58 protein-coding genes (2 of these 58 cut by a window edge) are annotated in these 55,282 nt (G+C 69.7%); 22 read left to right on the top strand and 36 right to left on the bottom strand.

Annotation, left to right across the window (positions count from 1 at the left end; translation table 11 throughout):
* Window positions 1-573: the 5' end (the start) of a DUF4032 domain-containing protein gene (locus LH076_RS04785; RefSeq protein WP_227782860.1), read on the bottom strand. Its footprint begins 627 nt before the window's first position; 573 of the gene's 1,200 nt are visible here — the first part of the coding sequence; it begins with the start codon at window positions 571-573; its stop codon lies off the left edge, out of view.
* A 14-nt stretch (window positions 574-587) separates the two neighbouring features.
* On the bottom strand, window positions 588-1,655 hold the full coding sequence (locus LH076_RS04780; protein WP_227782859.1) for an ABC transporter ATP-binding protein: 1,068 nt from the start codon (window positions 1,653-1,655) through the stop codon (window positions 588-590).
* Window positions 1,656-1,888: 233 nt separating this feature from the next.
* Here LH076_RS04780 and LH076_RS04775 point away from each other — a divergent pair, with 233 nt between their 5' ends.
* Genes LH076_RS04775 through LH076_RS04765 form a run of 3 tightly spaced genes read left to right on the top strand, consistent with a single transcriptional unit; the run spans window position 1,889 to window position 5,132 of the window.
* Window positions 1,889-3,214, top strand: a complete 1,326-nt coding sequence (locus LH076_RS04775) for an ABC transporter substrate-binding protein (protein WP_227782858.1) — start codon at window positions 1,889-1,891, stop codon at window positions 3,212-3,214.
* A 53-nt stretch (window positions 3,215-3,267) separates the two neighbouring features.
* The gene (locus tag LH076_RS04770) at window positions 3,268-4,212 is read left to right on the top strand and encodes a carbohydrate ABC transporter permease (RefSeq protein WP_227782857.1); all 945 of its coding nucleotides are present in this window, start codon (window positions 3,268-3,270) and stop codon (window positions 4,210-4,212) included.
* Window positions 4,209-5,132, top strand: coding sequence for a carbohydrate ABC transporter permease (locus LH076_RS04765; RefSeq protein ID WP_227782856.1), 924 nt, complete (start codon window positions 4,209-4,211; stop codon window positions 5,130-5,132). Before LH076_RS04770 ends, LH076_RS04765 begins: the two co-directional genes overlap by 4 nt.
* An 8-nt stretch (window positions 5,133-5,140) precedes the next feature.
* Here the strand turns inward: LH076_RS04765 and LH076_RS04760 are convergent, their stop codons facing one another.
* The 7 genes from LH076_RS04760 to LH076_RS04730 all read right to left on the bottom strand — a co-directional run bounded on the left by LH076_RS04760 (window position 5,141) and on the right by LH076_RS04730 (window position 13,113).
* Window positions 5,141-6,523, bottom strand: a complete 1,383-nt coding sequence (locus tag LH076_RS04760) for a GH1 family beta-glucosidase (RefSeq protein WP_227782855.1) — start codon at window positions 6,521-6,523, stop codon at window positions 5,141-5,143.
* 46 nt (window positions 6,524-6,569) lie between these two features.
* The gene (locus LH076_RS04755) at window positions 6,570-7,886 is read right to left on the bottom strand and encodes a S1C family serine protease (RefSeq protein WP_227782854.1); all 1,317 of its coding nucleotides are present in this window, start codon (window positions 7,884-7,886) and stop codon (window positions 6,570-6,572) included.
* 87 nt (window positions 7,887-7,973) lie between these two features.
* Window positions 7,974-10,964 carry a UPF0182 family protein gene (locus LH076_RS04750; protein ID WP_227782853.1) on the bottom strand — a complete coding sequence of 997 codons (2,991 nt, stop codon included), beginning with the start codon at window positions 10,962-10,964 and terminating at the stop codon, window positions 7,974-7,976.
* A complete protein-coding gene (locus LH076_RS04745) occupies window positions 10,961-11,461 on the bottom strand; it encodes a PPA1309 family protein (RefSeq protein WP_227782852.1) in 501 nt (166 codons plus the stop codon). Before LH076_RS04745 ends, LH076_RS04750 begins: the two co-directional genes overlap by 4 nt.
* A 1-nt stretch (window position 11,462) precedes the next feature.
* Window positions 11,463-12,518, bottom strand: coding sequence for a PDZ domain-containing protein (locus LH076_RS04740; protein WP_227782851.1), 1,056 nt, complete (start codon window positions 12,516-12,518; stop codon window positions 11,463-11,465).
* Window positions 12,519-12,530: 12 nt separating this feature from the next.
* Complete coding sequence (locus tag LH076_RS04735; protein ID WP_227782850.1) at window positions 12,531-12,686, bottom strand: hypothetical protein; 156 nt, start codon at window positions 12,684-12,686, stop codon at window positions 12,531-12,533.
* 4 nt (window positions 12,687-12,690) lie between these two features.
* Window positions 12,691-13,113, bottom strand: coding sequence for a molybdenum cofactor biosynthesis protein MoaE (locus tag LH076_RS04730; RefSeq protein WP_227782849.1), 423 nt, complete (start codon window positions 13,111-13,113; stop codon window positions 12,691-12,693).
* Between the two features lie 23 nt (window positions 13,114-13,136).
* On the opposite strand from LH076_RS04730, the gene LH076_RS04725 reads away from it, so the two are divergent.
* Entirely contained in the window at window positions 13,137-14,393 is a 1,257-nt protein-coding gene (locus LH076_RS04725; RefSeq protein ID WP_227782848.1) for a zinc-dependent metalloprotease, read from the top strand.
* Between the two features lie 3 nt (window positions 14,394-14,396).
* Here the strand turns inward: LH076_RS04725 and LH076_RS04720 are convergent, their stop codons facing one another.
* Window positions 14,397-15,062, bottom strand: coding sequence for a response regulator (locus tag LH076_RS04720; protein ID WP_227782847.1), 666 nt, complete (start codon window positions 15,060-15,062; stop codon window positions 14,397-14,399).
* Window positions 15,059-16,681, bottom strand: coding sequence for an ATP-binding protein (locus LH076_RS04715; protein WP_227782846.1), 1,623 nt, complete (start codon window positions 16,679-16,681; stop codon window positions 15,059-15,061). The genes LH076_RS04720 and LH076_RS04715 overlap by 4 nt, the downstream gene beginning before the upstream one ends.
* Before the next feature lie 122 nt (window positions 16,682-16,803).
* On the opposite strand from LH076_RS04715, the gene LH076_RS04710 reads away from it, so the two are divergent.
* The 4 genes from LH076_RS04710 to LH076_RS04695 are packed head-to-tail and all read left to right on the top strand — an operon-like array spanning window position 16,804 to window position 20,054.
* Window positions 16,804-17,610, top strand: coding sequence for an ABC transporter ATP-binding protein (locus LH076_RS04710; RefSeq protein WP_227782845.1), 807 nt, complete (start codon window positions 16,804-16,806; stop codon window positions 17,608-17,610).
* Complete coding sequence (locus tag LH076_RS04705; RefSeq protein WP_227782844.1) at window positions 17,600-18,403, top strand: ABC transporter permease; 804 nt, start codon at window positions 17,600-17,602, stop codon at window positions 18,401-18,403. The genes LH076_RS04710 and LH076_RS04705 overlap by 11 nt, the downstream gene beginning before the upstream one ends.
* A gap of 27 nt (window positions 18,404-18,430) precedes the next feature.
* Window positions 18,431-19,459 (top strand): ABC transporter substrate-binding protein, encoded by a 1,029-nt coding sequence (locus LH076_RS04700; protein WP_227782843.1) that lies wholly within the window; start codon window positions 18,431-18,433, stop codon window positions 19,457-19,459.
* Window positions 19,460-19,484: 25 nt separating this feature from the next.
* On the top strand, window positions 19,485-20,054 hold the full coding sequence (locus tag LH076_RS04695; protein ID WP_227782842.1) for an NUDIX hydrolase: 570 nt from the start codon (window positions 19,485-19,487) through the stop codon (window positions 20,052-20,054).
* A 6-nt stretch (window positions 20,055-20,060) separates the two neighbouring features.
* Here LH076_RS04695 and LH076_RS04690 read toward each other — a convergent pair whose 3' ends face one another.
* Together LH076_RS04690 and LH076_RS04685 are read right to left on the bottom strand one after the other, a co-directional pair.
* Window positions 20,061-20,612 (bottom strand): M48 family metallopeptidase, encoded by a 552-nt coding sequence (locus LH076_RS04690; RefSeq protein ID WP_227782841.1) that lies wholly within the window; start codon window positions 20,610-20,612, stop codon window positions 20,061-20,063.
* A 2-nt stretch (window positions 20,613-20,614) separates the two neighbouring features.
* Window positions 20,615-21,658, bottom strand: a complete 1,044-nt coding sequence (locus tag LH076_RS04685) for a PHP domain-containing protein (protein ID WP_227782840.1) — start codon at window positions 21,656-21,658, stop codon at window positions 20,615-20,617.
* 469 nt (window positions 21,659-22,127) lie between these two features.
* Here LH076_RS04685 and LH076_RS04680 point away from each other — a divergent pair, with 469 nt between their 5' ends.
* A complete protein-coding gene (locus LH076_RS04680) occupies window positions 22,128-22,286 on the top strand; it encodes a DUF5679 domain-containing protein (RefSeq protein WP_227782839.1) in 159 nt (52 codons plus the stop codon).
* Between the two features lie 206 nt (window positions 22,287-22,492).
* Complete coding sequence (locus LH076_RS04675; RefSeq protein WP_227782838.1) at window positions 22,493-23,335, top strand: hypothetical protein; 843 nt, start codon at window positions 22,493-22,495, stop codon at window positions 23,333-23,335.
* 15 nt (window positions 23,336-23,350) lie between these two features.
* Here LH076_RS04675 and LH076_RS04670 read toward each other — a convergent pair whose 3' ends face one another.
* The 17 genes from LH076_RS04670 to LH076_RS04590 form a co-directional block, all read right to left on the bottom strand.
* Complete coding sequence (locus LH076_RS04670; protein ID WP_227782837.1) at window positions 23,351-24,124, bottom strand: VOC family protein; 774 nt, start codon at window positions 24,122-24,124, stop codon at window positions 23,351-23,353.
* Window positions 24,125-24,165: 41 nt separating this feature from the next.
* Window positions 24,166-24,330, bottom strand: a complete 165-nt coding sequence (locus LH076_RS04665; RefSeq protein WP_227782836.1) for a hypothetical protein — start codon at window positions 24,328-24,330, stop codon at window positions 24,166-24,168.
* A gap of 54 nt (window positions 24,331-24,384) precedes the next feature.
* The gene (locus LH076_RS04660) at window positions 24,385-24,729 is read right to left on the bottom strand and encodes a WhiB family transcriptional regulator (RefSeq protein WP_321573730.1); all 345 of its coding nucleotides are present in this window, start codon (window positions 24,727-24,729) and stop codon (window positions 24,385-24,387) included.
* Between the two features lie 137 nt (window positions 24,730-24,866).
* Complete coding sequence (locus tag LH076_RS04655) at window positions 24,867-25,031, bottom strand: hypothetical protein (protein WP_227782835.1); 165 nt, start codon at window positions 25,029-25,031, stop codon at window positions 24,867-24,869.
* A gap of 131 nt (window positions 25,032-25,162) precedes the next feature.
* Window positions 25,163-27,220 (bottom strand): ATP-dependent DNA helicase UvrD2, encoded by a 2,058-nt coding sequence (locus LH076_RS04650; protein WP_227782834.1) that lies wholly within the window; start codon window positions 27,218-27,220, stop codon window positions 25,163-25,165.
* A gap of 47 nt (window positions 27,221-27,267) precedes the next feature.
* Window positions 27,268-27,975 carry a hypothetical protein gene (locus LH076_RS04645; protein ID WP_227782833.1) on the bottom strand — a complete coding sequence of 236 codons (708 nt, stop codon included), beginning with the start codon at window positions 27,973-27,975 and terminating at the stop codon, window positions 27,268-27,270.
* A 135-nt stretch (window positions 27,976-28,110) separates the two neighbouring features.
* Window positions 28,111-29,274, bottom strand: a complete 1,164-nt coding sequence (locus LH076_RS04640; RefSeq protein ID WP_227782832.1) for a hydroxylase — start codon at window positions 29,272-29,274, stop codon at window positions 28,111-28,113.
* A 32-nt stretch (window positions 29,275-29,306) separates the two neighbouring features.
* Window positions 29,307-30,137, bottom strand: a complete 831-nt coding sequence (locus LH076_RS04635) for an alpha/beta fold hydrolase (RefSeq protein ID WP_227782831.1) — start codon at window positions 30,135-30,137, stop codon at window positions 29,307-29,309.
* 20 nt (window positions 30,138-30,157) lie between these two features.
* Complete coding sequence (locus LH076_RS04630; protein ID WP_227782830.1) at window positions 30,158-31,033, bottom strand: VOC family protein; 876 nt, start codon at window positions 31,031-31,033, stop codon at window positions 30,158-30,160.
* The gene (locus tag LH076_RS04625; protein ID WP_227782829.1) at window positions 31,030-32,436 is read right to left on the bottom strand and encodes an MmgE/PrpD family protein; all 1,407 of its coding nucleotides are present in this window, start codon (window positions 32,434-32,436) and stop codon (window positions 31,030-31,032) included. The genes LH076_RS04630 and LH076_RS04625 overlap by 4 nt, the downstream gene beginning before the upstream one ends.
* Complete coding sequence (locus LH076_RS04620; RefSeq protein WP_227782828.1) at window positions 32,433-33,239, bottom strand: alpha/beta fold hydrolase; 807 nt, start codon at window positions 33,237-33,239, stop codon at window positions 32,433-32,435. The genes LH076_RS04625 and LH076_RS04620 overlap by 4 nt, the downstream gene beginning before the upstream one ends.
* Window positions 33,236-34,060, bottom strand: coding sequence for an alpha/beta fold hydrolase (locus LH076_RS04615; protein WP_227782827.1), 825 nt, complete (start codon window positions 34,058-34,060; stop codon window positions 33,236-33,238). The genes LH076_RS04620 and LH076_RS04615 overlap by 4 nt, the downstream gene beginning before the upstream one ends.
* Window positions 34,060-35,292, bottom strand: coding sequence for an acyl-CoA dehydrogenase family protein (locus LH076_RS04610; RefSeq protein WP_227782826.1), 1,233 nt, complete (start codon window positions 35,290-35,292; stop codon window positions 34,060-34,062). Before LH076_RS04610 ends, LH076_RS04615 begins: the two co-directional genes overlap by 1 nt.
* A gap of 2 nt (window positions 35,293-35,294) precedes the next feature.
* Window positions 35,295-36,161 (bottom strand): VOC family protein, encoded by an 867-nt coding sequence (locus tag LH076_RS04605; RefSeq protein WP_227782825.1) that lies wholly within the window; start codon window positions 36,159-36,161, stop codon window positions 35,295-35,297.
* A gap of 92 nt (window positions 36,162-36,253) precedes the next feature.
* Window positions 36,254-37,528, bottom strand: a complete 1,275-nt coding sequence (locus tag LH076_RS04600) for an MFS transporter (protein ID WP_227782824.1) — start codon at window positions 37,526-37,528, stop codon at window positions 36,254-36,256.
* 4 nt (window positions 37,529-37,532) lie between these two features.
* Window positions 37,533-38,717: a hydroxylase gene (locus tag LH076_RS04595; protein WP_227782823.1), complete on the bottom strand. Its 1,185-nt coding sequence runs from the start codon at window positions 38,715-38,717 to the stop codon at window positions 37,533-37,535.
* A gap of 14 nt (window positions 38,718-38,731) precedes the next feature.
* The gene (locus LH076_RS04590; protein WP_227782822.1) at window positions 38,732-39,589 is read right to left on the bottom strand and encodes an alpha/beta fold hydrolase; all 858 of its coding nucleotides are present in this window, start codon (window positions 39,587-39,589) and stop codon (window positions 38,732-38,734) included.
* 143 nt (window positions 39,590-39,732) lie between these two features.
* Between LH076_RS04590 and LH076_RS04585 the strand changes: the two genes are divergently transcribed.
* From LH076_RS04585 to LH076_RS04550, 8 genes are all read left to right on the top strand, one after another.
* Window positions 39,733-40,725, top strand: a complete 993-nt coding sequence (locus LH076_RS04585; RefSeq protein ID WP_227782821.1) for an ABC transporter substrate-binding protein — start codon at window positions 39,733-39,735, stop codon at window positions 40,723-40,725.
* Entirely contained in the window at window positions 40,722-41,585 is an 864-nt protein-coding gene (locus tag LH076_RS04580) for an ABC transporter permease (RefSeq protein WP_227782820.1), read from the top strand. Before LH076_RS04585 ends, LH076_RS04580 begins: the two co-directional genes overlap by 4 nt.
* Window positions 41,582-42,361 (top strand): ABC transporter permease, encoded by a 780-nt coding sequence (locus LH076_RS04575; protein WP_227782819.1) that lies wholly within the window; start codon window positions 41,582-41,584, stop codon window positions 42,359-42,361. Before LH076_RS04580 ends, LH076_RS04575 begins: the two co-directional genes overlap by 4 nt.
* On the top strand, window positions 42,361-43,197 hold the full coding sequence (locus LH076_RS04570) for an ABC transporter ATP-binding protein (RefSeq protein ID WP_227782818.1): 837 nt from the start codon (window positions 42,361-42,363) through the stop codon (window positions 43,195-43,197). The genes LH076_RS04575 and LH076_RS04570 overlap by 1 nt, the downstream gene beginning before the upstream one ends.
* Window positions 43,194-43,604 (top strand): heme-binding protein, encoded by a 411-nt coding sequence (locus LH076_RS04565; protein ID WP_227782817.1) that lies wholly within the window; start codon window positions 43,194-43,196, stop codon window positions 43,602-43,604. Before LH076_RS04570 ends, LH076_RS04565 begins: the two co-directional genes overlap by 4 nt.
* Window positions 43,601-44,785, top strand: a complete 1,185-nt coding sequence (locus LH076_RS04560) for a flavin reductase family protein (protein WP_227782816.1) — start codon at window positions 43,601-43,603, stop codon at window positions 44,783-44,785. Before LH076_RS04565 ends, LH076_RS04560 begins: the two co-directional genes overlap by 4 nt.
* A gap of 141 nt (window positions 44,786-44,926) precedes the next feature.
* Window positions 44,927-45,670: an IclR family transcriptional regulator gene (locus LH076_RS04555; protein WP_227782815.1), complete on the top strand. Its 744-nt coding sequence runs from the start codon at window positions 44,927-44,929 to the stop codon at window positions 45,668-45,670.
* A gap of 6 nt (window positions 45,671-45,676) precedes the next feature.
* Window positions 45,677-46,396 carry an IclR family transcriptional regulator gene (locus tag LH076_RS04550; RefSeq protein ID WP_227782814.1) on the top strand — a complete coding sequence of 240 codons (720 nt, stop codon included), beginning with the start codon at window positions 45,677-45,679 and terminating at the stop codon, window positions 46,394-46,396.
* 19 nt (window positions 46,397-46,415) lie between these two features.
* Here LH076_RS04550 and LH076_RS04545 read toward each other — a convergent pair whose 3' ends face one another.
* Window positions 46,416-46,856 carry a hypothetical protein gene (locus tag LH076_RS04545; RefSeq protein WP_227782813.1) on the bottom strand — a complete coding sequence of 147 codons (441 nt, stop codon included), beginning with the start codon at window positions 46,854-46,856 and terminating at the stop codon, window positions 46,416-46,418.
* Window positions 46,857-46,927: 71 nt separating this feature from the next.
* Between LH076_RS04545 and LH076_RS04540 the strand changes: the two genes are divergently transcribed.
* Both LH076_RS04540 and LH076_RS04535 read left to right on the top strand, forming a co-directional pair.
* Window positions 46,928-47,785, top strand: coding sequence for a diacylglycerol/lipid kinase family protein (locus LH076_RS04540; protein ID WP_227782812.1), 858 nt, complete (start codon window positions 46,928-46,930; stop codon window positions 47,783-47,785).
* A gap of 68 nt (window positions 47,786-47,853) precedes the next feature.
* On the top strand, window positions 47,854-48,123 hold the full coding sequence (locus tag LH076_RS04535; protein ID WP_227782811.1) for a mycoredoxin: 270 nt from the start codon (window positions 47,854-47,856) through the stop codon (window positions 48,121-48,123).
* Window positions 48,124-48,143: 20 nt separating this feature from the next.
* Here LH076_RS04535 and LH076_RS04530 read toward each other — a convergent pair whose 3' ends face one another.
* The 3 genes from LH076_RS04530 to LH076_RS04520 are packed head-to-tail and all read right to left on the bottom strand — an operon-like array spanning window position 48,144 to window position 50,964.
* The gene (locus tag LH076_RS04530) at window positions 48,144-48,536 is read right to left on the bottom strand and encodes a YybH family protein (RefSeq protein WP_227782810.1); all 393 of its coding nucleotides are present in this window, start codon (window positions 48,534-48,536) and stop codon (window positions 48,144-48,146) included.
* A complete protein-coding gene (speB, locus tag LH076_RS04525) occupies window positions 48,533-49,507 on the bottom strand; it encodes an agmatinase (protein ID WP_227782809.1) in 975 nt (324 codons plus the stop codon). The genes LH076_RS04530 and speB overlap by 4 nt, the downstream gene beginning before the upstream one ends.
* The gene (locus LH076_RS04520) at window positions 49,504-50,964 is read right to left on the bottom strand and encodes a purine-cytosine permease family protein (protein WP_227782808.1); all 1,461 of its coding nucleotides are present in this window, start codon (window positions 50,962-50,964) and stop codon (window positions 49,504-49,506) included. Before LH076_RS04520 ends, speB begins: the two co-directional genes overlap by 4 nt.
* A 184-nt stretch (window positions 50,965-51,148) precedes the next feature.
* On the opposite strand from LH076_RS04520, the gene LH076_RS04515 reads away from it, so the two are divergent.
* Window positions 51,149-51,730 carry a helix-turn-helix domain-containing protein gene (locus LH076_RS04515; RefSeq protein WP_227782807.1) on the top strand — a complete coding sequence of 194 codons (582 nt, stop codon included), beginning with the start codon at window positions 51,149-51,151 and terminating at the stop codon, window positions 51,728-51,730.
* Window positions 51,731-51,741: 11 nt separating this feature from the next.
* On the opposite strand, the gene nudC is transcribed toward LH076_RS04515, so the two are convergent.
* The gene (gene nudC / locus LH076_RS04510) at window positions 51,742-52,632 is read right to left on the bottom strand and encodes an NAD(+) diphosphatase (protein WP_227782806.1); all 891 of its coding nucleotides are present in this window, start codon (window positions 52,630-52,632) and stop codon (window positions 51,742-51,744) included.
* Between the two features lie 56 nt (window positions 52,633-52,688).
* Between nudC and LH076_RS04505 the strand changes: the two genes are divergently transcribed.
* Window positions 52,689-53,825: an NAD(P)-binding domain-containing protein gene (locus LH076_RS04505; RefSeq protein WP_227782805.1), complete on the top strand. Its 1,137-nt coding sequence runs from the start codon at window positions 52,689-52,691 to the stop codon at window positions 53,823-53,825.
* A gap of 101 nt (window positions 53,826-53,926) precedes the next feature.
* Here LH076_RS04505 and LH076_RS04500 read toward each other — a convergent pair whose 3' ends face one another.
* Window positions 53,927-55,282, bottom strand: the 3' end of a protein-coding gene (locus LH076_RS04500; RefSeq protein WP_227782804.1) for a UvrD-helicase domain-containing protein. It continues 1,830 nt past the right edge of the window; the window shows 1,356 of its 3,186 coding nt (coding positions 1,831-3,186); its start codon lies beyond the right edge, outside the window — the gene reads right to left on this strand; the stop codon is at window positions 53,927-53,929.

Below are 55,282 nucleotides of genomic sequence, written 5' to 3'. Positions count from 1 at the left end.
CTCGATGTCCCAGTCCCGCTGGCCTTCCGTGAGCGCCGCATGCGTCTCGCCGGTCTCCGCATCGACCAGGTAGGCCGACAGCGCCCCGGCGTCGCGCCGGAAGAGGGTGTTGGACAGCGAGCAGTCACCCCAGAAGAAGCCGGCCAGGTGCAGCCGGACGAAGAGCACCGCGAGCGCGTCGATCAGACGCGCGCGCACCTCGACGCCGCGCGGCTCGAGGAAGAGCGTGCGGTAGGGCACCGAATAGGCGAGGTGCCGGGTGATCAGGAGACCACCCAACTCCTCGCCGGCCTCGTCACGACGACCGGTGACGGTGCCGAACGCCTCGACGGCCGGAACGCCCTTCTCCTCCAGCAGGTGGAGGAGCCGGAACTCCGAGGTCACGAAGCGGTCGGTCGCCTCCTTGAGCGCGAAGACCTCGCGGCCGGCGCGCACGAAGCGCACCACATGCCGCGAGATGCCTCGCGGGAGGTCGACCAGCGCCGGCACGTCCCACTCCTCCAGCGGTGTGCTGAAGGGCAGGTCGAGCAGCGCGGTCGACACTCCCGAGAAGGTGAGGCGGTACTCACCCATGAGTCGTGACGCCGTCAGTCGCCGAGGCGGAGCCCCGTCTCGGCGTCGAAGAGGTGGATCTGCGTCGGGTCCGCCGCCACGTTGAGGATCTGGCCCTTCTGGATCCGGTCGCGGGCGCCGACGCGGACGACGACGTTGCGCTGCTCCCCACCGACGTCGGCCGAGCCGTAGACGTAGCCGTCCGAACCCAGCTCCTCGACCACCAGTACGTCGACCTTGAGTCCGACCTCGGAGTCGGGGACGACCTTCCATGCCTCCGGCCGGATCCCCACGGTGACGTCACCCTCGACGCCGGGCTTGGCGATCGAGTACCCACCGAGGTTGACCACGCCGTTGGCGCCCTTGCCCGGGAGCAGGTTCATCTGCGGGGATCCGATGAAACCGGCCACGAAGACGTTGGCGGGCTTGTCGTAGAGGTTCAGCGGGGTGTCGACCTGCTGGAGGCGACCGGCGTTCATGACCGCGACGCGGTCGCCCATCGTCATGGCCTCGACCTGGTCATGGGTGACGTAGACCGTGGTGACGCCGAGGTCGCGCTGGAGCTTCGCGATGTCGGTGCGGGTCTGGACGCGCATCTTCGCGTCGAGGTTCGAGAGCGGCTCGTCCATCAGGAAGACCTGCGGCTTGCGCACGATGGCGCGCCCCATGGCGACGCGCTGTCGCTGACCGCCGGAGAGCGCCTTCGGCTTGCGGTCGAGGTAGTCGGTGAGGCCGAGGATCCCGGCCGCCTCCTTGACGCGGCGGTCCTGCTCGTCCTTGGGCAGCTTCGCCATCTTGAGGGCGAAGGCCATGTTCTCCGCGACCGTCATGTGCGGGTACAGCGCGTAGTTCTGGAAGACCATCGCGATGTCGCGGTCCTTCGGCGGCACGTGGGAGACCTCGCGGTCACCGATGTGGATCGTCCCCGAGGTCACCTCCTCGAGGCCGGCGAGCATGCGCAGGGTGGTGGACTTGCCGCAGCCCGACGGTCCGACGAGGACCATGAACTCGCCGTCCTTGATCTCCAGGTCGAGGTCAGAGACGGAGGGGCCGTCAGCACCGGGATACCAGCACTCGACGTCGTTGAAACGGATGGTGGCCATGGGACGAACTCCTTCACCGGCAGGTACGTGCCGGACGATCCGTAGTGAAGTGATGTGAGGTGACGCCTGTCCCCGCGTGTCGACGGTGGACGATCCGCACCTTACGGCCCTACTGTGACCCGTGTCACGAAACGTTCACGTCGTGATCACAACGAATCCCACAACGAGGAGGGATCACCCAGATGACCAACCCACAGGCACTTCGACGCGGGCTTGCGCTCGGCGCTGCAGTGGTGAGTTCAGCACTTGTACTCAGCGCGTGTGGCAGCGACGGCGGCGACTCCGCCGGTGGAACCTCGCCCGGTAAGGGCAAGTCCGAGTGCACGCCGCTCGGACTCGACTCCTACGGCGACCTCTCCGGCAAGACGGTCCACGTCTACACCGGCATCGTGGCTCCCGAGGACCAGTCCCAGAAGGACTCCTACAAGCTCTTCACCACCTGCACCGGCGCCAAGGTCGAGTACGAGGGCTCCAAGGACTTCGAGGCCCAGGTCGTCGTGCGGGCGCGCGGCGGCAACGCCCCCGACATCGCCTACGTCCCCCAGCCGGGTCTGCTCAACACCCTCGTCCAGACCGGCGCGGTGGAGGAGGCGCCCTCGAGCGTCGCCGACAACGTCGACAAGTTCTGGGGCGAGGACTGGAAGAACTACGGCTCGGTCAACGGCAAGTTCTACGCCGCCCCGCTCGGCGCCAACGTGAAGTCGTTCGTCTGGTACAGCCCGAAGATGTTCAAGGAGAAGGGCTGGACCGTCCCCACCACGTGGGACGACATGATGAAGCTCACCGACCAGATCGCGGCCAGCGGCATCAAGCCGTGGTGCGCGGGCTTCGAGTCCGGCGAGGCGACGGGCTGGCCCGGCACGGACTGGCTCGAGGAATCCGTCCTCCGCACCGCGGGTGCCGACGTCTATGACGACTGGATCAGCCACAAGATCCCGTTCAACGACCCCCAGATCGTCACCGCGCTCGACAAGGTCGGCGCGATCCTCAAGAACCCGAAGTACGTCAACGGTGGCATCGGTGACGTGAAGTCGATCGCCTCGACCGCGTTCCAGGACGGCGGCATCCCGATCACCACGGGCAAGTGCGCGCTCCACCAGATGGCCTCGTTCTACGCCGCCAACTGGCCGAAGGGCACCGACGTGTCCGAGAACGGCGACGTCTTCGCCTTCTACGAGCCGTCCGCCGACGCCAGCACCAAGCCCGTCGAGGGCGGTGGCGAGTTCGTCGCCGCGTTCAACGACAAGCCGGAGACCCAGGCGTTCCAGACCTACCTGTCGACCGACACGTGGGCCAACGAGAAGGCCAAGGCCACTCCCGACGGCGGCTGGGTCAGTGCCAACAAGGGCCTCGACCCCAACAACCTGACAAGCCCGATCGACAAGCTCTCGGCCCAGATCCTGCAGGACCCGAACGCGGTCTTCCGCTTCGACGCCTCGGACCTGATGCCCGGCGACGTCGGCTCCGGTTCGTTCTGGAAGCAGATGGTCAACTGGATCACCGGTCAGGACACCCAGAAGACGCTCGACGAGATCGAGAAGTCGTGGCCCACGTCCTGATCCGGGCCGTGTGATCTGATCCAGAGTTCGACGAATTCGAGTCGGGAGGTCCCGTGTCCACAGCAGACAAGCTGCTCCAGGCGCTGATCATCATCGCCATCTTCTTCGCGGTGATGGCAGTGATCCTCGCGGCGACCTCCCGACTCCATTCGCGGGTCGGGGAGATCATCCAGTCGTTGGCCTTCGTGCTGCCGGCGTCCCTCCTCATCGGTGTCGGGCTGCTCTATCCGGCGCTGAACTCGATCTACCTCTCCTTCAAGGACCGTTACAGCCAGAACTTCGTCGGGATCGACAACTACAAGACGATCTTCACCGACGCGGACCTGCTGCGCGTCCTGCTCAACACCGCCATCTGGGTGGTGGTGACACCGATCGTCGCCACGCTCATCGGGCTGGTCTACGCCGTGCTCGTCGACCACGCGCGCTTCGAGAAGACGGCCAAGGCCGTGATCTTCCTGCCGATGGCGATCTCGCTCGTCGGCGCCTCGCTGATCTGGAAGTTCGTCTACGACGACAAGATCGGCATCCTCAACGCGACCACCGACGCCCTCGGCCTCGGCCGCCACCACTGGCTGATCAACGATCCGTGGAACACCTTCTTCATGATCGTGATCCTGATCTGGGTCCAGGCGGGCTTCGCCATGACCGTCCTCGCGGCCAGCATCAAGGCGATCCCGTCCGACATCGTCGAGGCCGCCCGCCTCGACGGCGTGGGCGGCTTCAAGATGTTCCGCTACATCACCGTGCCGAGCATCCGGCCGACCATCGTCGTCGTGCTCACCACGATCACCATCACCACGCTCAAGGCCTTCGACGTCGTCCGCCAGACCACCGGCGGCAACTACAAGACCAGCGTGCTCTCCTACGAGTACTACCGGCAGAGCTTCCAGTCCGCCAACTGGGGCCTGGGCTCCGCGCTCGCCGTCCTGATCTTCGTCCTGGTCCTCCCGGTCGTGATCTACAACATTCGCCAGATGCGTCAGGTGGAGACCCGATGACCAGCACCCCACTCACCCAGGCCGTCGTCGCGCCCGAGCCGACCCCCAAGGCCGGCGCAGCCGCCCGCAAGGCGCTCTCCAACCCGTGGGCCTCCCTTGCGGCGTTCGTCATCGCGGTCTTCTGGACCATCCCCACCGCGGGCCTGCTGATCTCCAGCTTCCGCCCCGAGAACGAGGTGAAGAGCACCGGGTGGTGGCACTTCTTCAGCTCGCCGCACCTGACCCTCGACAACTACAAGTCCGTCCTCAGCGGCTCCGGTGACGCCTCGCTCGGTCCGTTCGTGATCAACTCGATCGCGATCACGCTCCCGGCCGTCATCATCCCGATCTTCCTTGCCACCATGGCCGCCTACGCCTTCGCGTGGATGGACTTCAAGGGCAAGAACATCCTCTTCGTCGCGATCTTCGCCCTCCAGATCGTCCCGCTGCAGGTCACCCTCGTGCCGCTGCTCAAGCTCTACGGCAACCTCGGCCTCCAGGGCCAGGACGCACCCGCCGGCGGCTTCTACTCGCTGTGGCTCTCCCACACGATGTTCGCCCTGCCCCTGGCGATCTTCCTGCTGCACAACTTCATGCGCGAGATCCCCGGCGAGCTGATCGAGTCCGCCCGGATCGACGGCGCCACCCACCCGCAGATCTTCCTGCGCCTGATCCTGCCGCTGATGACGCCGGCCATCGCCGCCTTCGGCATCCTGCAGTTCCTCTGGGTGTGGAACGACCTGCTCGTCTCGCTGGTCTTCGGCGGCTACCAGATCTACCCGATCAACGCCCAGCTCGCCGCCCTCGCGGGCACCCGCGGCTCCGCGTGGCACCTTCTCTCCGCTGGCGCGTTCGTCTCGCTGATCATCCCGCTGGTCGTCTTCCTCGCCCTGCAGCGGTTCTTCGTCCGCGGCCTGCTGGCGGGCTCCGTCAAGGGCTGATCAGCCCTTCAACTGGCTGAGTCCTTCAACTGCGATTGCAGCCAGTAGTACGACGCCTTGGGGATCCGGTCCTTGGTGAGCGGGTCGATCCCGACGATGCCGAAGTACTTCGTGTAACCCTCCGCCCATTCGAAGTTGTCCAGCAGCGTCCAGCAGATATAGGCCCGTACGTCGGCCCCGGCCTCCCGCGCGCGACGGGTCGCCTCGATGTGCGCGTCCAGGTAGGCGATCCGGTCCTGGTCGTCGACGATGCTGACCCCGTCGCGCTCGATGCGGTCGTGGTCGTCGTACGCGGCGCCGTTCTCGGTGACCATGAGGGGCAGGCCAGTCCGCTTGTGCGTCTCGATGAGGAGCTCCTCGAGACCGCGGGGCTCGACCTCCCACCCGATGTCGGTGCGCGGGTCGCGGACGACGAAGGTCACCGGCTCGGCGCCGGGGTACCCCTCGGTCTCGGGATGGACCGCCTGGCCCGGCGCCGGCGGCGCCGTCGGGCCGGGACGGACCGGCGTGTAGTAGTTGATGCCGAGCCAGTCGGCGGAGCCCTTGATCAGCTCGAGGTCGCCCTCCTGGACGAGCTCGGGATCGGCCAGCTCGGGGGCGACACGGAGTAGGCCGTCGTCGTACGCACCGTCGATGAGCGGGTCGAGCCAGACCCGGTTGCGGATCGCGTCGATGCCGTCGGCCGCCTCCGGCGAGCAGTCCTCCTCGGGCCAGATCGGGGCGAGGTTGTGCACGATGCCGACGTCCTCGCAGCCGGCCGCGTGCAGGCGCTGCGCCGCGACGCCGTGGCCGAGGTTGAGGTGATGGGCGACGCGGTGCGCCTCTCCCCCGAGCTTCAGGCCCGGCGCGTGCACGCCGGCGGCGTAGCCGAGGTACGTGGCACACCACGGCTCGTTGTGGGTCGCCCACACCTTGACCCGGTCCCCGAGGCGGTCGTGGACGACCATGGCGTAGTCGGCGAATGCGTAGGCGGTGTCCCGGTTGAGCCAGCCGCCCTTGTCCTCCAGCGCCTGGGGCAGGTCCCAGTGGTAGAAGGTGCCGGTCGGCGTCACGCCGCGCTCCAGCAGTGCGTCGACGACGCGGTCGTAGTAGTCGAGCCCGCGGGGCTCGACGTCGCCGGTGCCGGCGGGGATGATCCGCGGCCACGCCACGGAGAACCGGTAATACTCGGCGCCGAGGTCGCGGAGCAGGTCGGCGTCCTCGGTGTAGCGGAAGTAGGAGTCGGGCGCGTCCTTGCCGTCCTTGCCGTCCTTCACGGCACCCGGCTTCGCCGCGAAGGTGTCCCAGATCGAGGGCCCGCGACCGCGGATCGTGGTCGCGCCCTCGATCTGGTACGACGCCGTGGCGGCTCCGAAGTGCAGACGGTCACCGTCAGGCAGGAAGCGAGTCATGACCGGCAGTTTAACGATCCAATGTGACCGCTGTCATAGGGCGCGCTCACGCAATGGGACCCGTACCGAGCGTCACCGTCGCGCTGTGGCTCGCGCCATCGGCGTCGGTCCACGCGACCTTCACGCGATCGCCGGGAGCCGTGGCCGCGACGAGGTCGTGCAGCGCGCTGGCCGACGTCACGGCGTGGCCGTCGAAGGAGGTGATCGTGTCGCCCACCTCGAGGCCCGCACGGTCAGCAGCCTCGCCGTCGGCGACCTCGGCGACGACGGCCGTCGACGAGGTCTCGTCCAGGCCGACACCGAGGTAGCCGGGGTAGCCGTAGGTGATGCCCGCCGCGGTGGAGCCGTCGAGGATCTCGTCGACGAGGGTCTCCACGGTCGCGATGGGGATGGCGTAGCCCTCGACGGTGGTGCCGCCGCTGGAGGCGGCGACGTTCATCCCGACGACATCGCCGTCGGAGTCGAGGACCGCACCGCCGGAGTCACCGGGGACGATGTAGGCGTTGAGCTCGATCAGGTCGGAGAGGTTGCTCGACCCGCCGTCGTCGTCCTGCACGGTGATGTCCTGGTCGAGCGCAGCCACGGTGCCCGGGGAGGCGGTGAGCGACCCGCCGTCACCGTTCGCGTCACCGACCGACGTGATCGTGTCACCGGTCTGGGCAGCCTGGTCGGAGAGGTCGACCGGCGTCAGGCCGCTGGCGTCCTTGAGTTTCAGGACCGCCACGTCGGTGGTGGCGTTGCCACCGACGTACGTCGCCGTGTAGGTCTTCCCGGTCGAGACGACCGTGACCTTGACCGACGTCGCGCCCTCCACCACGTGGTGGTTGGTGACCACGACGCCGCTGGAAGTGAGTATCATCCCGGTGCCGGCGGCTGTGCCGTTCGACAGCGTGGAGGTGATCTCGACCAGGCCGGTCGACTGGGCCGAGGTCGCGTCGCTGGTGGTGTCGGCCGTGGCCCCGGTGCCGGGGTCCGTGCTCTGACCGCTCTGGCCACTCCCCGAGGCGCCGAAGCCGCCGTAGCTCCCATAGGTGCCCGACGAGCCGTAGCCGCCGTATGTGCCGGAGCCGTACCCGTAGCCGGGCTGGCCGTAGCCGGACCAGCCGGTGCTCTGCGTGGAGGAGTCAGTCGTCGGCGCGGTCGCGCTCGACGCGACCGACGTGCTCGACGGGGTCTGGGCGTGCTCGACCAGCGCGGTGGTGGTGCCCGCGACCCCGCAGCCGACGGCGAAGGCGGCGGTCGCCGCCATGGCGATCCGCCACCGGAGCCGGCGCGATCGGCCGGTGCGGGCAGACGGCGGCGGACCACTGGGCCCGGCGGGGAGGGATGGTCCGATCGGCTCGTCGTACTGGAGGTCGCTCATGGCAACGATGCCGCCGAGCGACTCTGAGGGAACGCTGGCGTCGTGCCAAGCGACGCCCGCGAATCAGCAGAGGAAATGCTGAGAGCCTCAGCCGCCCATCTGCTCCACTGCGGCGGCGACCTTGGCCTCCGCCTGCTTCAGCAGCGTCTCCCGCTTGGTGTAGTCACCTGCCCGGCCGGCCTGGTCGGCCTCGGTGAAGAGCTCCTGCGCTTGGGCGAGGAGCTGCTTCGGCGTCGCGGTGCCTGTCGCCGGAGAAGTCGGTGATCCGCTCGGGGACGCACTCGGTCCTGTCGTGGGCTTCGCCGTCGGCGTACCTGAGGGAGTGGGGGTGGACGGACTGCCGCCCTCGAGCGCCGAGGCGAGGGCCGCCTGGAGGGTGGTGCCGTAGCCGACGTTGCCGTTGTAGGAGGCCAACACGTAGGCGAGGACCGGATACGGCGACGTCGACGCCTGCTTGGCGTAGACCGGCATCAGGTAGACGAGGCCGTGCGACGAGGTCGGGATCGTGAGCAGCGAGCCGTAGCTCAACAGGTTGTTCCGTGTGTAGGGCAGCAGCGCCTCGGCGACGTCTGCGTCGTTCCTCATGTTCGCCGCGACCTGACGGGGGCCCTGCGTCTGCTGGTCGGGCCGCTCGAGCACGTCGATCTTCCCGTAGTCGTCCGAGGTCGCATCGGAGTTGACCGTCATCACCGCCGACAGGTTGTTGCGGTCGTGCGGGGTGAAGGTGGTCGAGAGGGACCAGACCTCGGCGTTGGTGGACGCGGCTTCGGGATCGTCGAGGAACAGGCGGTACGGCGGCTGCAGCGTCGTCGAGGTGACGCCCGCGACCGGGTTCGGGTCGGTGGGCACGTCCCACCAGTCCGAGCCGTTGAGGAACGCTCCCGCGTCGGTGACGTGGTACTTGGCGAGCTGGTAGCGCTGCACCTTGAAGAGGTCCTCGGGGTAGCGCAGGTGCGGCGTGAGCCAGTCCGGTATCGCCGACTTCGGCAGGACGGTGCCCGGGAAGACTTTGGCCCACGTCTTCAGGATGGGGTCGGACTCGTCCCAGGCGTAGAGCGTCACGGTGCCGTCGTACGCGTCGACCGTGGCCTTCACGGAGTTCCGCATGTAGTTGATGTCGTCGGTCGGCACCGGCCGCAGCCCGTTCGTCTCCTGCTGGAGGGAGTCGTTCGTCATGGTCTTGAACGACTCCTTCTCCGAGCCCGGGTAGCGGTCCGTCGTCGTGTAACCGTCGAGGACCCACGTGATCCGGCCGTTGGCCACGACGGGATACGCGTCGTCGTCGAGGGTCAGCCAGGGCGCGACCTTCTCGACGCGCTCGCGCGGGGTGCGGTTGTAGAGCACCTGCGAGTTGTCGTTGACCCGCTCGGACAGCAGGAAGTTCGCCGAGTTGAACTTGACCGCATAGAGCAGCCGACGCCAGGTGGACCCGATCGGGACGCCCCCCTTGCCGTCGTACGTCGTCCGCGTGTCGTCCTCGTCCGAGGCACCGGACGTCGAATCGGTCGAGGAGCTCGTCGACGAGCTCGTCGGCAGGTCGAGCTCGACGGCCTTCGCCCCGGCAGGCCGGCCGACGACCGAGTAGGAGTTCGACTCCTCGCCGAAGTAGATCCGCTGCTCGAACTTGCCGGGCCCTGCCGAGACGAGGTCGTTCTCGTCGGCCTGGTTGCCCTGGGCCCACTGGATGTCGACGGACTCCTTGTCATCGCTGAGCGGGCGCTGGTTGGCGTAGGCCGCGATCACGCCGGAGCCGTGGGTGTAGACCGTGTGGAGGTTGGTCCAGTTCTTGTCCGAGGCGGAGATGTTGTCCTGGTCGAGCTCACGGGCCGCCAGCACCAGGGCGCGGTCCTTGCCGTCGATCGTGTAGCGGTCGACGTCGAGGACGGGCGCGACCTCGTAGTAGGCACGGCCCTGCTGCTGCTCCTCGAAGAGGTCCTTGACGAGCAGCGGGTCGACGATCGGCGCGGAGCTGGTCTCGGTGTCGAGCTGCTTGGCCTGCGCCGCTCCCCCGGCCGTCGCGTCGGCCGTGTAGTCGGAGACCTTCACGTGTGCATCGTCGATGGCGTAGGCCTCACGGGTCTGCGCGATGTTCGTGGCCTGGTAGGAGTTCTCCTTGTCCAGGCGGCTCGGGTTGACCTGGACGGTCTGCACGATGGCGGGCCAGATCAGGCCGAGCAGGACGGCACTGATCGCCATCAGGGCCACGCCCACACCGGGCAGCAACCACGTGCGCCGCCAGATGTTGACCAGGAAGAGGACCGCACAGATCAGGGCGATGCCGGCCAGCGTCGACTTCGCCGGGAGGACGGCGTGGTCGTCGGTGAACCCGATGCCGGTGAAGAGCGTCGACTGGGAGTTGGTCAGGTCGTAGCGGTCGAGCCAGTAGTCGGCGGCCTTGGCGAGCACGAAGACGGCGAGCAGGACCGAGATCTGGATCTGGGCCGGGCTGGAGAGACGGTCACCGGGCGACTGCAGGCGGATGCCGCCGTACAGGTAATGGACGAGGACGTTGCCGAGCAGCGCCACGATCGAGGCGGCCAGGACGAAGGAGACGACCATGTGCAGCCAGGGCAGGTCGAAGACGTAGAAGCCGATGTCCTTGTGGAAGTACGGGTCCTTCTGGCCGAACGGGGTGCCGTGCGCCCAGAGCTCGAAGGTGCGCCACCGGGTGGCGGCCGAGATGCCCGCGAAGGCCCCCGCGACGAGGGCGACGCCGACGAGGAGCCAGGTGCGGATGGGGTTCACGGCGTCGCGGTAGCGCTCCAGGCCGGACTCGAGCTGGGCGGGATGGAGGAACGGACGCGTGCGGAAGGCGACGCCCATGGCCACCCCGAGCGCGAGCGCCATGACCACGCCGAAGCCGAAGAAGAGACCGACGCGGACCCAGAAGACCTTCGTGAAGACGCTGCCGTAGCCGAGCGTGGAGTACCACAGGTGGTCGGTCCACACGCCGGCGAAGGTCGAGAGCGCGAAGAGGATGACGAGGAGCGCGATGATCGCCCAGATCACGATCCGCGTGCGCCGCGAGACCCCCTGGACGGGTCGACTGTCGGCGGGATCGTCGAACAGGTCACTCACGGTGTGTCCTCGGCGTCGGCTTCAAGCACTGCATGAAGGAGTTCAACGAGCTGAGGGACCAGATCCTCCCCGACCGCGACCGCCTCGGGCCGATCGTGGTCGCGTGAACGGACCGCACAGTAGGCCGCTCCCCCACGCGTGACACCGGCGACCACCCGGACGTGTTCGTTGTCGTCCTCCTCCGTGCTGGCGTCGGTGGCCTCGGCGGGTCGCTCGACGACGACGGCGATCCCGGCGACGGAGTCGGGGAACGCCAGGGTGGGCAGGACCTCCTCGACCGGCCGGGCGAACTGGTCCTGCTCGATCGGGGTGAGGCTGCCGTCGGCCGAGGCGTCGTCGGCGAGCCCGAGCATGCTCGCCAGGGTCGGCTCGCTGGCGATGAACGCTGCCGTGTCGACGAGGGCGTAGAGCGTGGCCGGGCGGTCCCAGCCGCCCTCCGAGGCGTGCGCCTCGAGCTCCATCACGACGGCGGCGAGGGCGGGATCGGTCTCGAACATGTCAGGAAGCTGCCTTGCAGGTCGGGAGGGTGGCGTCGTGGTTCTTCACCCAGGTCTCGATGGAGGTGCGGGCGTCGTGCATGGTCGTGACCTTCACGAGCCGGATGTGGTGCTCCTTGGCGTCGACCGCGCCGACGGCCTCGTCGCAGTTCTCGGAGGGCACGAGGAAGAGCTTGGCGCCGTCGCGGGTGGCGCCGGCGATCTTCTGCTGGATGCCACCGATCGCACCGACCGAGCCGTCGGGCTCGATCTCGCCTGTGCCGGCGATGCGGTTGCCGCCGGTGAGCGAGCCGGGGGTCATCGTGTCGTAGATGGCCAGGCTGAAGATCAGGCCCGCGCTGGGACCGCCGATGGCCGGGTCGATGTTGACCTTGACGTCCACCGGGAGGTCATAGCCGACCCCGACGCTGGCACCGATCCGCGGCACACCGTCATGGTCGGTCGGGGTGACGGTCACGGTCTGCTTCTTGCCCGCCCGCTTGATCACCATCGACAGTGACTTCCCGGCCGGAGTGGCGCGGATCAGCTTCACCATCGCGTCGGCATCGGACGCGTCATGGCCGTCGATCGAGAGCACGATGTCGCCGGCCTTGAGGATGCCGTACGCCGGCTCCCCCTTGTCGACTCCCGCGATGGTGGTGACCTGCGGGACCTTGACGCCCGTCTCCTGGAGGGCGATCGCAGTGGCGATGTCCTGGCTCGAGGCCATCTCGGCGGCGCCCTCGGAGCGACTGTCCGTGTCGGACTCGCCCTTCGAGTAGACCGAGCTCCACGGATAGACGGCCGCCTTCTTGTCCAGCCAGGCGGCGAGGAGTTCGCCGAGGTGCATCTTGGTGCCGGGGCTCGTGACGGAGACGGTGACCATCCGGAGCTGGCCGGTGTCGGGATACTCCTTGCCCGCCAGCTCGATGATCGGCTTGTTGCCGTTCTCGCCGAGCACGTCGACGGTGAGGCCGGGCCGGTAGACGACGTACGGGATCGGCTTGAGGAGTACGAAGCCGAGGAGTGCGATGACCAACGGCACGGCGATCAACCCGGCCAAGGTCCGCTGCGACATGGGGACAGACTCTCAGACGCGTGGTCGGCGTCGCGCCAGAGCCTCGCCCATCCGCCGGGCGGCCTCCTCGCGGGTCATCTCCGGCCGCTGGCGACCGACCCAGCCCACCCAGAGCGCGACCAGCACGGTCACCACGACCGGGGGCACGAGCCAGAGCAGGATCAGCATGCCCCTACGGTAGGCCGACCCACTCGTCGGAGCCGTCGGCGAAACGCTGGTGCTTCCAGATCGGCACGCGTGCCTTGAGCGTGTCGATGAGGGCCCGGGTGGCGTCGAAGGTGTCGGCCCGGTGCGCCGAGGCGGTGCCGACGATCACGGCGATGTCGCCCACGTCGAGGGCTCCCGTCCGGTGTACGGCGGCCAGGGCCGTGACCTGGAAGGAGTCGGCGATCTCCTCGGCGACCTTGGTGAGCTCCTCGAGGGCGCTGGGGTGCGCCTCATAGACGAGGCCGCTGACTCCCTGACCATGGTCGTGGTCGCGCACCCGCCCGATGAAGAGGTCGACGCCCCCCGACGTACCGTCCTCGAGAGCGGCGAGGACCTCGGTCACGTCGAGCGGGGTGTCGCGCAGCGCGACGAGTCTCACGGGGTTCACCGGCACGAGATTAGTCTGGTGACATGTCCCAGAACCCCTTCGGCGGTGGCGATCTCCCGTTCGACCTCTCTGCCCTCTTCGCGCAGGTGCAGTCGATGTTCCAGGACTTCGAGGGTCCGATCAACTGGCCCGCGGCCACCGATCTTGCGCGCAAGACCGCGGCGCAGACGCCCGACCCGACGCCGACCGCCGGGCAGTCCTCGGCCGTCTCGGACGCACTGCGCCTCGCCGACCTCTGGATCGACGGGACGACGTCCTTCCCCTCCGGCGTGCAGACCGCCCAGGCCTGGTCGAAGGCCGACTGGCTGGTCAACACCTTCGACGTGTGGCACGGCCTGATCACCCCGGTCGCCGCCTCCTCGGTGAACACCGTCTCGACCCAGATGCCCGAGGAGCTGCGCCAGGCCGCCGGCCCGATGGTCGGCTTCCTGGGCAAGGCGATCGGCGCGATGCTCGCCCAGCAGGCGGGACAGGGGCTGGGCACCCTGGCCGGCGAGGTGCTCGCCGGCTCCGACATCGGCATCCCGCTGTGCGCCCCGGGCCGGGCGGGCATCCTCACCGGCAGCGTGAAGGCGTTCGCCGAGGGCCTCGAAGGAGTCACCGAGGCCGACGTACTGCTCTATGTCGCCCTGCGTGAGGCGGCCCACCAGCGGCTCTTCGCCGGCGTGCCGTGGCTGCGCTCGCACGTGATCGACACCGTGACGGCCTACGCCCAGGGTGTGGAGGTCGACCTCAGCGCGATCCAGCGCAATGTCGAGGAGAAGCTCTCCGGGCTCAACCCGATGGACCCCGCCGCGATGCAGTCGCTCATCGGCGATGCGAGCCTCTTCGCAATGGAGCCGTCGGCGGCGCAGAAGGCCGCCCAGGAGCGGCTCGAGATCGTGCTCGCGCTGGTCGAGGGCTGGGTCGACGAGATCGTCACCGAGGCCACCGCCGGCCGGATGCCCGCGGCTGCCCAGATGCAGGAGGCGTTCCGTCGTCGTCGTGCCGAGGGCGGCCCGGCCGAGCAGACCTTCGCGACACTCATCGGCCTGGAGCTGCGTCCTCGCCGACTCCGCGACGCCTCCACGCTGTGGGGCTCGCTCCGCGCCCGCCAGGGCGCCGAGGCGCGCGACGGTGTGTGGATGTCGCCCGCGCTCCTGCCGACCTCCGCCGACCTCGACGACCCGCTCGGCTTCCGCGAGGGTGCCGACTCCGTGGCGCTGAGTGACGAGGAGTTCGACGCCGGCCTGCAGGCGCTGCTCGAGGGAGATTCCGGCAACACCACCGACGAGGAGTAGTGCTCAGCGCCGCCAGGCGTACTCGTGCTCCGGGCGACCGGTGCTGCCGTAACGCAGCCTGAGGTCGACCCGGCCCGCCCGAGCGAGGTCAGAGAGGTAGCGCTGCGCCGTCGCGCGGGAGACGCCGGTGGACTCAGCCACCGCGATCGCGGTCAACGGCTCGCCTGCCGCACGCAGGGCGTCGACGACGGCCTCGGCAGTGACCGCAGAGCGACCCTTCGGCAGTGGCGCGACCGCGGCATCGCCCTCGTGCAGGACCGCGAAGGCGCGGTCGACGTCCGCCTGCGACAGGCCGCCCGCCCCGGCGAGCTGGGTCCAGCACCGGGCGAAGGCGTTGAGCTTCGCGATCAGGAGGCCCGGAGGGAACGGCTTGACGACGACGTTGAGCGCCCCCGCCGCCATCGCCCGGCGCACCGTCGGGGCGTCGTTGGCGGCCGTCACCAGGATCACGGCCGTGGCACCGAGCCGGCCGGCCAGATCCGTCCCCCGGCCGTCCGGGAGGTACTCGTCGAGCACAACCAGGTCAGGACTGAGCTCGGCGGCCGCGCTCAGCGCGTCGACAGCGGAGTGACTCATGCCGACCACCTCGAAGCCGGGGACCTGTCCGACCAGGGCGGCGTGGACGTTCGCGACGCGGAAGTCGTCATCGACGATGAGGGCGCGGATCATCGGGTCGCTCCCGAGAGTTCGTCCTGCGGAGCAGGCGCCAGCACGTCACGCAGCCTCGCGGTGAAGCTCGCCCCGGCGAGCGGGCCGCCGGGATCCGCGAGCGTGACGTCCCCGCCATGAGCGCGTGCCGTCAGCCGTGCCACCGACAGGCCGATGCCGTGGTCGATCGTGCCGCTCTCCCGGGTCGTGAAGCCCTGACGGAAGATCCGCCCCACATCCTCGGGCGGTACGCCGTCACCACTGTCGGCCACGTGCAGCACGAGGTCCCGGCCATCCGACACGGCGGTCACGTGTACCTCTGCCGGTCGGCGCGGACCGGCCCCGGCCGCCCTCACGGCGTTGTCGATCAGGTTGCCCAGCACCGTGACGACGTCGAGCGGGGCGGTGAGCACGCCGTCGACGTACGAACCGGAGACGTCGATCCGCACACCCGCCTCGGAGGCCAGGGCCGCCTTGGCGGCGAGCAGTCCCGCCAAGTAGGGCTCGCCGACGCCCGAGGCGCCCGACAGGTCGCAGGTCAGCTCCTCGAGGTAGTGGCCCGCTTGGTCGACGTGGCCGAGGTGGAGCAGCCCGCCGAGTGCGTGCAGGCGGTTGCGGTGCTCGTGGTGCTGGGCGCGGAGGGCGTCGGTCAGGGCACGCGTCGCCTCCAGCTCGCGTGCGGCGTCGTCGAGGTCCGTGCGGTCGCGGAGGGTCAGGACGTGGCCCAGGTCGTGGCCGTCACGGCGCACCGCGATCCGGTGGGCGACGACCACACGGTCCCCCAACACGCACGTGGTCCCGGCCGGTGCGGGCTCGACGAGCAACAGCGCCTCGATCACCTCGGGGAGGCCGGCCTGCTTGAGCTTCACGCCACGCTCGGGGGCCACACCGAGGAGCCGCCGTGCCTCGCCGTTGACGACGGTCACCCGCCCGTGTGCGTCGACGGCGATGATGCCGTCGCGGATGCCGCCGAGCACGGCGGCGTGCTCGCGCACGAGGTCGGCCATCTCCTCGGGCTCGAGCCCGAGCGTCGTACGCCGCAGCCGACGGCCCTGCGAGACCGCTCCCAGGACACCGACCGCGAGGGCGCCCAGGGCGACCAGCCCCAGCACGAGGAGCAGTTGTCGGGTGCGGGCGTTGACGGCGCCCATCGAGATCCCGACGCTGACCTCTCCCACGATGCGGCCGTCGTCGGTGCGCAAGGGCACCTTGCCGCGGGCGGACATCCCGAGGGTCCCGCGCTCGACGAGAGCGACGTCCCTCCCCGCCAGCGCCGCATCCGGACTGGTGCTCACCAGCTCGCCGACGTTGTCCTCGTTCGGGTGGCTGTACCGGACGCCGCGACGGTCGGTGACGACGACGTACAGCGCACCCGTGCCGCGTCGGACCCGCTCGGCGGCGCGCTGCACCGGCCCGTCGACCGTCGGCCCGCCGCCGCGGACCTCATCCGCCAGTCCCGGCTCCTGCGCGACGCTCCTCGCGATCGCCAGCGCGCGCTCCTCGTACTCCTGCGAGAGGTCGTGGCGGAGCACGAGCGTCCCGCCGGCAAGCAGGAGGAGGACCACGGCGAGGAGGAGCCCGACGAGGAAGGCGACGTTCCTGGCGCTGAAGGTCCAGCGCCGATGTGACGGGCGTAACACGAACGGCAGTCTAGGTTCACGCCACCGCGTGAGCACTATGCGCACAACGGGGCTTGTGGGTTCAACGTCCGCATCGATCACAAGACTGTGACTGCCGTCACAGCGGCCCTAGCGTCCGGCGCATGAGTGAACACGCCATCGCCCTGCGCGATGCCACCAAGCAGTTCCCGCACCGGGCGGGAGGAACCTTCACCGCCATCCGCGACGTCACCATGGACGTGGCCAGCGGTGAGTTCGTCACCGTCGTCGGCCCGACCGGCTGCGGGAAGTCCACGACCCTCTCCCTCGTCTCAGGCCTCGAGCCCGCGACCCACGGCACCGTCACCGTCAACGGCTTGCCGGTGCACGGGATCCCCGACGGCGTCGGCTACATGTTCCAGACGGACGCGATCCTCCCGTGGAAGACGGTGCTCGACAACGTCGCCCTCGGCCTCCGCTACCGCAAGCTCCCCGCGAAGGAGGCCAACGCCCGCGCCCGGGACTGGATCCAGCGCGTCGGCCTGACCGGCTTCGAGGACCGCTATCCCCACCAGCTCTCCGGCGGCATGCGCAAGCGCGTCGCGATGGCACAGACCCTCATCACCGAGCCGAGCGTGCTTCTCATGGATGAGCCCTTCGGCGCCCTCGACGTCCAGACCCGGGAGCTGATGCAGGACGAGCTGCTCCGGCTCTGGTCCGGCTCCGGTGCAGCGGTCGTCTTCGTCACCCACGACCTCACCGAGGCGATCGCCCTCGCGGACCGCGTCATCGTCATGACCGCCGGCCCGGCCACCGTCAAGGACATCGTCACCGTCGACCTGCCTCGACCCCGCAAGGTCGAGGAGATCCGCCTGACCGAGGAGTTCACCGAGCTCTACCGCCGCGTCTGGGACAGCCTCCGCGAAGAGGTCGAGATCACCCGAGCCCGAGGAGCGAACAATGTCGCGTAAGAACCGCTCGTGGAGCGTCTATGCCATTCGGGCCCTGCTCATAGCAGCGTGGCTCGGCTCCTGGGAGCTGTGCGCCCGCACCTTCATGAACCCCTTCCTCTACTCGATGCCGAGCGACATCTGGACGAAGCTCGTCTCCTGGTTCAGGGACGGCACCTCGCAGGGATCGATCTGGGAGAACATCTGGGTCACGCTCGAGGAGGCCGCGGGCGGCTTCATCCTCGGTGTGATCGCCGGCATCGTGCTCGGCGTCTTCCTGGGCCGAGCGCCCTTCCTCGCCGAGGTCCTCGCGCCCTTCATCAAGGCGGCCAACGCGATCCCCCGGATCGTCCTCGCCTCGCTCTTCGTCATCTGGTTCGGACTCGGCCTGCAGTCGAAGATCGCGACGGCCTTCGTCCTGGTCTTCTTCGCCGTCTTCTTCAACGCCTTCCAAGGAGCGCGCGAGGTCGACCGCACCCTCATCGACAACGCTCGGATCCTCCGTGCCGACCGCTGGGCGTTGATGCGCACCATCGTGCTGCCGAGCGCCACCAGCTGGATCCTCGCCTCGATGCACGTCGCCTTCGGCTTCGCGCTCATCGGTGCGGTCGTCGGCGAGTTCACCGGGGCCGATCGGGGCATGGGCCTGCTCATCTCCCACTCCCAGGGCAACTTCGACTCCGCCGGCGTCTACGCCGGAATGCTCGTGATCACCGCGGTCGCCCTGATCGCCGAGTGGCTGATCACCCAGCTCGAGAAGCGCCTCACCTCCTGGCGCCCGCAGACCTCCTCCTCCAGCGCCGCCGGCGCCTGAGCACCCTCCCAAGGAAGAAGAACCAGAATGAACCGCAAGTCCCGCATCGCCGCCGCTGCTGGCCTCGTGCTCGCCACCTCCTCCCTCGCCGCCTGTGGCGGAAACTCCTCCGCCGGCGACTCCGGCGGCACCGTGACGATCATGGTCGGTGGCATCGACAAGGTGATCTACCTGCCGGCGATGCTCACACAGCAGCTCGGCTACTTCAAGGACGAGGGCGTCAAGGTGAAGCTGATGACCGAGCCGTCCGGCGCCAACGCCGAGACGGAGCTCGTCGCCCACAAGGTGGAGGGGGTCGTGGGCTTCTACGACCACACCGTCACTCTCGCCGCCCAGGGCCAGTGCGTGGAGAGCGTGGCCCAGCTCGCAAAGGTGCCCGGTGAGGTCGAGATGGTCTCGACCAAGGCGTCGGGGATCACCGGGGCCGGCGACTTCAAGGGCAAGAAGCTCGGCGTCACGTCGGCCGGCTCGTCCACGGACTACCTCACCCGCTACCTGGCGACGAAGAACGGCGTGGACCCGAAGGACTACACCACCGTCAACGCGGGTGCGGGCTCGACGTTCGTCGCCGCGCTGCAGCAGGGCGCGATCGACGCCGGCATGACGACCGACCCGACCGTCGAGACCGCCCTCAACCAGGGTGTCGGCAAGGTCCTCCTCGACATGCGCACCGAGGAGGGGACCAAGGCGGCGCTCGGGGGCCTCTATCCCGCCGCGTCCCTCTACATGGACTGCGACTACGTCAGGGACAACCCCAAGACGGTGCAGAAGGTGACCAACGCCTTCGTGAAGACGCTCAGCTGGATCGGCTCCCACTCCGCCGCCGACATCGCGGCGAAGATGCCGGCGGACTACGCGGGTGGCGATGCGGCGACGTACGAGAAGGCGATCGATTCCACCAAGGGCATCTTCACGACCGACGGGGTCATGCCGTCGGACGGCCCGAAGACCGTCTTGGACGTGCTGGGCACCTTCTCCGATGTGGTCAAGCCGAAGAAGGACTCGCTGGACCTGTCGAAGACCTACACGACGACGTTCGTCGACGCGGCCAAGTGAGTCGTTGCGCGGCAGACTCGGCCGGGTGACCGCCACCCTCCGCTCCTCCGCGCTCGGCACGCTCGCCTCCTGGTCGGCCCCCACGGTCGACCAGGAGGCGCTTCGTGTCCGGTACGTCGACTACCTGGCCGGACACCCCTCCGGAGTCTTCCGCGAGGACCGGCCACATCACCTGACGGCCTCGACCCTCGTGCTGTCGGCCGACGGCGGCAGCGTGCTGCTGACGTTGCATGCCAAGGCGCAGCGGTGGTTCCAGTTCGGCGGCCACCTCGAGCCGGCGGACGAGACGTTGGTGGCCGCGGCGACACGTGAGGCGACCGAGGAATCGGGGTTGGCCGGCCTCGTCCTCGATCCGGTCCCCGTCCAGCTCTCCGACCACGAGGTGCCGTTCTGCGGTGAAAGCGCCGACGGATCTCCCGTGCACCACCTCGACGTGCGCTTCCTCGCGGTCGCCCCTGCTGGTGCCGTCCATGCGGTGAGCGAGGAGTCGCTCGATGTGCGCTGGTTCCCGATCGACGCGTTGCCGACCGAGGACCCGGACATGCACGAGCTCGTCGGGCTGGCGCTGGCCCGTTGTGGGCTCGCCAGTCTCTGAGCTCTCTCAGTCGAGCTCTTCGAAGTCCTCGGGATCCTCGCCGGGAGGCGCGTCCAGCTTCGCGGCGGCGGACCACCCGAGCAGGTAGCCCTTCGCGCGCTCGGCCTGCGGGAAGCGGTCGACCCAGCCCCAGAAGCGGGCGTTGTGGTTGGGCTCGAAGAGGTGCGCGAGCTCGTGGATGAGCACGTAGTCGATCACCCAGCTGGGCATCCCCTGGAGCCTCGCACTGAGGCGGATCGAGCGGTCACCCGGCGTACAGCTGCCCCACCGGGACTGTTGGTTGTCGACCCAACGCACGCTCTCGGGAATGGCGATCCCGCCGAGATAGCGGTCGGACAGTCCCAGCGCGCGCTTCATCAGGTCGTCGTCGGTGGGCTTGCGCTTGCGCTCGGACTTCTCCAGCCGGGCGACCATCTGTTCGACCCAGTCCCGCTCCTCCTTCTTCGAGAGCCGGTCCGGGATGAGCACCACGATCTTCTCGCCGTCGCGATAGGCGGAGACGGTACGCCGGCGACGCTTGCTGCGTCGCACCTCGACCTCGGGAACCTCCGCCACCATGGTCAGACCCTAGGCGTTGCCCACGCCAGCAGCCGGTCACGTGGCCAGGTGTTGACGATCCGATCGGGATCGATCCCCAGCTCCTCGGCCCGCTCGCAGCCGTAGACCTGCAGGTCGAGCTGGCCGGGCGCGTGCGCGTCGGAGTCGATTGAGAAGAGGCAGCCGACCTCCATCGCCAGCTCGATGAGGCGGGTCGGCGGGTCGCGCCGCTCGGGGCGGGAGTTGATCTCGACGGCGACGTCGTGGGCCGCGCACGCCTCGAAGACGGTGCGGGCGTCGAACTGGGACTCCTCGCGCCGGCCACGTCCGCCGCCCATCAGCCGGCCCGTGCAGTGCCCGAGCACGTTGGTGAAGGGATTCTCGACGGCCGTGACCATCCGGCGGGTCATCAGCACCGCGTCCATCGCCAGCTTGCTGTGGACGCTCGCGACGCGGACGTCGAGCTGCGCCAGCATCTCGTCGGTCTGGTCGAGGGCGCCGTGGTCGAGGATGTCGACCTCGATCCCCTTGAGCAGCCGAAAGGGTGACTGCTCACCGTCGAACTGCTCGTTGATCGCATCGACGATCCCGAGCTGTCGCGTCAGCCGCTCGACGGAGAGGCCGTTCGCAATCGTGAGCCGTGGGCTGTGGTCGGTGAGGACGAGGTAGTCATGGCCGAGCTCGGCGGCCGTGCGGGCCATCTCCTCGATCGGGGAGCCGCCGTCGCTCCAGTCGCTGTGCGAGTGCAGGTCCCCGCGGAGGCCCTCCCGGACCGCTTGGCCGGACGAGGTCAGGGGACCGCCGTACGCCTCCTCGGTCGTCCGCAGCCGGTCGGGGACCTCGCCGCGCGCGGCCTGCGTGATGACCGTCGCGGTGGTCGCACCGATCCCGTCGAGCTCCTTGAGCGTCCCGGCGGTGACCCGGGTCTCCACTTCCTCCTCACTCAGCCGCCCGAGGGCGGCCGCCGCGGCGCGATAGGCCTTGACCTTGTAGGTGTCCTCGCGGGCCCGCTCGAGCAGGAACGCGATCCGACGCAAGGCCGACACGGCCTCTTCACGAGGTTGCACGTTCACAATTTTTCCTCCACACCTGAGGATGACACGTCTGCGCAGGTCACCCCGGCGGGTCGGGCCGCGATGTGAGCTCTCGTGCACACCTCTGTCCCGAGGTTCTCCACCGCCGCCACGGCGTTTCGCACAGGCTGTCCACAGGCCCCTCCACAAGGCCCGGGCCGAACGCGTTGACGGCACCCTCCCCGCCTCCTAGGTTTCTTCCTCAGATGAGACCCCCGGCGCCGCCGGACGTCCTGAGCAAGGGGAAGGCCCAGGACGATCCAGGACACCGGGGGTCTCGCCTTTTTCGGGCGGTCCTCCACGTGGGGATCCACGCTCAGACACGCGGGCCCTGAGCGTGCGTCACGCGGGTGAGTGCCGTAGGGTCGACACGGCTCTGCGGCACAACGCGGGGCTTCCGGCGGGCTTCCCCATCCATGACCCCCGCCGCGACGACCAAATGAAATATGGCAAGGAGGCCGTCATGGCGGAGACCTGGAGCGGCGAGTTCTACTGCGTGAAGTGCAAGGAGAAGCGCGAGGCGACCGGCGAGATCAAGGTCAACGACAAGGGCACCAAGATGGCCAAGGCCGTCTGCCCGGTCTGCTCGACCAACCTGAACCGCATCCTCGGCAAGGCCTGAGCGAGCGAGAGCAGTGCCGCGCTTGCGCGTGCACTGCCGAGCGAGCGAAGAGCCACCACGCGCAGCGTGGTCGGTCTGATTCACGCCTTTCCCAGCTTGGGCGGCGGCACTCCTCCGGGAGTGCCGCCGTTCGGCGTTTCTGGGCCGGCGCATCGCCTGTGGATGACGGGCATCCTCACAGGCGGATCCGTGGCACCCTCCCGCGCATGACCTCCCGTCCCGTGCTGCGCCCCGGCTTCGCGCCGGTGCGGCGCAGCGAGCATGAGCTGCAGGTCGGCTTCGGGCCTGACGGTGTCGTCGTCCCCGACGTTCCCGCCGTACGTCGCCTGCTCGACCTCCTGACGGACGCCGGTCGTCCCTGGGCCGAGCCGGACGAGCTGGCCGCGGTGCGAGCGCTGCGAGACCTGACCATGGGCGGAGCCGTGGTGCCGGAGCCGTCGACGGTCATGGAGCAGCGGCTGGCAGCACTGCACGGCCCGACCTGGCCGAGCCGTGCCGTGGCCCGTGCCTCCGCGGATGTCACGGTCACGGGGCCGACGGCGCTGACCGCGGCCTTCCTCGGGCTGCTGGCGGGCGAGGGCGTGTCGGTGGACGCACACTCGCGTGCCGACACCGCCGGTCGCGGGCTTGGGGTGCTGCTCGCTGAAGGCCCGGTCCGACGGGACCTCCTCGACGGCGTCCAGCATCCGACGCTCCCGGTCTCGGTGCTTGCCGACCGATGGGAGGTCGGCCCCCTGGTCGTGCCGGGCCGGACGGCCTGCCTGCGGTGTGTCGACGCGACACGGAGCCAGGCCGATCCGCGCCTGCCGTGGGTGGTCGACCAGGCGGCGCGGGCGGCCACGAGCGCACCCGCCTCACCGGTGACGACGCAGCTGGGGCTCGCGCTCGCGGTGCGGGAGGTGCTGGCGTGGGTCGATGGCGACGTGCCGTCGTCGTGGTCGGCGACGCTGACCGTCAGCGCGGTCGGTGCTCCCGTGCGCACCGAGTGGTTGCGACATCCCGACTGCGGCTGCGCGTGGGACGTCGTGCTTGCCGACGAGCTCGGCTAGACACCGGCCCCGGAGTCAGATCGCGTCGGGCGGCACCGCGCCGGTCAGCAGGCCGCTGTCCGGCTCGCGCTGGGTGAGGCAGGCGGTGAGCCCGCCGGGGGTGTCGAGGACGGTCCAGCGCGGGCCTTCGCCGACGGTGCGGGCACCGAGCGCCTCCCAACGGGCGATCTCGGCCGGGCAGTCCTCGGCCGAGACGTCGAGGTGAGCTGTGGAGTCACCTTCGAGGCGGCGCTGGAGGAGGACACGCAGCGGCCAGCTGCTCGGTGTCCACAGCCGGGCCCACTGGTCGTCGGCGTCGATCCGCCAGCCGGTGAGCGCACCCCAGAAGGCGACCTCGGACTCCCAGTCCTCGGCGCTGCCGATGTCGAGGCAGGCCTGGTCGACGCGCGAGCGGCCGCCCGGCCAGGCCACGGGCGGCGCCGGCTCGGGGGCCTCCTGCGAGGAGTCGCGCGGGATCAGGCAGAAGGGCACGTGTCCGGGCGACTCCATGATCGCGTGTGACGTCCGGGTGACGAGCCGGGCGCCGACCGACTGGGCATGGGAGACCGCGGCGGACAGGTCGGTGACGGAGACGTCGAGGTGGACCCGTGGGTCTGCCTCGTCGTCGCTCCCGAGCCGCTGCAGCCACAGGTGGGGCGTGCCCACCTGCGGCTGCAGGACGGCGTAGTTGGGATCGTTGAACGGCGGCAGGTTCGGGCGGTAGCCCGTCACTGCGCCCCAGAACGCCTTTCCCTGACCGAAGGTCTCGTCGGGAAGGTCGATCGTGGCGGTGAGCCAGGTGATCTCCATGTCAGCTGACGTTAGCGGTCATGCGTGGCATGGACCCGGGCTCACAGGGCGCGGGCAAGCGCGAGGCGCGCCTGCTGGGCGGCCTTCTCGGCCTTGCGGCTGAGGCGACGGGCGCGGGCGATCTCGTGGGAGCGTCGCTCGGCTCGTGCCTCCTCCAGGCGCGCGGCACAGTGGGCGCGTGCCAGGTCCTCATGGATGAGGTCCATCTCGGTACTCCTGAACGGTCGTTGAAGCTTGGATCGGAAAACTGGTCGGACGGGTCACGCGGCGGCGTCCTTGCGGGGGCGGCCGCGGGGCCGCTTGCGCGGGATCACCACGCCGGAGAGGAAGAGCTCGCCGCCCCACACGCCCCACGGCTCGCGACGGCTGAGGGCGCCGTCGAGGCAGAGCGCCTGCACCGGGCAGTCCGTGCAGAGCGCCTTGGCCTCCTCCACGTCACTCGGTGACTCGGCGAACCACAGCTCCGGGTTGTTGACCCGGCACGGCAGCAGCTCGCGGCTGACCTTGTCCGCCTCGGCGTGCAAGAGACCCAGGGTCGGGTCCTCGCCCGTGGCGAGCCCAGCCTCGAACACCTGGTGGGTGCGGTCGAGAACGCTGGTGGTCATGACTCCTCCTTCTTCTTCCTTCGATGTGCGCTTCTATGTCGTGAATGGGGTCGGGCCCGCGTTGGCCAGGGAAACGAAAAGGCCGCGGATCCCGGTGTTCGGGTTCCGCGGCCTGGAGGCTGCTGATCGTCTCTGTGTCAGGAGATCAGTGGGCTCCAGGTGGAAGAACCCGAGGGAGTCGTCGTGCCGGTCCAGAAGGCGTTGCGGCCCTCGCGACGGAGGGAGGCGGCGCCGAGAGCGGACACGACGTTGTGCGACGGCTTGACATCAGCCATCGCGATCACGATCTGGGTCTTCTTCATGGGGCCACCTCCTTCGGCGAGATAAAGCGCGATCGACGCGCATTTCAACGGGATGAGACTGACCCTATGAGGCTCGAATCAAAGGGTGCAAACCATTTATTGCCATTTGTTGAAAAGATTCTGCCGAGCCGTCAGGACTGCAGCGCGAGGTGCTCCTCGACGATGGCGAGAACCTCGTCGCCGTAGTCGTTGAGCTTGGTCTCCCCGATGCCCTCGACGCGGCGCAGCTGCACCAGCGAGGTCGGCCGGTGCTCGGCGATCTTCTCGAGCGTGTGGTTGGAGAAGACGATGTACGCCGGCTTCTCGATGTGAGCGGCGGTGCGGGTGCGCCACTCCTTGAGCCGCTCGAAGAGCGCCTCGTCGTAGAGCGGCTCGCAGTGCTCGTGGCGGCCCATCCGTCGCTCGGCGTTGGTGCCGAGCACGAGGCCGCAGGTGCCGCACATCCGGGCGCCCCGCGCCTTGGGAGCCGCGGTCTCCGGTCGGGCGTTGGCCGGCAGCAGCGGGTCGAGGAAGCGGCTCGGCTTGCGCGAGGCCCTCCCGCCCGGCTGACGGGCGGCCGCCCAGGAGAGCGCCAGGTCGCGGCGGGCGCGGGTGATGCCGACGTACAGCAGGCGACGTTCCTCCTCGATCGCGGCCGGGGACTCGAGGGCGTAGGAGAAGGGCAGGGTGCCGTCCTGGAGACCGACGAGGAAGACCGAGTCCCACTCCAGTCCCTTGGCGGCGTGGAAGGTCGCGAGCGTGACGGACTCGGCGACGGGCGCGTGCTGGTCCGCGGCGCGACGGTCGAGGTCGTCGACGAACTGGCCCAAGGCCCCCCCTCCCGCGGCGAAGGCGGCGGCCTGGTCGATCAGCGCCTGCCACGACTCCCAACGGTCGCGGACCTGGCCGCGCGCCGTGGGTGGCTGCTGGGTCCAGCCCATAGCGGCGAGCGTCGCGTGGACGGTCTCGATCATGGGCTCGGAGTCGGCGTCCGAGGAACCGCGGGCGGCACCGCGCAGGCGCGTGATCGCCTCGCGGACCTCGGGCCGGTCGAAGAAGCGTGCTGCGCCACGGATCGTGTAGGGCACGCCCGCCGCGGCGAGCGCCTCCTCGTAGGCCTCCGACTGGGCGTTGATCCGGAAGAGGATCGCGATCTCGGAGTAGGACCGGCCATCGGCGCGCAACGCCTTGATCTGGGCCGCCACCGCGCTGGCCTCGGCGACCTCGTCGGAGCGGCCGAAGTAGCCGACCGCCGGTCCGGCTGGGCGCTGTGCCTTGAGCTCGACCCCGGCCGAGGAGGTGCCCTTGAGCAGCGTGTTGGCGACGGTGATGACCTGCGGCGTGGAGCGGTAGTTGCGCACGAGCTCGACCGACGTGGCCTGCGGGTACTTGCGGTGGAAGGTGCGGAGATAGTCGGCGTCCGCGCCCGCGAAGGAGTAGATCGTCTGGGCGGGGTCACCGACGACGCAGAGCTCGTCGCGTCCACCCAGCCACAGGTCGAGCAGCGCCGACTGGAGCGGCGAGACGTCCTGGAACTCGTCGACGACGAACCACTTGTACTGCCGGCGCACCTGGGCGGCGACGCGCTCGTCCTCCGCGAGCATGCCGGCGTTGAGGAGGAGGACGTCCTCCATGTCCATCCGGCCCTGGCCCCGCTTGCCGTCCTCGTAGGCGGCGAAGACCTTGCCCACCGTGGCCGGGTCGACGCCGTCGACGCTGCGCCCCTTGGTCGGTGCGATCCGGGCGTAGTCGTCGGGATGGACGTTGGAGACCTTGGCCCACTCGATCTCGGACGCGAGGTCGCGCAGGGTCGCCTGGTCGGTGGCGAGGCGCTGCCGGCGGGCAGCGAGGCCGACGATCGGGAGCTTGGACTCGATCAGCGTGGGCAGCTCGGTGCCGTAGACGTGCGGCCAGAAGTAGCGCAGCTGTCGCAGGGCGGCGGAGTGGAACGTCCGTGCCTGGACGGCGCCGGCGCCCATGCCGCGCAGGCGCTGTCGCATCTCCCCCGCGGCGCGGGTCGTGAACGTGACGGCGAGGATCTCGGAGGGGGCGTAGACGCCGGTGGCGACGCCGTACGCGATCCGGTGGGTGATAGCGCGGGTCTTGCCCGTGCCTGCTCCGGCGAGGACGCGGACAGGCCCACGCAATGCCTCCGCGACCCGGCGCTGCTCGGGGTCGAGAGCATCGAGAAGTGCATCGGGACCGGCCATGCCGGCAACCCTAATCGGGCTCACCGACATGACCGGTCCCGGTCGGATCAGAACGCGGTGCGCTTGATCTTGGTGGTCCAGTCGAAGGCAAGGATGGTGGTCGTCGCCGGGATGTAGAAGCGGACCTTCGTGCCGACCGGAGCGCGCAGCTTGAATCGGACACCGGACGGGGAGACGGTGACGCGCTTGGCCACCTTCCACTTCTTCTTGCCCTTCTTCTTGAGGTAGACGATGCCCTGCGCGGCCGGGGCGGCCGTCCATGTGACCGGGATCGGCTTGTTGCCGCGGACCTTCTTGCTGTTGACCGTCACCAGGCGCTTGGCGGCGATGGTGATCACCGCGCTCGTCGACGGCGAGAACGTCACCGAATCCGATCCGGACGTGTACGTGCCGCCCGAGTAGACCAACTTGTACTGCGCAGTGCCGGCGACGTTCGGCTCGGCCGCGTTCGAGGAGCCCGCGAGATCCTCGGACCAGATCGTCTGCCATGCGGTTGTGCCGGCCAGCCGACGCTGGAGCGAGACCGTCCCGTCAGAGGGGCCGCCGCTCCACAGGTCGGGGCAGGACGTGGTCAGGCCGGGCGCGGCCGGCACCTCATACCCGATGTAGGTGCTCGTCGCGCCGGCCTTGAGGGTGGCCACCGTCGTGCAGCTGTAGCTCGCCGCGGAGGCTGCCGAGAGCCCCGTGAACGGGGCGAGAACGGTGGCGACCAGGGCGATCGCGAGGAGGAGGATGCGTCGTCGCATCGATGACATAGGCCCGAACCCTTCGATGGGTAGGGGTGTCCGAGGTGATCGTGACACCCCCACGTTTGTCAGATCAGGCGTCATCCTGCTCCCTGCGGTGAGGGAGCGGAAGGGTTTCGGGTCAAAAGGTAAAGACGCCTGCCGTCAGTACTTGATGCCCGGCGGGACCGGCTGGCCGAAGAGGTTGAGCCCGTAACCCTGGTACATCGGTTCGGCCGAGTTGCTCGAGTGGTTGGCCGCCGCGTGGAGGTCGCGCCAGAACCGCTGGAACGCGTGCTCGCGACGCAGGGAGGAGCCGCCGGCGTGGATGAAGAGGCTCTCCACGGCAGCGATCGCACGACGTACCGAACGGACCTGGTTGCGTCTCAGCTCAAGGCGCACCGCCGGAGTGATCTCGGCACCGGAGGCGGCGATGTCGTAGACCCGGTTGATGTCGGTGAGGAACTGCAGTCGGCTGGCGGCGATGTCGGCGCTCGCCTCGCCCAGCACCGAGAGCTGGTAGGGGTTGGTCGACGCCGAAGCGCCGCGGGAGTCGACGCGGACGCGGGCATCCTCGACGAACGAGTCGAGGGCGCCCTGGGCCAGACCGAGTGTGCCTGCCGTGATGGCGCCGGCGAACATCGTCGCCAGCGGGAGCCGGTAGAGCGGGTTGCCCGAGCGACGCTCTCGCCCCGGCAGCGCCTCTGGATCGACGACCCGCTCCGCGGGCAGGTAGGCGCCGTCGATGACGATGTCGTTGCTGCCCGTGCCCTCCAGGCCCATGACGTTCCACGAGTCCGGGACGATCGTGTAGTCCGAGCGCGGCAGGATGAAGTGGCGCACGGCCTTGGACCGGTCCGTGATCTGGCCCTCGGCGTCGGTCACGAAGCCGCCGAGGACGATCCACTGGCAGTGGTCGGTGCCCGAGGAGAAGGACCAGCGGCCGCTTAGCACCCAGCCATCGCCCTCCGGACGGGCCGTTCCCATGGGGGCGTACGGCGACGCGATCCAGGTGTCGGCGTCCTCGCCCCAGATCTGCTCCTGGACCGAGGGGTCGACCAGGCCGAGCTCCCACGGGTGGACGCCCACGACACCGGAGACCCAACCGGCCGCGCCGGAGTGCGCTCCCACGGCCATCACCGCCTCGAAGAACTCCGCCGGGTGCGCCTCGGCGCCACCGAAGTCGGAGGGCTGCAGCATCCGGGTGACGCCGGTCCACCGGAGGCGGTCGGCCACGTCGTCGGTGAGCCGTCCCGCGGCCTCGCAGTCCGCGGCCGCCTCGACGAGGAAGGGCCCCGTCTTCTCGATGCGCTGCAGTACCTCGCTCATGTGGTGCTCCTGGCTCTGGCTGGGTGTGGCTGTCAGTTGTTGGTCACGAAGTCGGCGACCAGGCGGTTGAACTCGGCCGCGTGCTCGACCTGGGCCCAGTGGCCGCAGCGGTTGAGCAGGACCAGTCGCGAGTTCGGGATGAGGGCGACCAGCTTGAGCCCGCTCTCATAGGACACGACGCGGTCGTCGCGGCCGTGGATCAGCAGCGCGGGGCTCCTGATTCCGGCGAGCTGCTCCTCCGAGGGCCAGTCGCGCTTGCCGGAGCCGCTGAGGAAGTTCGTCGCGTGCTCGGGGTGCGCCGCCAGGCTCTCGTAGCGCTCGCGGGCCAGTCGCTCGCGGTTCTCGCCGGCGTCGAACGCCATCACGTCGACCAGGTCGAGCATCGTCTCGATCGACGGCTCGCGGTAGCCCCTGACGAGCGTCTTGAGCCCCTCGCTCGGCCCGTCGCCGAAGCCGAAGAGCTTCACGCCGACGGCGCCCGCGCCCATGGTGATCAAGTGCGACTGCCGCTCGGGGTGCCGGACCCCGAAGTTGATCGTGGTCAGGCCGCCCATGGAGTTGCCGACGAACGCGGCCTTCTCCAGACCGAGCTCGTCCATGAACTCCAGAGCGGTCTGCACGTGGTCCCGTTCATCGCCGGGCACCGGCGAGGACTCGCCCCAGCCCGGCATGTCGACGGCGTAGCAGGCGAAGCGCTCGGAGAGCTCGGCGATGTTGGGGCCGAAGTTGCTCCAGCCCGTGGCGCCGGGACCACTGCCGTGCAGCATGATCAGCGGGTGGCCCTCGCCGACCTGGTTGTAGTGCACCTTGCCTGACGGCAGGCCCACGAATCGGCTGGTGTTGTCGTACGTCAGCTCAGTCATGTCGGTCCCTTTCGCGCGCGTCAGAGCGCTTGCTTCTCGTGGCCCCAGTAGTGGGCCCAGTCGTAGCGAGTGGGGGTCCAGGTCGCGTCGTCCACGAGGAGGCCGCCGAAGCCGTACTCGACGCCGACGTTGGAGGGCGTCTTGACGTAGGCGGAGATCATCTTGTCGTTGGTGTGGCGGCCGAGGGTCTGGATGACCGGCGCTTTCTCGTCGAGCATCTGCTGCCAGGCGCGGCCGACGCTGTCGAGATCGTCGACCTCGACCATGAAGTGCCCCGGGCCCAGCGGACGCTTGGGGTTCGCCACGTAGGCGAACGAGTGGTGCCGCGGGTTGCAGTGCAGGAACGTCGCCTCGAGGTTCGGCGGGACCTCGATGTAGTCGCTGAGGCGGAACCCGAGGATCGTGCGGTAGAGCTCGTCGTACTTCTCCGCGTCCCCGACCACCTGGAAGACGTGTCCGAGCCCCAGGGCGCGACCGGCGACGAAGGTGGCGCCCTTGGTCGAGTAGAACCGCTCGTTGGCGGTCTTCAGCCCGACGTACAGCTCGAGGCTGAGGACATCGTCGGGGTCGCGGAAGGTGGCCAGTCGCGTGACGTTGCGCTCCTTGGCGACGTCCTTGCCGAGCTGCTCGACCTTGTAGCCGGCCTCCTCGAGGCGGCTGACGAGCTCCTCGAGGTCGGCCTCGGTGGCCACCTCCCAGCCGATCGTGGTGACGTTGTCGTTGTCGGCAGCGAGGACCTCGATGCGGTACTCGTACTCGTCGATGCGGAAGCGGACCCGCTCGCCGGTGGCCTCCACGACCATCAGGCCGAGCAGGTTCTCGCCGAACTCCTTCCAGGCGTCGAGGTCGGTGGAGTTGATCCTCAGGTAGCCCAGGCTCCTCACAGAGGCCGTCATGGCGTCGTCCTTTCGCTTCGTGGTGTCGGGTCGCCCAGGCGGGCGACCATCTGGGAGACGCTCGCGTGGGACGCGAGCGCGAGCAGCTGATCGGCGGCGTCGGTGGCCGACTCCTCGGGCCATCCCGCACTGCGGCAGGCCCCGACGAACTTGGCCCGGACCTCGTCGTGTGTCATCGGGTTGCGGGCATCACCGCGGGTGAGGTCGGTCCGGGTGTGCAGAACGCGGCCGTTGCGCAGGGTGACCCGGAGGCTGGCGAAGCGTGCCGGCTCGTCCTCGTCGGGGACGACGTGGATCCTCGCCCGCAGCGCCTCGACGGCCGGATCCGGAATTGCGGCGTCCTCGAAGTCGGCCAGGGTCACCGCTCCGCGGAGGAGCGCGACGGCGACGACGTACTCCAGGCTGAACTTGGCCTCGAGCCCGGTCGTCGGGCGGCCGACGGTGAGGATGCCGAAGTCGGCGGCGTACATCGACACGTCGATCCGCTCGATGTCGGCGACGTCGAGCCGGTCGCGCAGGTCGAGGGCAGCATCCGCGGCGTGGTGGGTGCCGTAGCAGCACGGGTAGCGCTTGATCGACCAGTCGGTCGGCCAGGCGTCGTACCAGTGCTCGAGCCGGTCCGGAAGGGCGGCGAGGAGGTCCGGGCGGCGCTCGCCGTACTGCGCGAAGAAGCCGTGGACGTCCTCCAACTGGGTGCGGTCGGCCGTGAAGCCGCGCGCGGCGAGGGAGACCGCGACCACGCCGTCGCGCGCAGCCAGGCCGGCGTGGAGCGGCTTGGTCATCGTGCCGAAGTTGGTGACGCTGCCGCTCGACATCGAGGCCACGAGACCGAGCGCATGCTCGGTCGCGACGGTGTCGAGGCGGGTCAGGTTGGCGAGCGCGGCCGCGGTGGCGAGTCGGCCGGAGGTGGCCGTGTTGTGCCATCCGCGTGCGACCGAGGCGTTGACGGGCAGGGCTTCGGAGACGGCCCGGAAGACGGCGGCGCCGACGTGGTAGGCCTCGACCAGCTGGGCACCGGTGACCTCGGTCGTCACCGCCTGGGCCAGCAGCGCGGGGACGAGGACGGCACCGGGATGCATCGGCACCGACGGAGACGCGTCGTCCCAGTCCAGGGCGTGCGAGGCCGTGCCGTTGACGAGAGCTGCGTCGGCCGGCGCGGCCCGCGTGCCTGTCCCCCACACCGGCGCTGCGCCCACCGAGGGAATGTCGGCGGCCCAGGCTGCGATGACGCGGGCGGCCTCCGTGGTGCTGCCCGCGATCGCGACGCCGAGGGTGTCGAGGACCGTGATGGCGACTGCGTCGGTGTTGAGTGACGCCTCCGTCGCCGTACGACGCCGGGTCGCGAAGCCAGCGATCGCAGCCGTCGTGGCCGGGACCGTGGCCCTCGTCGCAGTGGCGGTCATGAAGCGTCGACTCCGGCGAGGAAGAGCTTCAGCTGCGCCTCGAAGAGGTCGGCCTGCTCCACCTGCACCCAGTGGCCGCAGCTGCTCACGAGGACGGAGGTCACCTCAGGCAGGAGCATGCCGAGAGAGATGCCATTCTCGACCGGGACGACCTTGTCCTCGCGGCCGTGGAGCACGAGTGCCGGAGCGGCGATCTCGCGGAGCTGGTCCTCGGTGAGCGGCAGCAGGTTGGCCTCGGGGGTCGAGAACATGGCGCGGTAGTGCTCGGCCTCGCCGGGACGCGAGGCGGCCTCGAAGCGGGCCTGGACGAGCTCGTCGCTGACGATGTCCGGGTTGACGACGAAGACGTCGCGCAGGGTGGTGCGCATCGAGTCGTAGGACGGCGCGAAGCCGCGCAGGTTGGTGAGTGCCTCGGACCGGGGCACGGACGGCGACAGCACACCCATGAGCGTGAGCGAGCGGACCAGCTCGGGCGATCGGGCGGCGAGGGTCAGCGCGATCCGGCCACCCATCGAGTTGCCGACCAGGTGCACCGGCCCGAGGTCGAGCGCCGTGAGGAACGCCGCGACCGACTCGGCCCACTTCGACGAGGTGTAGGTGTAGCCCTCGGGGCGGTCGCTCTCACCGAAGCCGAGGAAGTCCGGAGCGATCGCGCGGTAGCCCATGTCCGCCACGGCGGTGATCGTCCGTCCCCAGTTGGCCTTCGCCGAGACACCGGGTCCCGAGCCGTGGAGCAGGACGACCGGCGTGCCGGTGCCCGCCTCCTCATAGGAGATCGTCACTCCGCCGACGTTGATCTTCACGACTGGTCCTCCAGGAAGTCGATGAGCAGCGACTCGAAGCGAGCCGCCCGCTCGAAGGGCACCCACAGTCCGGTGCGGCCGAAGAGGTGCACCTCCACGTCCGGGATCCGCTGCAGCAGGAAGAGGGCGTTGTCGTAGCCCTGCACGCGGTTGTCCCGGCCCCACATCACGAGCGTCTTGGCGGTGATCTCGTCGACCCGTGCCCAGAGCTGCTCGGGCGACCCGATGTCGTCCACCTTGGTCAGCGAGGCCTGGTAGCGCTCCTCGACAAGCTCGTCGGTGATCAGGTCGGGGTCGGCCAGCATCATCGTCAGGTAGGCGCGCATCTTGTCGCGCGAGGGGCCCTCACCGGCGTAGTAGGTCCGGATGAGCTTCTGGCCCTCGCTCGGCGAGGGGGTGAAGAGCGGGAGCGCGCCGGCGGAGCTGACGAGCACCAACCGGTCGACCACCTCGGGGTGGTCGAGCGCCATTGCCATCGCGATCGCGCCACCCGTCGCCAGACCGACCACGTGGGCCGAGGTCTCGCCCAGCTCGCAGACCAGCTCTGCGAAGACGGCCGCGTTGGCGGCGTACCTGCCGGAGGGGGCGGCGCACTCGGGAAGCCGCTCCGAGCGGCCGTATCCCGGGAGGTCGACGATCACCGTCCGGTAGGACGCGGCGAGCGCGGGGAGGTTCTGGCCGAAGTTGCCCCAGCCGTAGGCGCCCGGCGCCCCACCGTGGATCAGCAGCAGGAGAGGACCGCTGCCGGCCTCGTGGAGGTGGAGGTCGACGCCGGCCACGGTGAGGCGGCGCGACGTGGCCTCGAAGGTCAGCGCGGTCATCAGAACTTGACGGTGGGCAGCGGCTGGTGGCCGAAGTGAAGAAGGCCCCATGACTGCCACACGGGCTCGGTCAGGTTGCTGATGTGGTGCATCGCGGCCTGGCTGTCGCGCCAGCGGCGCTCGAGGCCGTTACCGACGTGGATCCCGGCGCCGCCGGTGATCCGGAACAGCGAGTCGGCGGCGCGGGTGGCGCGGTCGGCCGCCGCGGCCTGGTTGCGCCGGATCTCGGCGCGGAGCCACATCGGGACGACCTCGCCGCGCAGGCAGTAGGCGTAGGCGCGGTCGATGTCGTGCAGGTGCTGCACGATCGAGGCGTCGACCTCGGCGGAGGCGCGCCCGAGGGCGGCGAGCTGGAACGGGTCCTGCGAGGCCTTGCCGTGGCGCGCCTCGCGGTCGCGGGTGACCTCGACGAAGGTGTCGATGACGCCCTTGGAGATGCCGATGGTGGCTGCAGCGACGGCACCGCTGAAGACCACGTTGCGCGGAAGGTAGAAGACCGGGGCGTCACCGCGACCGGCGGCCGGAGCGGCCGATCCCTCGGTCACGGCCTCGAGCTCGATCACCCGGTGCTCGGGCACGAACGCGTCGGTGATGACCAGGTCCTTGGAGCCGGTGCCGCGCAGGCCGAAGACCTCCCAGGAGCCCTGGATGACCTCGTAGTCGGAGGCCGGCACGGCGACGTGCACCGCGGTGCGGTCACGCACGACACCGTCGGCATCGGCCTTGAACGCACCGATGGTCACCCACTGGCACAGCTCGTTGCCGGAGGAGTAACCCCAGCGCCCGTTGAAGATGTAGCCACCCTCGGTCGGCACGAGCGTGCCGCCGGGCGCGTACGGCGAGGCGATCAGCGTCTCGGGACCCAGCGGGGCCTTGTCCCCCCAGATCTCCTCCTGCAGTTCACGCGAGGCCAGGGCCACCTCGTGCGGGTGGACGCCGACGACGCCGGAGACCCAGCCCGCCGAGGAGTTGAGCGAGCCGACCTCGATGACACCCTCCATGAACTCCGTGGGGTGGCCCTCGAGGCCGCCGAAGTCCTTGGGGTGCAGCATCTTGAGGATGCCGGTCGAACGGAGTGCGTCGGCGGTCACGTCGGTGACGCGGCCGAGCTCGTCGCACGCCGGGGCGTCCTCGCGCAGGGTGTCCGCGACGGCGCGGATCCGGTCACGCAGGCCGGTGTCGCGGGGAGCACCCGCCTGCATGGCGATGGCGGGATCGATGGCGGTGGTCATGGTCACGCGTCCTCGCGGTCGTGGCCCCAGTAGTGGGCCGAGGAGTACTGGGTGGGGACCCAGGTCTCGTCATCGATGAAGATGCCGCCGGTGCCGTACTCGATGGAGACCTTCGACGGCGTCTGGACGTAGAAGGAGATCATCTTGTCGTTGGTGTGCTTACCCAGCGTCGCCGTCTCGGGCGCACCGGCCGCCTTCATCGCGTCGATCGCGCGACCCACGCCGTCGAGGTCTGTCGTCTCCATCATGATGTGGTGGACGCGCTGCATCTCTGGCTTGGGCGCCGGCACGAACGCGAACGAGTGGTGGCGCGGGTTGCAGTGGTAGAACGTCGCCGGACCGATGTAGTCGCTGAGCCGGAAGCCGAGCACGTCGCGGTAGAACTCGTTGTACTTCTCCGGGTCGCTGACCATCTGGAAGATGTGGCCCATTCCGAGCTCGCGGTCGGCGACGAACGACGTGCCGACCGGCGAGACGAACGGCGTCAGCGCCTCCTCGAAGGCGTGGAAGAGCTCGATCGTCAGGCCGTCGGGGTCGGAGAGGGTCGCGACCTCCTTGACGTTGCGCGCGGCGGCGAGCTCGGAGCCCTGGCCGTGGCGGGTGACGGTGTAGCCGTACTTCTCGATGTGGGCGATGAGTTCGGTCAGCTCGTCGGCACCCTTCACGCCCCAGCCGAGGGTGTGGACGCCTTCGGGAGCCCCCTCCTCGACCTGGAACCGGTACCCGAACTCGTCCATGCGGAAGCGCAGGGAGGTCTCGGTGTGCTCGACGAGCTCCATGCCGAGGACCTGCGGGGCGAACGTGCGCCAGGCAGCGAGGTCGGTGGTGCCGATTACGACGTACCCGAGGCTGCGGACGGTGGCGGTCATGGGAACTCCCATCAGGGTGTGTGTGGTGTGCTCTCGATCACTCTGCACCGGCCGGTGAAGGCTGCGGTCGGCTTGTGGCACAGAGCGGAAAATCAGTTCGACTCATCGTGCGGGTCGTCGAGTCGGCGGGCGATCGCGCCGCCCCGCCAGAACGCCACGACCAGCCCGACGGCCAGCATGCAGGCCGCCGAGCCGGCCATCGCCTGGCGTACGCCGACGAGGTCGGAGAGCCAGCTCTGCACGAACGTGCCCAGCGGGAGCGAGGTGGAGTAGAGAGTGATCCGGAGCGCGAGGACCCGGCCGCGCATGTGGTCGGCGACGATGAGCTGGATCGCGGTGTTGGCCGACGAGATGGCCGCCATGAAGCAGCCGCCGACGACCACGAGCGCGAGGCCGGCCACCACGGCGTGGGTCGTGGCGGCGAAGGCCGCCAGGGCGGCCGCGTAGAGGATGAACGTCCAGCGCACGTTGCGGGCGAGGCCCGCACGCCGACCACCGGCGACCATCGGCGCGACGAGCACGGCTCCCACACCGAGCGCGGCGTTGAGCAGGCCGAGGCCGACCGCTCCCACCTTGAAGACCTCACTGGCGAAGACCACCGTGAGGCTGAAGACCGGGTTGCCGAGGATGCCGACGAGGATCGAGACCAGGATCGCGGCCTGGATCCCCGGCTGTCTGCGGAGATACCTCACCGCGGCGACGTACCCGGCGACGATCGGGGCGCGGACGCCGGGCGCCGGTGCGGCGCCGGTCCGGATCACGAGCAGGGCACCGATGACGGCGACGTACGACGCCGCGTTGATGAGGAAGGCCCACCCCGGCCCCAGCGTCGCCAGGAGCACCCCTGCTACGGCCGGACCGACCGAGCGGGCGGCATTGAACTGGAGGGAGTTGAGCGCCACCGCCGACGTGAGGTCGGCCCGTGGCACGAGGTCGTTCACGAACGACTGCCAGCCGGGGAGGGTGAGTCCTTGGAAGGCGCCGGCGACTGCGACGAGCGCGAGGATCGCTGCCGGCTCCCGGTAGCCGAGCTGCCACAGCAGCCAGAGGCCGATCGCGCCGGCCGTCATCCCGGCCTGCGTGACGAGCAGGACCCGCCGCCGCTCGAACCGGTCGGCGAGCGCACCGCCGAACGGCGCGCAGAGCACATTGGGGACGAACTGCGCCACCGCGGCGAGCCCCACCCACAGCGCGCTGTGCGTGAGCTGGAAGAGGACGTAGGGGACGGCGAGGTTCTGCAGCCAACTGCCGGCGTTCGAGACGAGGGCAGCGGTCCAGAAGCGTCGGAACATGGGATGCCGGAACGCACGCGTGGCGTGCCGCCAGCCCTCCTCGCTCACCTTGTCCGGCGTGGTGAGCGCGGCCACCGCGTCAGACCCGGGCGGAGGCCGGGACCGGCAGCCCCATGTCGTGCAGGCCCCAGGCCTGGTAGACCACGTCCTCCTGGTTGACCTGGTGACCGAGCGCCATGTGGGCGTCGCGCCAGGCGCGCTGGATGGCGCTGTCCAGGCGGAGGGCGTTGCCACCGGCCATCTTGACCAGCTTGTCCGCGGCCTCGACCGCGCGGTGCGCCGAGCGGACCTGGTCCCGGCGTGCGCGGACGCGCAGGTCCATCGGGATCTCCTCGCGGCGGTTCGCATAGCCCCACATCTCCTCGATCGAGGAGAGGAACTGCATCACGCTGGCGTCGATGTCGGCGGCGGCCTCGGAGAGCACGAAGAGGTGGCGCGGGTCGGAGTTGGTGGCGACGCCCTTCACCGTGACGCGGCTCTTCATGTAGGCGCGAGCCTCGCGCAGCACGCCGAGCGCGGCACCGAGGGTGCCGGCCGTGATGGTGCCGCTGAACATGGTGTGGAAGGGCATCCGGTACGTCGGGGAGTCATCCCGTCCGGCCTTCCGCGCCAGTTCGAAGTCACTGAGGGCGTTCGGGTCGATCATCCGGTAGTCCGGGATGAAGGCGTCCTTGATGAGGATGTCCTTCGACCCGGTGCCCTTGAGGCCGACCACATTCCACGAGTCCGGGACGATCTCGTAGTCGGCACGGGGCAGGACGAAGTGCCGCACCGGGTCCCCGGCGACGGGCTTGCCGTCCTCGCCGAGGAGCAAGCCGCCGAGCACGACCCAGTCGCAGTGGTCGGTGCCGGAGGAGAACGGCCAGCGGCCGCTGAAGAGCCAGCCACCCTCGACCGGTGTGGCCTTGCCGAACGGCGCGTAGGGAGAGGCGACCCAGGTGTCGGAGGCAGCGCCGTCCTTCCCCCAGATCTCCTCCTGGAGCCGACGGTCGGCCTGCGCCATCTGGTAGGCGTGGATGCCGACCACGGAGGCGACCCAGCCGGCCGAGGCCGACCGCGAGCCGATCGCCATGATCGCCTTGTAGAAGTCGATCGGTGATCCCTCGAGGCCACCGAAGTCGGCCGGGTGGAGGATCTTCACCACACCGAGCTCACGCATCATCTTCGCGGTGGTGTCGGGCAGACGGCCGAGCGCGTCGGCCTCCTCCGCCTGGTCGGAGAAGAAGTCGGCCTGCTCCTCGATGCGCTGCAGAACGTTGCTCATGGTCGCTCCCCTACTCAGAGGTTGTCGATGCTGATGTCGTCGAGGTGGCAGGCGAGCAGGCGGTTGAACTCAGCGGCGTGCTCGACCTGGGCCCAGTGGCCACAGCGGTTGATCAGCACGAGCCGCGAGTTCGGCACCAGGGCGCAGAGCTTCAGGCTGCCCTCGTAGTGCACCACGCGGTCGTCGCGTCCGTGGATGATCAGGGTCGGCGCGGTGATGGAGGCGATCTCCTCGTCCGAGACCAGCCCACGGCGGGGTCGGCCGAGCCCGGCGATGAAGTTCGCCAGGTGCTCGGGATGACGCAGCGCGTTGTCCGACCGCTGCCGGACCAGCTCCTCGGACTTGAACGCCTCGTCGTAGACGAAGATGTCGACGAACTTCGCCATGCCGACCGGGCTCGGGTCGCGGTAGGCGCCCTGGAGCAGCTTCAGGCCCTCGGTGGGGCCGTCACCCGCGCCGAAGAGGCGCACGCCGCCGGCGCCCGCGCCGAGCGTCACCAGACCGGCGACGCGGTCGGGGTTGCGGGCGGCGACCTGCAGGGAGGTTGCCCCACCCATGGAGTTGCCGACGTACGACGCCTTCTCGATGCCGAGCTCGTCCATGAAGTCGAGCGCCGCCTGCTGGTGGTTGCGCTCCTCGTAGCTGACGGGGTCGGAGTCGCCCCAGCCGGGCATGTCGGGGGCGATCACGCGGAAGCGGTCAGAGAGGGCGCGCAGCTGACCGTTGAAGTTGCTCCAGCCCGTGGCGCCGGGACCGCTGCCGTGGAGCATGATCACCGCGTGAGCGTCGGCCGGGCCGGCCTCGTGGTAGTGGATCTGCCCGCTGGCCGTCTTCACGGTGCGGCTCGTGGACTCCTGGGTCAGCTCGGTCATGTCCCTGAAGTTAGTCCGGGAGCCCCGGAACCGAGTGATTTGCCTCACTGGCCGGAATTGGTGATGACGGCCGCTCGGACGGCCCGTGTGATGGAGCCAACACCGGATCGAACCGGTACTGCCCCGGCACTTCAAGGAGAACCATGTCCAGTCACCGCAGTTCCCGACGCATCGCCCTCGCGGCGATCGCTGCTGCTGCCCTCACCTCCCTCACCGCATGCGGCGGCGGCTCGGGCGCGGCCGGCGGCAAGGAGTTCACCGGCGACACGATCAAGATCGGCGTCTTCCCCAGCTTCAACGGGCTGGACGCGCAGGCCCCCGAGGTCGCCAAGGCGCTCGAGGCCGACGGCAAGAAGGTCGAGTTCGTCACCATCGCGACTCCCGCTGAGGCCGCCCCGCAGCTCATCGGCGGCAAGCTGCAGTTCGCCCTCATGGACATGACCACCCCGCTCGTCGCCGCGTCGCAGGGCACGAAGTTCACCATGGTCGCTCCCGGTGCCGTGGGCACCGACCCGAACTCGGACGGCTGGTCCACCTCCACGCTCTGGGTGAAGAAGGACTCCCCCATCAAGTCCTTCAAGGACCTCGAGGGCAAGAAGTTCGGCGTCCCGGCGCTCAACAGCCAGCTGTGGCTGGACCTGCGCACTGCCGTCGACGAGGCGGGCGGTGACTCCTCCAAGATCCAGTGGGTCGAGACCGGCCGCACCGGCCCCGACCAGCTGAAGGCCGGCAACGTCGACGCCACCGTCGTCTCGGAGCCCAACGGCACCGCGATGAAGAAGGACCCGACCGTCCGCTTCATCGGCAGCTACGCCCAGGCCGGCGGGGACCTCGCCTACGCGTTCGTCTCGACCCAGCAGTTCGCGAAGAGCAACGCCGCCCTGGTCGGCGACTTCGAGGACGCGATCATCGCGGGCAACAAGGCGGTCAACGCACTCGACACCGCCGGCAAGGCAGCCCTGGCCGCCAAGGTCATCCCGGACATCCCGTCGGAGCTGCTCCAGGCCGCGGTCTACCCTGAGTTCGCGGAGACCCCCGTGACCGACGACAACGTCACGTTCGCGGTCGACCGGATGAAGAAGTACGGCATGCTCGACGGCTCTGCCGGCATCACCCCGGCGGACATGCTGCCGTGAGTATCGCCACCCTCGGCGAGACCGCCACCCGGCCGGGAGCCACTCCCGGCCGGGGGGCGGCCCCCGCCGCGGCCCGCTCCAGCGCACGGGCCCGGCTGGTGTCCTTCGCCCAGAAGCTCGGCGCTCTGGTCGTCGTCCTCGCGGTGTGGACGTGGTTCGCGAAGGGACCGGGCTCGAGCGCCGGCTTCCCGACGCCGCTCCTCACCCTGCAGACCGCGTTCGACCTGGTGCCGACCAGTGACTTCTGGGGCGCCGTGGTCAGCACCGTCATCACTGCGGTCTCCGGATTCCTGATCTCTGTGATCGTCGGGATCCCACTCGGCTTCCTGATCGGGTCGAGCCGCCGCACGATGCTCAGCACCAACTTCCTCGTCGACTTCGGCCGCACGATCCCCGGCACCGCGGTGATCCCGATCCTGCTGCTCGAGTTCGGCAACACCCGGACCATGGCGATCGGCCTGGTCGTCTTCGGTGCGGTCTGGCCGCTCATCATCCAGGCGACGTACGCCGTGCAGCAGGCCAGCTCCCAGCTGCGGCAGGTCGCGAAGGCGTTCCGGCTCAGCCCGGTCGAGCGGTTCCGCTTCGTCTTCGCGCCCTCGTCGCTGCCGTTCCTCATGACCGGCCTGCGCATCGCCGCGACCGTCAGTCTGATCCTCGCGGTGACCGCCGAGTACTTCGGGCAGACCGGCGGCATCGGCCTCGCGCTCTTCCGCATGTACGAGGCGCACGCGCCCGAGAAGCTCTTCGTCTACATGTTCGCCGCCGCGCTCCTCGGTGTGCTGCTGAACATCCTGCTCGTCACCGTCCAGCGCCGTGCGCTGTGGTGGCACCCCTCCGAACGAGACAAGGTGCGCCGATGATCCGCTACGTCCGCCTCGTGAGCTGGGAGATCTGGCTCCCCATCGTGCTGCTGGTCGCGTGGTGGTTCGCCAGCGCCAACAGCATCAACCCCTACTTCCCGCCGCTGCAGACGATCCTCGAGCGGTGCAAGGAGATCTGGATCTGGGACGGCTTCCACACCGACATCGTTCCCAGCCTGCGACGCCTCGCGATCGGCTTCGGTGCGGCATGCGTGGTCGGCACGGCGCTCGGCGTCCTGCTCGGCACGGTGCACTGGCTCGACAACGCCACCCGGCCCTACGTGGAGCTGATGCGTGCCACGCCCGGCGTCGCCCTGATGCCGGTCATCATGCTGGTGCTCGGCCTGGGTGACTCCTTCAAGACCTTCACCATCGCGATGGTCTGCACCTGGCCGATCCTGCTCAACGCCGTCGACGGTGTGCGCTCGGTCGAGCCACTGCTCAAGGACGTCGCCACCAGTTACCGGCTGAGTCTGCGCGACCGGATCCGCTACATCATCCTGCCGAACGCGGCACCCCAGGTGTTCGCCGGCGCGAGGACCGCGCTCGCCATCGGCATCGTCGCCATGACCGTCACGGAGATGGTCGGCGACCCGGGCGGTGTCGGCAGCTTCACACTGCTCGCCTACCGCTCCTTCCGCTTCGCGGACATGTGGGCCGGGATCATCGCGCTCGGGATCCTCGGCTACATCCTCAGCAAGCTCTTCACCCTGGTCGAGAACCGTGTCCTCGGATGGCACAAGGGAATGACCGCCCACAACCTTGGAGGAAAGTGATGAACCAGCAGGAGAACGCGATCCTCGAGGTCGAGGGGCTGGGCCACGCCTACGGCCCACGGCAGATCTGGGAGCGCCTCGACTTCAGCGTCGGCAAGGGCGAGTTCGTCTGCATCGTCGGCCCGTCCGGCGTCGGCAAGACGACCCTCCTGCAGTGCCTGACCGGCCTCCAGCGGCCGACCCAGGGCCAGGTCCGCTTCGACGCCCAGGTCGTCAACGGGACGCCGAAGGGGATGGCGATCGTCTTCCAGGACTACAGCCGCTCCCTGATGCCGTGGCTCTCGGTGATCGACAACGTGATGCTGCCGCTGCGCTCCGCCGGCGTCGCGAAGAAGGAGCGCAAGCAGATCGCCACCGACGCGCTGGAGAAGGTCGGCCTCGTCGACTTCTGCGGCTCCTACCCCTGGCAGCTCTCCGGCGGCATGCAGCAGCGCGTGGCCATCGCCCGCGCGCTCGCCTTCAACCCGAAGGTCATCGTCATGGACGAGCCGTTCGCCTCGGTCGACGCCCAGACACGCTCCGACCTGGAGGACCTCGTCCTCAAGGTGCGTGACGAGCTCGGCATCACCGTGCTGCTCGTGACCCACGACATCGACGAGGCCGTCTACCTCGCCGACACCGTCCTCGTGCTGTCGGGCAAGCCGGCGACCATCGCCGCGCTGATCCCCGTCGACCTGCCCACGCCGCGTGACCAGCTGAGCACCAAGTCCGAGCACCGGTTCGCCGAACTGCGCTCGGAGGTCTACCAGCTGATCCGCAAGCCGGCGGAGGTCGTCACGGTCGACGCACCCGAGGGCAACGCCACGGCCGTGGTCGAGGCCGGCGCACCGCGATGACCCTCGAGCACGACGACGCGGTGCGAGTGGCGTCCGCCGCTCGGACTGCAGCCGCGGAGGCCGGCCAGACCGGTGCCGTGGCCGTCGTCGACGCGTACGGCGACGACCTGGTCGTCCTGCGCGATCACTCGGCCTCGTGGTTCACCGCAGCCGCGGCCCGCGCGAAGGCTCGGACGTCGGCCCGCTTCGGCCGGCCGTGCGTCGAGCTGACGGGACTGGCCGAGACCTGGCCAGAGGTCTTCGACATCGCCTCGGACGAGCTCGCCTGGCGGCCGGTGACGCTCGACGGCGGCGTACCGATCCGGCGCGGCGGTGTCGTGGTCGGTGCCGTCGGGGTGAGCGGAGGCCCACCCGAGATCGATCGACGCTGCGCCGATGCAGCCGTCGCCAGCCTGGAGGAATCATGAGCAGTCCGTTCACATCCGCCGAGTTCCGCGAGACGCTCGGCCACTACCCCACCGGCGTCGCGGTCGTCACGGGCATCGCCTCCGACGGCACCCCGGCCGGCATGGTCGTCGGGTCGTTCACCTCGGTGTCGCTGGACCCGCCGCTGGTGGCCTTCCTCCCGACCAAGGACTCGGGCAGCTGGGCCCGTCTGTCCACGGCCGAACGCTTCTGCGTCAACGTGCTCGCCGCGGACCAGGAGGACCTGTGCCGACGCTTCGCGTCCCGCATCCCCGACAAGTTCGACGGTGTGGCATGGACGCCGGCGCCCGGCGGATCACCCGTGTTCGAGGAGTCCGTCGCCTGGATCGAGTGCAGCCACCACGACGTCGTGGACGGAGGTGACCACTGGATCGTGCTCGGTCGTGTGACCGACCTGAAGGTCAGCCGCCCCGCCCTCCCCCTGCTCTTCTTCCAGGGCGGCTACGGCCGGTTCTCACCGCCCTCCCTGGTCGCCCCGACCAGCCCCGAGATCATCACGGCGGTCCGACTGGCCGAGCTGGCGCGCGACCGCATCGAGACGCTCGCCCTCACCCACGGGGCGGACTGCTCGGTCCTCACCAAGAGCGGCAACGAGGTCTGCTTCGTCCTGACCGCCAACCACTCCCCGGTGACCTCGGGGATCTCCGTCGGCCACCGGATGCCGCTCGTCGCCCCGCTCGGAGCCGTCTACCTGACCGACAGCGACGGTCCCGAGGCCGAGGCCTGGCTCGCCTCGGCGTCCGGGCAGGACGAGGAGACGCTGGCGCTGCTGCGCCGCAACCTGGAGACCGTCGTCGAGCGCGGCTACTCGCTCTCGCTCACCTCGCCGGAGTCGACCGAGCGGATGTCGGTGATCCGGGAGTACTCCTCGGGCGGCGGCCTGCCCCAGCACGCCCGCACGCTGAAGAGCCTGATCGCGGACACCACCCGGCTCTACGAGCCTGAGATCACCGACGGCGAGCGGTACTCGCTGCACTCGATCGTCGTGCGGGTCCCCCAGCCGGCGGGCGCGCCGCCCATCGCCCTGCGCATGGGTGAGCTGCCCGCAGACGCCGACGCCTCCGTCGTGCGGCAGTGGGTCGCCGACGTGCAGGAGGTGGCGACGTACGCCGGCGAGCTGGCCGCGAGCACCTCGTGCGTGGAGGCCGCCCCCGCTCTCTGAGGGCCTCCGCCGAACCCGCGTCCGGCCTGCAGCAGCCGCTCCGACAGATTTGTCGGGGCGGCTGCTTGCATGTGACAGCCCTCACAACTATGGTGAATGCCGTTCTGAATAACTGAACCGCATTCCGATTCTGGAGACACCATGGCCACGGCGACCGCAGTAACCCTCGACAGCAAGCGCTCCGTCCTCGGACGCGTCCTCGACATCCTCGAGTGCTTCACGGGGACGACCGAGCAGTCGATCAGCAGCCTGTGTGACGAGACGGGGCTGCCGGCCGCGACGGTGCACCGCATGTTGGCCAACCTCGTCGAGTCGGGCGCGGTCGAGCGCGCCGGCCGTGGTCGTTACCGCCTCGGCCGCAGGCTGTGGCGCCTGGGCAAGGACGTGCCGAGCATCCGTGGCCTGCGCGACGCGGCCCGTCCGTGCCTCGTGGATCTGCGGGACCTCACCAGCGAGGTGGCACTCCTCGCCAGCCTCGACAGCCAGCGCCTGCTGGTCCTCGACGTGCTCGCGGGCCGGAGCGACCTCGAGGCATGGACCGCCCCGCGCGAGCTCCCCATCACTCACTCCGCGCCGGGCCTCGCCCTCCTGGCCAACATGCCGTACGACGAGGCACTGTCCTGGATCAACAAGCCGGTCGACGACTTCAAGGTGCGCCAGCAGTTCGGCGAGATCCGCCGCAACGGCGTCGCCGTGGCGCGGACCGGTGCCATGGTCTGGGTGAGCGCCCCCGTCTTCGACGAGAGCGGCAAGGCGTTCGCCGCCGTGACGAGCGTCGTGCCGGCCGACCGTCTGAACCTTCCCGCCATCACGCGGGTGGTCTCCGGCGCAGCCCGAGCCATCTCGCAGCGACTGCGCCAGCGCGCCACGGTCGGGATCGACTGAGTCCCGGTGTCCGTTCTCGCGAAGGTGGCCCAGGTCGTCGAGGTCCTGGTCTCGGCCGACGGCCCGATCAAGCTGGGCGACATGGCCGCCCAGGTCCAGCTGCCGAAGTCCTCGCTGCACCGTCTGCTCGCCGAGCTCGTCGAGCTCGGTCTCGCGCGCGGCCACGACGGCGCCTACCGACCGGGCTACCGCCTGGTCGAGTGGGGCCACGCCGCTGACCGGTCGCTCGGGATCAGGGCCGCTGCCGAACCGCTCATGCGCGACCTGGCCACACGCGCCGGCGAGAGCGTCCAACTCCATGTACCCGAGCGCGCGCACCGTGTCTGTGCCGTCTCGACGCCGGGGCCGAACACGCTCCAGCCACTGATGCTGCTGGGCACGGTGCTGCCCCTCGGGATCGGCGCCACCGGCAAGGTCCTTCTCGCCCACGCCCCCGATGAGGTGCAGAAGGAGGCGTGGGAGGAGGCCCCCGAACGCGCCCGGGCGCGTTGGCCCTCGGCCGAGGAGCTCGACGAGATCCGCGACCGCGGCTGGGCCATCTCGGTCTCGGAGATGGAGATCGGGCTCACCGCCGTCTCGGCGGCCGTACTCGGTCGCTCCGGCGCCGCGCTCGCAGCGCTGACGGTGGCTGGACCGAACACCCGGCTCACCGAGGAGCGCCAGAGCGAGATCCTGCCCGCGCTCCTGGACACGGCGCGCTCGCTCGCGCGCGCACTGTCCGGCTGAGGCTGGCTCCGGCTGGCCCTCAGTCGCAGTTGTCGCAGCGACCGGTGGCGGGCAGCTGCATCCAGCAGGTCGGGCAGAGCGCGACGGGCTTCTCCACCTGCGCCGGCGCTGAGGGCGCCTTCGGGCGCGCGGCACGCGGCGTGCCCGGCACGCGCTGGCGGGCCGACTTGAGCGTCTGGGCGGCGATGAGCTCGCGGCGGCTCACGGCCTTGAGCTCGAGGCGGGTCAGCAGGCTGGCGAGGTCGGCGGGCAGGTCGCCGCCGGTGAGGCGCTCCCCCGTCACCTTCTCGTACGCCGACAGCACGAGCACCCGGGCGTCGTACTGCTTCCCACGCTCGACCGCCATCACGTCCGCGCCGTCCGGATCGAGCTCATAGCGCTCGAGCACCTCGTCGTCCGTCGTGTAGTCGCGGATCGCGGCGAGCAGGTGGATCTTCGACAGGCGACCGAACTGAGGCACGTCCTCGATCGTAGGCGGCGCCCCGGCTCTCACACGAACTGGAGGGACCGCACGATGGCTAGGTTGTGGACGTGGACCTGCTCGTACTCGCCCGACCGGACGACGACCTCACCGAGCTCCTGCCGGTGCTGGAGGCACGAGCCGAGGTCACCCTCGCCCGTACGTCGACGGCCGACTCCCTCGCCGAGGCACTGACCGCAGCTCCGTCCGTGGTCGTCGTGGCGGGTGGCGACGGCACGATGCACGCCGTCATCTCCGCCCTCCATGATCTGGACCGTCTCGCCTCGACGACGGTCGGGTTGGTGCCGCTCGGGACCGGCAACGACTTCGCCCGCGGTGTCGGCATCCCGCTCGACCCTGCCGAGGCGGCCGCTGTCGTGCTGGCGGGCCGCACGTGCCCGATGGACGTGCTGCTCGACGACGTCGGCGGCCTCGTGGTCAACAGCGTGCACGCCGGCGCCGGCGCTGACGCGGCGAAGCGTGGTGAGTGGTGGAAGAAGCACCTGGGCAAGATCGGTTACCCGATCGGTGCGCTGCTGACGGCGCTCAGCCCGCCGACGCTGCGGCTGTCCGTCGACGTCGACGAGCGTGCGATGTACAGCGGCGGTGCCGACGTGCTCCAGGTCGCGATCGGCAACGGCCCCCAGGTCGGTGGCGGCACCTCGCTCGTCCCCACGGCTGATCCCTCCGACGGCCTGATCGACGTGATCGTCTCGACACCGGTCGGGCTCCTCCGTCACCTCGGCTACGCCCGCGACCTCGTTCTCGGCCGTCACCACCGGCGTGCCGACGTCGCCCATCAGCGCGGCCGGTCGGTCAGGGTCTCGGGCGAGGAGTTCTGGTGCAGCACGGACGGAGAGATCGAGGGGCCGATGCGACGCCGGACGTGGACGGTCTCGCCGTCGGCGTACCGGCTGCTGGTGCCGTGAACCGGCTCGTGGGAGCACATCTCCGGAGTCGTGGGGAATGGTCCGAGGGTGACGTAGGTTCTCCTGACATGAGCGAAGCGCAGAGTCCGAGTTCGTCCTTCGTGATGTACACGACCCCGTGGTGTGGCTACTGCCAGCGCCTCAAGGGTCAGCTGGGCAGGGAGGGGATCGTCTTCGAGGAGGTCAACATCGAGCAGGTCCCCGGCACGGCGGAGATCGTCGAGAAGGTCAACAACGGCAACCAGACGGTGCCGACCCTCGTGTACCCCGACGGCTCGGCGCAGACGAACCCGAGCGTTCTCCAGATCAAGGAGAAGCTCGCCTCGCTCGCGAGCTGACCCGCCCCGCCGGCGAGCCGTCAGGCCTCGGTCGGCGAGAGGTGCTCGTGCACGGCGACCCAGCCGGCATCGCCGCGATGGAAGACGATCGTCTCCCGCTCCCGGCTGGTGGAGGTCTCGCCACCGAGGCTCACGTCGGTCTCCACGGCGTGCGTGAAGATGGCGGTGCGCTCGTCCACGACGTGGACGGAACGATCGGTCGAGCGGCAGCCGAGCACGCGGAAGCCGTCCTCACTCTCCCACTGCCGCCACAACTGCTCCCACGCGGAACGTGAGTCGAGGCGCTGCGGATGGTTGTAGAAGATGAAGTCGGCATCCGCGTCGAAGCAGGCGAAGTACGCCGCCGCATCATGTCGTCCGAACGCCTCGACCAGGCGGTCGGCCGCCTCCAGCACCTCGGTCTCGGTGCTCATGCCGACGCTCCCAACGCCATCGCTGACAGGAGCTCGTAGCCCACGTGCGCGGCGGCGATGCCGGTGATCTGCGCGTGGTCATAGGCCGGGGCGACCTCGACGATGTCGGCGCCGACCAGGTTGAGGTCGGCGAAGCCGCGCAGGACCCCCAACAGTTCCCTGCTCAGCAGGCCACCCGCCTCCGGCGTGCCCGTGCCGGGTGCGAACGCCGGGTCGAGGACGTCGATGTCGACCGAGACGTAGACCGGTCGCTCACCCACGCGTGCCCGGATCCGGTCCACGATCCCCCGCACGCCGAGGTCGGGCACGTCCGTGGCGGCGACGATCTCGAAGCCGAGGTCCTTGTCGTCGCGCAGGTCGACCCGCCCGTACAGCGGCCCGCGCGTGCCCACGTGCAGGCAGGCCGAGGTGTCGAGCAGGCCCTCCTCGCTGGCCCTGCGGAACGGAGTCCCGTGCGTCACGGGAGCACCGAAGTAGGTGTCCCAGGTGTCGAGGTGCGCGTCGAAGTGGACCACCGCGATCGGGCCGTGACGCCGTGACAGCGAGCGCAGCAGCGGTAGCGCGATCGTGTGGTCCCCGCCGAGGGTGAGGAGCCGCCCGGCTCGCTCGGTCAGGGCGTCCGCACCGCGCTCGACCTGCTCGACCGCCTCCTGGATCGAGAAGGGGTTCGCGGCGATGTCACCGCAGTCCGCCACCTGGAGGGCGGCGAAGGGCGAGACGTCGGCCGCGGGGTTGTACGGACGCAGCAGGCGCGACGAGGCACGGATGTGCTCGGGGCCGAAACGGGCGCCTGGCCGGAAGCTGACGCCTGTGTCGAACGGGACGCCGACGACCGCGACGTCGATGTCGCCCACCTCGGCCGCCGTCGGCAGCAGGGCGAAGGTCGGCGGCCCCGCGAACCGCGGCATCACACTGGCGTCCATCGGGCCGACGTGGCCGCCCTCTTCGATCCGGGGAATGCCGGGTGTCACGCGAGATCCATCCTCTCGAGGGCAGCGAGCCTCTCATTGCTGGCCGCCTCGGCCGTCCTCTCCACGCTCAGGTCGAGGCCGCGCGTGAAGAGCAGGTAGGCGACCGACGTGACGGCGAGGCCCACGATCCAGGCGACGTCGATGCCGCTCATCCTACTGGCGAAGAAGCCGGTGTAGCTCCAGCCGCCCAACTCGGGAAGGACCATGAAGGGGATCTCGCACACGAAGCCGATGCCGTACGCCGCGAGGCCGCGCCAGGCCCAGGACCCGTAGATGCCACGCGGACGGAACAGCTCGGTGAGGGCATAGTGGCCGCGGCGGACGAAGAAGTAGTCGATGAGGTTGGTCGCCGTCCACGGGACGAGCAGGTAGAGCATCAGGGTCAGCGAGCTGAAGACGGTGCCGACGGCATCGCCACTGATGGTCTCGCCGATCAGGTACCAGATGACCGTCAGCGCGAGGATCGTCACGATCCGCGCGGTGCGGGTCGGCTTGATCGACTTGAAGGAGTCCACCGCGGTCAGGACCGACAGCGCGCCGCCGTACGCGTTCATGCCCATCGTGGCCATCAGCGCGAGCGCAGAGAGGAAGGCGACCACGTCGCCGAGGTGGCCGACGACGTTGTTGCCGGCCTGCAGCAGGCCCGCAAGGCCGTCCGAGGCGCCGAGTCGGATGGCGAGCCACGCACCGAGGGACATCAGCCAGAGGGCGGCGCCGGCGGCACCGAAGAACACCGACGCGATGACCGAGCCGGCCGGTGTCTTCGACGGCAGGTAACGGGAGTAGTCCGAGACATAGGGCGCGTAGGTGATGTTGTACGCCGCGGCGGCAGAGAACTGCGCCATGAACGCCACCCAGGTGAAGCCGAAGTGGGCCGTCGGCGCATGGCCGCCACCGGCGCCGATGATGACACCGACCGTGACGATCAGGGTCAGTGGCAGCGAGACGTAGAGGATCCACCGGAAGAAACGGTGCACCCAGTCGTGGCCGTAGATCGCCAGGAGGGCCGCGAGTACCGCCGCCACGACGGCGACGACCTGGGCGTTCCAGCCGTAGGCCGCGTTGAGTCCGGAGCCGAGCAGCACCTGGTCGGTGACGTTGAAGGCGACATAGGTGAAGAGCGTGGCGAAGAGCGGGATGATCACGCCCCGATAGCCGAACTGCGCCCTGGACTGGATCATCTGGGGCAGACCCATCTGCGGCCCTTGGGTCGCGTGAAAGGCCATGAAGAGCGTGCCGACCGCGAGGCCCAGCGCGGAGGCCACCACGGTCCAGCCGATCGAGAGCCCCAGGCCGGGACCGATGAAGCCGATCGGGATGGAGAAGTACTGGAAGTTGCCCAGGAACCACAGCGGCGCCTGGTGCCAGAGCTTGCCGTGGCGCTCCGTCTCGGGAACCCAGTCGATCGATCGTGCTTCGATCGCGGGTGGTCGCGGCGATGAGGGGATGGTCGTCATGTCGGCTCCTGGTCGAGATGCATGAGGCGAGTTGCCTCACGGTAAACATCAGATGCTCACAACGCAACCATTGTCATGTTTCGGATTCGACCTCGTCCCTGTTTCGACTGGGTCACAGACCAAGGGCGGGTGACGCGGTCGCTAGGGTGTCGGAGGCGGCAGCGGCGGCCTGAGGAGGGACCAGGTGACGGAAGAGAGTGAGACCACCGCCGGTCTCCGGATCGGGGCACGTCTGCGTGACGCACGGCTGCGGCAGGGCCTCACGATCGAGCACGTGGCACGGCTGAGCAACGTCACCAAGGGCTTCGTGAGTCGCCTCGAGCGCGACATGACCTCGCCGAGCGTGGCCACTCTGGTCGCGATCTGCTCGGTCCTCGCGCTGCCGGTGGGCGAGCTCTTCGCAGCGCCGAAGACCGACGTCGTACGCCGCGGTGAGGCGCCGCGCATCGAACTCACCGGGGACGGGGTCGACGAGCGACTACTCACGCCACCCGCCCAGTCGCGACTGCAGCTGGTGCACTCCACCGTCGAGCCGGCCGCGAGCGGTGGCGCAGAGCTCTACACGCTCAATGCCGAGCTCGAGGTCCTCCACGTCCTGCGCGGCCAGATCGCGGTCACCTTCGCCGATCACGAGGAGACCCTCGCCGCCGGCGACACCATGACCTTCTCCGGTCGCGAGCCACACACCTGGCGCAATCCGAGTGCGAGCCGGCCGGCCGAGGCCCTGTGGATCATCTCGCCGGCGTCGTGGGCGACCGGCAGCTGATCCTGCTCGCGCTACCAGCTGCCGGGCAGCGGCTGGCCGACCCAGCCCTCGATCAGTGAGCGACTGATCGAGACCTCGCCGGGCAGGAGCAGGTCACCGGCCTTGGCGCCGCGGAGCAGGTCCTCGCGGGTGAACCAGCGGGCCTCGTCCAGCTCCTCGGCGTCGGTGTTGATGTCGAGGTCGAGGGCCACACCGGTGAATCCCAGCATGAGGGAGGCGGGCAGCGGCCACGGCTGGTTGCCGACGTACTGCACCGCGCCGACCCGTACGCCGGCCTCCTCCGCGACCTCCCGACGGACTGCGTCCTCGAGCGACTCACCCGGCTCGCAGAAGCCGGCGAGCGTCGAGAAGCGACCGTCGGGCCACTCCCCCTTGCGACCCAGCAGCGCGACCTCGTCGGATGAGCCCGGCTCGCCGTGGGTGATCAGCATGATGACCGCCGGGTCCGACCGCGGGAACTGGACATGCCCGTCGCTGCAGGCGAGCTCGTGCCCGGAGGACTGCATCACGAGCGGGCCACCGCAACGCGGACAGAACCGGGTCGCCGCCAGCCACTCGGCCATGCCGATGGCGTGGAAGACCAGCGGCGCAAGGGCATCCGTCGCCCCGACGAGCTCGGGCAGGACCGACCGCAGCGGCAGCCAGCTGTCGTCGGCGTGGTCGCGGCTGACGATGACGGCGAAGTAGGCGCGGCCGTCACGCTCGCCGAGCAGGACCCGTCGGCCCTCGGGCGCCTCGGCCGGACTCAGCCAGGTCAGTGGCGACGAGATCCGGGTGCCGGCGACGACGAGCACGCGGGTCGACGGATCCAGCCATCGTTCGGCCTCCCAGTCGTCGTTGCCGCGCAGGTGTCCGAGACGGTCGTGGGCACCTTCGTGGAGGCGCTCGTGCGGCAACGTCACGCCTCCAAAGGTAGACCCGGGATGAATAAGTGGCGAGGGATCCGTGTTGTCCAGTCGTGCAGACGTGGGACTCCGTCGTGATCGGTGCCGGGCAGGCAGGACTCTCGGCGAGCCATCACCTGAAGCGTCGCGGGCTCTCGCATGTCGTGCTGGATGCCAACGCGGCGCCGGGCGGCGCATGGCAGCACCGGTGGGACGCGCTGACGATGCACGACGTGCACCGGATCGCAGAGCTCCCCGAGGCCGACGCGTTGCCGGAGTCCGATCTGCGTGCGAACGAGGCCGTGCCGGCGTACTTCGGCGCCTATGAGCGCGAGGAGCAGCTCCCGGTCGTACGTCCGGTGGAGGTCTCCGCCGTGCGCGACGTGGACGGCCTGCTCTCGGTGGAGGCACGCGACGGACGCCGATGGACGGCGCGGACGATCGTCAATGCCACCGGCACCTGGACGAAGCCCTACTGGCCCTACTACCCCGGCCGCGAGACCTTCCTCGGCGAGCAGCTGCACACCCACGGCTTCACCTCGCCGGACGCCTTCATCGGGAAGCGCGTGATCGTCGTCGGCGGTGGCGCCTCGGCCGTCCAGTTCCTCGGGCTGCTCGCTCCGGTGACCGACGTGCTCTGGGTGACGAGGCGGCCGCCGGTCTGGCGGACCGGCCGGTTCGACCCGGAGGCCGGCTCTGCTGCGGTGGCGCTGGTCGAGGATCGGGTACGTCGTGGTCTGGCGCCCGAGTCGGTCGTCACGGTCACCGGGCTGATGCTCCGGCCGCAGGAGGAGGCGGCCCGGCTGAGGGGTGTCTATGACCGGCGACTGCCGATGTTCGAGCGGATCGAGCCGGACGGGGTGCGCTGGGCCGACCCGCAGTTGTCGGGCACAGAGTTCGAGCCGGTCGACGTGATCCTCTGGGCGACCGGCTTCCGACCGGCGGTCTCGCACCTCGCCCCGCTGCACCTGCGCACCGCCGCCGGCGGCATCCAGCTCGACCGCCTGGGCACCACCGCAGTGGCCGATCCGCGCGTCCAGCTCGTCGGCTACGGCCCCAGCGCCTCGACGATCGGCGCGAACCGTGCCGGTCGCTTCGCCGCCCGCGGGGTCGCGGCCTGGCTCGACCGCCGTCCGGGACGAACTGACCCGGTCGCGGCGACGGGGCCGGGCGATGTCGTCCCGTACGCACGTGCGTCCGGGACGACCTGACCCGCATTCCGGGCAGCCGGTGGGCGGAGTCGTCCCGGACGTCGTGACTGCAGGCCATGGTCCGGGCGGAGTCGTCCCGGACGTCGGATGCGCGGAGGGAGTCAGCCCTGCTGGCCGAGCAGGTCCTCGAGATCGCTGCGATCGGGGAGGTCCTCGGCCTCGACCAGCTCGCCGGTGCGGACGTAGTAGAACGCCGCCCGGACCTGGTCGATCGCTATGCCCTGCAGCTCGGCCCACGCCAGGCGGTAGATCGCCAGTTGGAGGGGATCGGCGGTGGCGGAGCGGTTGGTCTTCCAGTCGATGATCAGCCACCCCTCCCGGCCATCCGTCGAAGGCTCGGCATAGATCGCGTCGATCCGCCCCCGCACCACCTGACCGGCCAGCACGAGGGCGAACGGCGCCTCGACGAAGGCCGGCGGGCGCTCGGCGAAGGGCCCCGACTCGAAGGCCTTGATCACCTCGGCGAGATCGGCGTCGTCCTCGATGCCGGCATCGGCCTGGCCCGGCAGGTCGGTGAGGTCGAAGAGGTCCTGCTGGCCGAACCGGGTCTCCACCCAGGCGTGGAACCGCGTGCCGAAGCGCGCGGCCGCTGACGGACGGCGCGGCATCGGCCGGGCGAGCTCACGGGCGAAACCCTCCGGGTCCTCCTGCCAGCGTGAGAGTGCGGTGGCGGAGAGCGAGTCGGGTCGACGTACGACGACCTCGGTCGCGGTCTCCGCGCGGGCCTCGGCCAGGAGGCGGCCGAGCTCCTCGTCCCACTCGTTGACGATCGCGAGCTGCTCCATATCGAGCTCCTCGTCCGGGGCAGTCGGGTCGATCGAGGCCACGAGCTCGGCTGCGGCCCTGCGCAGGCGGGCTTCCTCGCCCGGGCCGGGCAATGGCCACGGCTTCTCGGGGTCGAGGGCGTCGTAGGGGTTGGCCGCTCCCTTCTCGGGCTTCTCCAGCCACTCCACGATCTCCTCCCACAGCTCGGTGAGCAGGTCGCGGACCAGCCGCTGGAAGGACGAGGGACCGAACGGCGTCCTCCGCGCCGTCCAGAGGTACGACGTCACCGAGAGCCGCGACTCGGCGCGGGTGAAGGCGACGTAGCCCAAGCGCAGCTCCTCGTTGGCGTCGTGCGCCTTGAGCCGCTGCTTCCACTCGTCGATGTCCGCCTTCGAGAAGCCGACCAGGTGCGGGATGTCGAACTCGTCGCGGCGCAGCGGTGACGGGATCACCGACGGTGTCGAGATCCACGTCGAGCGGCCCCGGTTGGAGGGGAACGCGGTCTCCGCGACGCCCATGCAGAAGACCTCCGCCCACTCCAGGCCCTTGGAGCGGTGGACGGTGAGCAGCTTGACCGAGTCGGCCTCGCTCGGCGTCGCCAGCTCGAGTCCGGACCCCTGCTCCTCCTCCGCGGTGAGATAGGCGAGGAGCGCGCTCATCGAGATGTCTCCGTCGATCGCCTGGAAGTCGGC

Origin of the sequence: Nocardioides sp. Kera G14 (assembly GCF_020715565.1) — a bacterium.
Lineage (GTDB): Bacteria > Actinomycetota > Actinomycetes > Propionibacteriales > Nocardioidaceae > Nocardioides.
The sequence above is the reverse complement of the archived record's forward strand: the minus strand, read 5'-3'. Positions and strand labels throughout refer to the sequence as shown.

Bases quoted from the DNA above. Each gene is read 5' to 3' on its own strand.
- LH076_RS04640 (WP_227782832.1), bottom strand. From the start codon at position 29,274: ATGAGCGAGGTACTGCAGCGCATCGAGAAGACGGGGCCCTTCCTCGTC.
- LH076_RS04615 (WP_227782827.1), bottom strand. From the start codon at position 34,060: ATGACCGCGCTGACCTTCGAGGCCACGTCGCGCCGCCTCACCGTGGCC.
- LH076_RS04780 (WP_227782859.1), bottom strand. From the start codon at position 1,655: ATGGCCACCATCCGTTTCAACGACGTCGAGTGCTGGTATCCCGGTGCT.
- LH076_RS04650 (WP_227782834.1), bottom strand. From the start codon at position 27,220: ATGGCCGGTCCCGATGCACTTCTCGATGCTCTCGACCCCGAGCAGCGC.
- LH076_RS04630 (WP_227782830.1), bottom strand. From the start codon at position 31,033: ATGACGGCCTCTGTGAGGAGCCTGGGCTACCTGAGGATCAACTCCACC.
- LH076_RS04720 (WP_227782847.1), bottom strand. From the start codon at position 15,062: ATGATCCGCGCCCTCATCGTCGATGACGACTTCCGCGTCGCGAACGTC.
- LH076_RS04680 (WP_227782839.1), top strand. From the start codon at position 22,128: ATGGCGGAGACCTGGAGCGGCGAGTTCTACTGCGTGAAGTGCAAGGAG.
- LH076_RS04755 (WP_227782854.1), bottom strand. From the start codon at position 7,886: ATGAGCGACCTCCAGTACGACGAGCCGATCGGACCATCCCTCCCCGCC.
- LH076_RS04570 (WP_227782818.1), top strand. From the start codon at position 42,361: ATGAACCAGCAGGAGAACGCGATCCTCGAGGTCGAGGGGCTGGGCCAC.
- LH076_RS04760 (WP_227782855.1), bottom strand. From the start codon at position 6,523: ATGACTCGCTTCCTGCCTGACGGTGACCGTCTGCACTTCGGAGCCGCC.
- LH076_RS04535 (WP_227782811.1), top strand. From the start codon at position 47,854: ATGAGCGAAGCGCAGAGTCCGAGTTCGTCCTTCGTGATGTACACGACC.
- LH076_RS04740 (WP_227782851.1), bottom strand. From the start codon at position 12,518: ATGTCGCAGCGGACCTTGGCCGGGTTGATCGCCGTGCCGTTGGTCATC.
- LH076_RS04725 (WP_227782848.1), top strand. From the start codon at position 13,137: ATGTCCCAGAACCCCTTCGGCGGTGGCGATCTCCCGTTCGACCTCTCT.
- LH076_RS04590 (WP_227782822.1), bottom strand. From the start codon at position 39,589: ATGACCGAGCTGACCCAGGAGTCCACGAGCCGCACCGTGAAGACGGCC.
- LH076_RS04690 (WP_227782841.1), bottom strand. From the start codon at position 20,612: ATGGTGGCGGAGGTTCCCGAGGTCGAGGTGCGACGCAGCAAGCGTCGC.
- LH076_RS04675 (WP_227782838.1), top strand. From the start codon at position 22,493: ATGACCTCCCGTCCCGTGCTGCGCCCCGGCTTCGCGCCGGTGCGGCGC.
- LH076_RS04585 (WP_227782821.1), top strand. From the start codon at position 39,733: ATGTCCAGTCACCGCAGTTCCCGACGCATCGCCCTCGCGGCGATCGCT.
- LH076_RS04555 (WP_227782815.1), top strand. From the start codon at position 44,927: ATGGCCACGGCGACCGCAGTAACCCTCGACAGCAAGCGCTCCGTCCTC.
- LH076_RS04700 (WP_227782843.1), top strand. From the start codon at position 18,431: ATGAACCGCAAGTCCCGCATCGCCGCCGCTGCTGGCCTCGTGCTCGCC.
- LH076_RS04765 (WP_227782856.1), top strand. From the start codon at position 4,209: ATGACCAGCACCCCACTCACCCAGGCCGTCGTCGCGCCCGAGCCGACC.
- LH076_RS04670 (WP_227782837.1), bottom strand. From the start codon at position 24,124: ATGGAGATCACCTGGCTCACCGCCACGATCGACCTTCCCGACGAGACC.
- LH076_RS04645 (WP_227782833.1), bottom strand. From the start codon at position 27,975: ATGTCATCGATGCGACGACGCATCCTCCTCCTCGCGATCGCCCTGGTC.
- LH076_RS04560 (WP_227782816.1), top strand. From the start codon at position 43,601: ATGAGCAGTCCGTTCACATCCGCCGAGTTCCGCGAGACGCTCGGCCAC.
- LH076_RS04530 (WP_227782810.1), bottom strand. From the start codon at position 48,536: ATGAGCACCGAGACCGAGGTGCTGGAGGCGGCCGACCGCCTGGTCGAG.
- LH076_RS04710 (WP_227782845.1), top strand. From the start codon at position 16,804: ATGAGTGAACACGCCATCGCCCTGCGCGATGCCACCAAGCAGTTCCCG.
- LH076_RS04660 (WP_321573730.1), bottom strand. From the start codon at position 24,729: ATGACCACCAGCGTTCTCGACCGCACCCACCAGGTGTTCGAGGCTGGG.
- LH076_RS04625 (WP_227782829.1), bottom strand. From the start codon at position 32,436: ATGACCGCCACTGCGACGAGGGCCACGGTCCCGGCCACGACGGCTGCG.
- LH076_RS04735 (WP_227782850.1), bottom strand. From the start codon at position 12,686: ATGCTGATCCTGCTCTGGCTCGTGCCCCCGGTCGTGGTGACCGTGCTG.
- LH076_RS04635 (WP_227782831.1), bottom strand. From the start codon at position 30,137: ATGACTGAGCTGACGTACGACAACACCAGCCGATTCGTGGGCCTGCCG.
- LH076_RS04595 (WP_227782823.1), bottom strand. From the start codon at position 38,717: ATGAGCAACGTTCTGCAGCGCATCGAGGAGCAGGCCGACTTCTTCTCC.
- LH076_RS04655 (WP_227782835.1), bottom strand. From the start codon at position 25,031: ATGAAGAAGACCCAGATCGTGATCGCGATGGCTGATGTCAAGCCGTCG.
- LH076_RS04705 (WP_227782844.1), top strand. From the start codon at position 17,600: ATGTCGCGTAAGAACCGCTCGTGGAGCGTCTATGCCATTCGGGCCCTG.
- LH076_RS04575 (WP_227782819.1), top strand. From the start codon at position 41,582: ATGATCCGCTACGTCCGCCTCGTGAGCTGGGAGATCTGGCTCCCCATC.
- LH076_RS04610 (WP_227782826.1), bottom strand. From the start codon at position 35,292: ATGACCACCGCCATCGATCCCGCCATCGCCATGCAGGCGGGTGCTCCC.
- LH076_RS04565 (WP_227782817.1), top strand. From the start codon at position 43,194: ATGACCCTCGAGCACGACGACGCGGTGCGAGTGGCGTCCGCCGCTCGG.
- LH076_RS04665 (WP_227782836.1), bottom strand. From the start codon at position 24,330: ATGGACCTCATCCATGAGGACCTGGCACGCGCCCACTGTGCCGCGCGC.
- LH076_RS04605 (WP_227782825.1), bottom strand. From the start codon at position 36,161: ATGACCGCCACCGTCCGCAGCCTCGGGTACGTCGTAATCGGCACCACC.
- LH076_RS04520 (WP_227782808.1), bottom strand. From the start codon at position 50,964: ATGACGACCATCCCCTCATCGCCGCGACCACCCGCGATCGAAGCACGA.
- LH076_RS04745 (WP_227782852.1), bottom strand. From the start codon at position 11,461: ATGTTCGAGACCGATCCCGCCCTCGCCGCCGTCGTGATGGAGCTCGAG.